Below are 57,671 nucleotides of genomic sequence, written 5' to 3'. Positions count from 1 at the left end.
CGTTCGCAGCGCGACCCCTGGGGCCGCCGCTTACGCCGCCGAGGACGACGAGCGGACCATCATCGCGGGCGCGGGCGCGCTCGCCGGCGCTTTTGCCGCCGCGGTCGGAGCGGCGCCCGTGTCGACCGCGCTCGAGGATCTCGCGTCGGCCTCCGAGGACTGGCACGTCGGGATCAACGGCGTGCCGATGGGCCCGATGCGGCTGAGCGAGCTGCGCTCGAAGGCTGGCTCCGGTGCGGTGACGGCGGAGTCGCTCGTGTGGCGGGACGGCTTCGAGGAGTGGCTGCCGCTCAAGAACTTCCCGGAGCTCCTCGCCATCGTCGAGGAGGGGCTCTCGAGCGCGCGCGCTTCCCGCTTGCCGCCGGAGCCGCTCGCGAGCGCCGCGCCGCCGGCGGCGGTCGCGGCGGTCGGCGCTCCGGTCGCGGCGGTCGGCGCGCTGTCCGATCCGTTCAAGCCGAGCCGCGCCGCGGTCGTCTCCGAGCAGGCGGCCGGTGATTTCGACCTCGACGCGGTCATCCCGCCGCGTCGGGGCACCTCGCCGGCGGCGTGGATCGCGGTCGCGGTCGCGCTGCTGTTCGGGCTCACCATCGGTTTTGTCGTGTTCAACAAGGACAAGCCGGCCGAGCAGATCGTCAAGTACGTGGAGGTGCCGGCGTCGGGGAGCAAGGGCACGCCGGGCGAGCCAGGGGCCGCGTCGACCGCCGCGGCCACCGGCGACGACAAGGACGCGGGCGCGCCCGCCGCCGGGGCGGGTGGCAAGCTGGTGGCGAAGGGCGCGCCGGCGGCCAAGAGCGGCGAGCCCCCGTCGTCGAAGCCGACCGGTCTCTCCGGGCTCGACGGGCTGTCGGGGCTGCAAGGCCCAGGCGGGCCGAAGGCCCCGAGCGGCGATGGGAGCGGCGCTGGCAGCAGCGGTGAGCCGCTCGACGGCGCGAAGGTCCAGGCGACCGTGTCGCGCTACACGAGCAGCGTCCGGCGGAGCTGCTGGCAACCTGCGCTCGACGCGCGCGACAAGGACGCGCCGACCTCGGCGCGCGTGTCGGTGACCATCAAGGTGGCGCCGAGCGGCTCGGTGCAGAGCGTGAGCACGAGCGGCGATCCGAAGGGGTATCACGGCCTCGCGGGCTGCATTGGCTCGAAGGTTCGCGGCTGGCAGTTCCCGCCGTCCAGCGGCTCGACCACCGTGAACGTCCCGTTCGTGTTCGCCGCGCAGTGAGCCTGGGTGCGATAGGACGCCGCCAGCAGGCCGAGGCCTGCTGGCGGTGGTCGGAGCGGTCGGTAAGCCGGGTTCTGTCGTCGCGCGGAGTCGCCTCCGTGCGGCTGGCGGTCATTCATCTGGGGCGCCCGTCACCGAACGCCTCGTGCGGCCAACCCTGGGGCTTGGGCGGGCAGCCCTCGAACGCCCCTCTATGCGGCCTTGCTCCGGATGGGGTTTGCCATGCCGTGGCCGTTACCGGTCACGCGGTGGGCTCTTACCCCACCTTTTCACCCTTACCCGGCGCGAGCCGGAGCTCGAGTCGGGCGGTTCATTTTCTGTGGCGCTATCCTCGAGGTCACCCTCACCGGGCGTTACCCGGCATCCTGCCCTGTGGAGCCCGGACTTTCCTCCCGGCTCCTCACGGAGCCGAGCGATCGCCTCGGCTGCTCTGACCCGTGCAGGCTAGGGCGTCCGAGCCGCGCCGGCAAGCGCGCCGGCGACGCGAGCGGCGCGGGCGACGACGCGAGCGCTGCGCTCCGCGACGCCGGCCGCGCCGGCCCGCCCCCCGAGCTCGAGCGCTCAGGCGGCGTGCAGCCAGTCGTCGCCGGAGGCCGCGGAGAGCTCCTCGATGCGCGTCTTCAGCTTCCGCTTGGCGCGCGCCTCGAGCTGCCGGGCGCGCTCGCGCGACACGCCGAGGCGGCGGCCGATCTCGGCGAGCGAGAGCTCATCCTCGCGGTCCGCCATCAGGCGATGCTCGACGATGAAGCGCTCGCGTTCGTCGAGGCCGGTGACCGCGCTCCGCACCGTGTCGCGCACCCGATCGCGGAGCTGGCTCGCGCTCGAGGCCTCTTCGGAGCTGAGCTCGGGCGAGGCCAGGGTGTCGACCAGGCGCGTCGCGGAGTCATCGAACACGGTAGCGTCGAGCGAGAGATCACGCGTCTCGAGCCGCCGCAGCATCCCCCTCACTTGCTCGGCGGGGAGCTTGAAGCGCTCGGCGAGCATTTGATCGGCGAGCTCGCCCTCGCCGACCAAGTTGGTGACCCGCACCCGCTCGCGGCGGAGCTTGAAGAACATCTTCGAGCGGAGCGCGCCGGAGCCGACGCCCACCAGGCTCCAGGAGCGGATGATGTAGTTCAGCACGTAAGCGCGGATCCAGTACGCCGCGTAGGTGACGAACCGGTTGCCGCGCTCCGGCTCGAACTTGGCGAGCGCGTGCACCAGGCCGAAGTTGCCCTCGGCGATGAGCTCTTGGAGCGGGAGCCCGTAGCGCCGGTACTTGAGCGCGATGGCCACCACGTAGCGGAGGTGGGAGCGGACCAGGCGGTCTGCCGCGCGACGATCTTGCGTGGCCCGCCAGCGGCGCGCGAGGTCCGCCTCCTCCTCGCGCTCGAGCTTCGGGTAGCCGTGGACGGTGCTGATGTATCGGGAGACGTCCGGGTTCGGGCTGTTCGTCATCGATGGCTCCGGCTGCTGTGCAGGCTGGCTCAGGGGCGGCGCTCGCTCATGCGAGACGCCAACTCGGACCCCGAAAGAGGCGCGCGCGCGTGCGCTTGGCCGTCGGTCTTCGTCCGGCCGCTATCCTTGGGGTCGACTCGAATTTTAGGTACGAACCGCCGGCGCAGTTGGTTTCGTCCCGTAACGTCGATATTTGGGCACCGTCATTTCCGCGGGAATTCTTGAAGGCTCTCCCCGACCATTGAGGAAAAACGAGCCGGCTGGCCGGCCAACCCACGGGCGCACGACACGGCGTCACGCCCCACCAGCCGATGCTAGACGTGGAACGAGGAGCCGCAGCCGCAGGTGCTGCTGACCTTCGGGTTGCCAAACTTGAAGCCCGAGCCGTGCACGCCCTCGACGAAGTCGATCTCGGTGCCGTCGAGGTACTGGAACGAGAGCGGGTCGATATAGAGCAGCACGCCGTTCGATTCGAAGCGCTCGTCCAGATCCGTGGGGCTCTCCTCGAAGAAGAGGTCGTACTGGAACCCCGCGCACCCGCCGCCTACCACGCGGAGCCGGAGCCCCTGGCCCTCGAGGCCCTCCGTCTTCGCGATGTCCCTGACCCTGTCGGCGGCGAGTGTGGTGAGCGTGATCATCGAGCGGGTTCTCCGTGGCGGCGCGGCCGGCGGCTCGCCGGCGGCTCTCTCGCGGATTATATCTACCACCCGCGCCGGTCGCCAGTGCCCTCTCGGCGGCTGGATGGGCTCACGGGGCCGTGATAGGACGGGCGCCCCGGTCGATGGCTCGCTCGCTCCTCGCCGCCGCGCTCGCGCTCTCGCTCGCGCTCGCGGCGGCGCAGGCCAGCGCGACCGAGTTCGACGCCGCTGGTCGGGCGACCTTCTCCGCGAAGGCGGCCTGGACGCTCGGCTTCGAGCCGGGCGAGCCCGCGCTCCCCGACGCGGGCGAGCCGGACGCCGGAGACGCCGGCGGCCCGACGCCGCTCGACATCGCTGAATCGCAGGCCGCGCTCGAGGGGAGCCACGTGCTCGCGGTGCCGCGCTTCGCCGGGGTAAGTATCCCGCTCGCGCTCCCCGCGAGCCCGAGCTCGTATCGAGTGACCGTGTGGGCGCGCGGGGAGCTCATCGCGACCGTCGAGGCGAGCTACGGGGAAGGGCGGGTCGACGAGTTCGGCTCGCTCTACCCCACCGGGCGCATGACGAGCGACGGCTGGTACGAGCTCGAGACGCGCGGCTTCTCCTTCGACTCGTCGCGCGCGAAGCTGGTAGAGGTGGGGCTCTTCTCGCCGACGGGCGCCGAGGCGGACGCCGTCGAGTTCGTGCCGGACGGCGCGGCGGCGCCGAGCGCGGCGTGCCGCGGCGCGATCGACGATCGAGCCTGCGGCGCGGGCCGCGCCTGCCAGTGGGGTGAGTGCCGGTCGATGTCGCCGAGGGTCCCGAGGCTACCGGCGGATGCCGAGCGCGACGATCTCGTCGCGTACCTTCAGGGCCGCTTCCGGCTCCTCTTCGGCCCTTTCCGGAACCGCCGCCTGGACTTGCCGAGCGCGCTCGCCGAGCTCGACGCGATGCGCTCGGCCGCCGACGCCTGGAGCTTCTGGAGGCATTTCGAGGTCGCCGTCCACCGGCTCCACGACTGGCACACCCAGAGCACCGGCATCGCCGGCTTCGTGCTCGAGCAGCCGAAGCCGATCTCGGTCTGCTTCATCGAGGGCGTGGCGGACGCCTCGAGCGGCGTCACGTCTCCCGACCCGAGCCGCCTCGACGTGCTCGTGTCGCACGTCGGCACCGTGAACGCGCTCGGGCTCCACGCGGGCGATCGCCTGGTGAGCGTGGACGGCAAGCACCCGGTCGAGTGGGCGCGCTCGCTCATCGGTGTCGACGATGGTTTCTGGACCGCGTCGAACCACGAGACCCACGCCGAGGACGTCGCGCGGCTCCCCGGGCTCATCGCGAGATTCGCCGAGCGCTTCGAGGTGCTGCGCTGCGACGCGGCGAGCGGCGGCTGCGCCGGCGCGCCCGAGACGCTCCGGGTGGCAGACATTGCGCGCGTCCCTGCGGGGGTTCGAGCGGACGTGAGCTGTGACAACCGCCCGCGCTCGCACCTGCCCGGCACGCCGCCCGAGCACTCGCGCGACGGCTTCTACTCGGGCATCGTCCTCGAGAGCGACTCGAGCGAGGCGATCTACGGGCTCGAGTGGAGCTCGCTCTACGTGACGGGTCGAGGAGAGCCCGGGGACGTAGGGCCGCAGCTCGCCGAGGCCGTCGCCACCTGGCGCGCGCGCGCGCGCGGCGTCGTGCTCGATCACCGCTCCGGCTTCGGCGGTACCTCGCTCGGGCCGGCCATGATCTGGGACTTCGTGCGAAAGCCGGTGAAGCTCGACAGCTTCCGCTTCCGTGATCGCGCCGACGAAGAGGGCCCCGCGAGCCTCGCGGAGGGCAAGGCGCTCTTCGACGCGCTCGGGGACGAGGTCGAGGTGGCCGGCAGCGCGAGCGCGCGCACGGACGTCCCGGTCGCGCTCCTCACGCACCTCGATGGCTCGGCGAGCGACTGGCTGCCGCTCGGGCTCAAGGGCGCTCCGAAGGCGCGCATCTTCGCGCCCTTCGAGACGGCGGGAGGCTTCTCCACCCGGTATCAGTTCGGGTACTGGCTCGGGCTCGGTTACTCGATCGCGGTCGGCGATACGCTCGCCGCCGACGGGCGCACGCTGAACGGCACCGGCGTGGCGCCCGACGTGGTGGTGCTACCGCTGCAGTCGGACCTGCTCGCCGGCCGCGACACCGTCTACGACGCCGCTCTCGCGTGGGTGCGCCAGGAGCTCGCGCCGTGACCCGTGCGCACCTCGGGTTGCTCGCCGCGTGCGTCGCGCTCGCGCTCGCCGGCGCGTGTGACTACGACGACGCGCCGGTCTCGCCGCTCTCCCGTGACGCCGGGGCGGACGCGTCCCTGCCGCGGCCCGACGCCGGCGACGCCGAGGCCGAGGCGCCGCTCCGCACCATCATCGAGCGGAGCCCGTTCGGTGACGTGGCCGCCCGCGACAACCTGCTCTGGGATGGCGATTTCGAGTGGGAGACCGCCTTCGCCGACTCCTCTGGTTGGGTCGGCGCGGGACCGCTCTTCGTGCCCATCGGCACGTTCAGTCAGCTCCGCATCGGCGCCGCGTGTCGGAGCGGGATGAAGTGCGGCTACCTCGCTCCGTCGCAGCGGGTCGGCGCCATCGGCGTCGCGCCGCCCGGCGACGCGCCGGTGTACGCGAGCGTCTGGGTCAAGCCGCCCACCGGCAACTGCTTCGACGTGGGCGTCGTCCTCTTCGGGTGCAGCGATCGCTCGGATCCGGACCTCACTCTCCTCACCGATGACGGCGCCCCCGACGCGGACGGCTGGTGCGCGTTCCGCGCCGTCGGTGGTGCGCGGCGCCGCGCGACCTGCCTGCTGGTCGAGGCGCGCTTCGCCGACGGCGAGGCGCTCGTCGACGACGCCGTGGTGCGCGCGGCGAGCCCCGAGGAGCGCGTCTTCCGTCGCGCGCTCGCGCCGCAGCCGGTAGACCGCCGGGCAGCCGACGCCATGCGTGCGGTGATGAAGCGCGTGATGGTGCCGCGCGAGCCGCCACCGAACGCCGCCGAGCGCGCCTTCGAGGCGTGGCGGAGGCGCCCGCGATGAGCGGCGGAGCGGTGCGAGCCAGGCTCGCTACGCTCGGGCTGGGGCTCGCGGCGCTCGCGCTCGCGGCCCCGGCGCGCGCGGCCACCTTCGACGCCGCGGGCCGCCTCGTCTTCGATGCGAAGGCGACCGCGACGCAGTCGTTCGAAGACGAGGCCGAGCTCGCCGAGGGCGGCGCCGGCGCGATCACCTGCGACGGCACGTGCAGCTACGAAGTCGCCGGCGGCGGCGCTGGTGACGAGCTCGCGCTCCACGGCGAGCGCTTCGCCCGCGTGTCCGTGCAGCAGGCTCCGTTCGAGGTGACGCTCGTGCTCCCCGCCGAGAACGCCTCGTACCGGTTTCGTCTTTGGGTCCGTCACGCGCGCGTCGTCGCGCGCGCGGTGATGTCCTACGCGGCGTCCGCGGAGCGGGACGACGAGGCGGCGTATCTGTTCCCGACCGGGCGCGTCACGAGCGACGGTTGGGTCGAGCTCGTGTCGAACCCGGTGAGCGTCACCGGGACGGCGCTCGAGCGCGCGGTGATGCGCGTCGAGGGGACCGGCGTCGACCTCGACGCCATCGAGGTGGTCCGCGAGGGCCAGTACCGGGGAGGCTCGCGTTGCTTCGGCGCGTTCGATCCGGTGTGCGGCGAGGAGGCTCTCTGCGTCGCCGAGCGCTGCCAGGAGGGCGCGCGCTACGTGCCGCCGATCCCCGACATGGAGCACCGGGACAGCGTCGCCGATTACCTGGCCGCGCGTGCGCGCCTGTTCTTCGGGGGGCGCTTCACGCGGACCCGCAACCTGCCGGCGGCGCTCGACCGGATGGGCGCGATGCACGCGGCGGAGACGCCCTGGCAGTACTGGCAGGCGTATTTTCACGGCGTGCGGATGCTCAAGGACTGGCACACGGCGACCTCGCTCGCGCTCTCGGCAGTGCGGAGCGCGCGCCGGCTCGGGGTCTGCTTCATCGAGGGCAGGGCGGACCTCTCCCAACGCACCTGGCCGAGCGCGCCCGATCGGCTAGACGTGCTGGTCGCGTATACGGGCTCCACCGGCGCGCTCGGGCTCGCGGCCGGGGATCGCCTGGTCGCGGTCGACGGGGTCGAGCCCATCGCGTGGGCGCGCTCGCTCACGGCGCAGAACTACGGGTATCACGTCGCGTCCGACCCGGAGGTGGACGCGGACGTGGTCGAAGCGATGCGCGATCTCATCCCGACCTTCGCTCGCAACTTCAGCGTGATCCGCTGTGACCAGGACGCCGGGAGCTGCCTCGATCACATCGAGACCATCGACGTGCGGAGCATCCCGCTCGCGAGCGACGGCGCGAGCGGCGCCATCCCGTCGTGCGACAACCGCCCGGCGTACCACCTCGCCAACCCGCCGCCCGGCGCCGCCAACCACCGCATGGGCGGCGCGAGGTGGCGTGACCTGGTCGTCGACTCCGGGCCTGGCGAGCACATCTACGGGATGACCTTCGACTCGCTCTATGGCCCGATGATGACCCCGTGGCTCGTCGAGTCGACCGCGTTTTTTCGCCGGCAGGCCCGCGGCGTCATCCTCGATCATCGTGCCGGAAACGGCGGGACGATGGACGCTCCCCAGGCGCTCACCGAGCTCGTGCGCCGGTCGGAGATCCTGAGCGTGTCGGGGTTCATGGCGGTCGCTGGCTACGACGGGCCGGAGGACGCCGCCGAGGGGCTCGCGCTCTTCGAGCGCTTCAAGGGCGCGCTCTCGATGACCTACGCGGTGGGCAGCGCCGATCCGGACCTCGAGCTGCCGGTCGCGCTCATCATCCACCGCGACGGCTCGGCGAGCGACTGGCTCCCGCACGGAATGAAGGGCGCCCCGAACGTGCGCGTGTTCGGGCCGCACCAGACGGCGGGAGCCTTCTCGTCCTTCTACCAGTTCGGCTATTGGTCGCGCATGAGCTGGCAGCTCGCCAGCGGCGACACGCTCACCTCGGACGGCACGCCGCTCATCGGGCACGGGATCGAGCCGGACGAGCTCGTGGTCCACACCCAGAGCTCGCTCCTCCAGGGTCGGGACCTTCCCTATGAGGCCGCGCTCGCATGGGTGAGGAGTCGGCTCAAGTGATGCGTCGGGTCGCGCGCTCCATCCACGCCGCGCTCGTGCTCGCCGGCACCCTGCTCGGCGCCGCCTGCGGCCACGACGAGACGCGTGTCACGCCGCTCACTCGAGCGAACGACGCGAGCGCCGACGCGGGGGAGGACGCGCCTCGGCCGCCCGACGCGGTCGCACCGCTCCGCACCGTCGAGAGCCGGAACCCCTTCGGGCGCACCACCCTGGTCGAGAACCTGCTGGTCGACGGCGATTTCGAGCTGTCGAGCGGGAGCGGTCAGTACGGCTTCATCGCGTACTCTGCGGGTGGCCAGGCGCTCCTCGCGCGCGAGACGGGCGGGCTCTGTCGCTCCGGCGTCACCTGCGGGGTGCTCACCTCGGGCACCAGCCTGCTCGGCTATGGCGCCGCGGCGCGGGGCAAGAGCCTCGCGGTGACCTTGTGGGCCAAGCCGCCCGAGCCGGACTGCTCGCTCGTCTGGGTGAGCGTCACCAAGTGCAATCAGGCCTTCGGCGGCTCGACGAGCGTGCTGCCGGTCGAGGCGGCCCCGGACGCGACCGGCTGGTGCCGCTACGAGGAGGTCCTGCCGCCCATGGATGAGCAGCCGTGCCTCTTCGTCTCGACCGCCGCCGCCGCGGGCGCGCGCACGCTGGTCGATGACGCCTCGCTGGTCGCCGTCGAGGGTTCGGGCGCGAAGCCGCGCGCGCTCCGCGCGCCCGACCCGGCGCGCGAGGCACGCATCGCGGAGGTCCTCGACTGGGCGCGGCGCCACCGCCGCTACTGAGCGGCGCCGGAGCCGCGCGACGGGCTCGGTACCGCGCCGCCCCCAACCAACATCAGCAGCCCGGAGTGGCAGGCCACCAGCATCCGCTCCGGGCCGGACGGCTCGACCGCGATGGGGTCCGGGCAGCTCGCCTCGGGCGCCGCGCGGAGGCTGCCGTCCGGCCCGAGCAGCGCGGCGTCCTCGGCCGCGCGGACGATGGCCGCGTACCCCGCCGCATCGACCAGGAGCGGCGGCGGCTCGAGCGCGAGGCGCGGGAGCCCTCGAGCGGGAAGCCGGGCTGCTGGCTCCACGAGCGCGCGCCGCGTCTCGCGGCCCGCGCGGTCGACCGCGACGACGAAGCCGTCGGCGGTCGTGACCCAGAGCCTTCCGTCGGCGCCGAGGGCGGGTGGGCCGCGGAGCCCGGCGGCGTCGTCGAGGAGGATCCGCTCGCGCGAGCTCGTGAGCTCGAGCGCGACCAACCGCCGGCGGTCGACGACCGCGACCAGCGTGTCGGGGGCGACGAGGGCAGCGCCGCCGGTGATCGGACCCCCGAAGCTCCCGAGCCCGACCGAGGTCGACTCCGCCCGGAGCTCGCTCACGCCGCCGCGCTCGCCGACCACGAGCACGCGGCCGCGATGCGCGAGGAGCGTCGCTGCAGGCTCGCTCAGGCGCGCTTGCGCCGCCAGCGAACCGTCGGGCTCGATGCGGACTACGACGCGTCCGAGCGCGACGCTCAGGCTGCCGTCCTCGAGCGGGAGCGGGCTCGCGACCGGTCGTGCGTCCTCGACCTCGAGCGCGCGGCGATAGCGCAGTCTGCCGTCCGGCCACACGCCGATGAGCGCCGGCCCGCTCATGACGGTGACCCGAGTGCCGTCGCTGGTGAGCACCGGGGCGCAGAGCGGCACGCCGGGACCGAGCCGCGCCGACCACTCCGGCACGCCGCCCGGTGAGAGCTGGACCAACTGCCCGAGGCCGCTCGCCGCCACGATCGCACCTCGTTCGTCGACCGCGATGCCGTGGCTGAGCCCGCCTTGCACGCGGGCGCGCCAGAGGAGGCGCGGCGCGCGCGGCAAGGAGCTCGGGGCGCGGCCGCTCCGCGCCGCGTCGACGCGCGACATCGGCGCGGCGCCGCGGGGCGGGCCGACCACGCGCCGGAGCGGAGCGCCCGGATCGAGCGGCGCCGCGCGCGCGAGGCCGAGCGAGCTCGCCGCCACGAGCAACGTGAGGAGCGAGCGCGACGGGCGCTCAGCCGGCCTCGACACGGACCGTGTACTCCTCCGCGCCGGCGGGCGCGACGTTCGGGTGAGGCGGCGGAGCCCACGGGTTTACGACCAGCTCGAGCTCGAGGCACGCCGGGGCAGGGGTCGTGTCGACCTCCGGGCTCGACCACTCGCCGGACACGTCACTCTCGGACTTGCCAGCGTCGGTGCCCGCCCCGTGCACGCGCACGGCGATGCCGTCGCGCGCCCCGCCGCGCGGCGTGACTCGCAGGACGGCCGCGCGCGTGCGCGGCGCGTCGCTCACCACGAAGCGCGCGCGCCCCGAGCCGCGCGCGAGACACACGACGTCGATGTCGCGCATCCAGGCGAGCTTGCCGTGGAAGGTCTGACCGATGGCGATGGGGCTCGCGTCCTTCACCGTGTCGTTCGGCTCGACCTCGCGCTCGCGGGTCGGCTCGACGCGGGCGAGCCTCAAGCGATAAGAGTCGGACACGTTCTCGAGCACCGGCGGCGGTGGGTTCGAGTCGTACGCGTCGCGGTCTTGGGTGACGAGGAGGAGATAGGGGCCGGCGGGGAGCGTGAGGGCGCCGATCTCGAGATCGGCCCCCATGCGGCCGGAGCAGTAGCGGCCGAGCGAGGTCTCCTCGCCGCTCTGGTAGACCCAGAGGCAGCTCGCCAGGTTCGGCAGGGCGGTGAGTGAGAGGCTCACCGCGGTCGCCTCGGGCGGCACCGACACGCGGAAAAAATCACGGTCGCCGCGCTCGCGGTCGAGGCGTCGCCCGAGCTGCCCGCGCACCTCCGCCCCGAAGGGCACCAGGTTCGCGGTGCCCACCGTGTCATTCGGCTCGCGCTCGCCGCCATCGAACGAGAGCGCCGCCCGCTCATGCGCCCAGAGATGGTAGCCACCCACCCCGAGGCCGAGCACGACCCCGAGGGCGGTGCTCAGCGCGAGCGCCCCTCGGCGCTTCAGCTTGCGCTCGTACCGCTCGACCTCGGCGCGGGTGGCCGCTTCGGAGTCCTGATCGGCGAGATGCCCCACGCGCTTGGAGTCGAGCAGGAGGTCGACGCTCGAGCTGGTGCTCTCGCGGCGGAGCGACTCGACCAACGCGGTCTGCAGCGCGCGCGCGCTCTCGAATCGAAGGGCGGGGTCCTTCTCGAGGCAGCGGAGCACGATTTGGTTCAGGGCGCTCGGGATGGCCGGCGCGCCGTCGCGCTCTCGCGGCGCGATGGGAGTCTCGGTGAGGTGCTTGGTGAGGACGCCCATGGGCGTCGGGGCGTCGAACACCGGCTGCCCGGTGAGGCACGCGTACATGAGCGCGCCGAGCGCGTAGATGTCGCTCCGAGCGTCGACCGGCTCACCGCGGATCTGCTCGGGCGACATGTAGTAAGGGGTTCCGACGATCGCGCCGCGCGAGGTCACGTCTCCGAGCTCCTTCGACTCGCGCAGCTTGGCGAGCCCGAAGTCGAGGACCTTCACCACGTCGTCGCCGCTCTGGCCGCGGACGATCATGATGTTCTCGGGCTTGAGGTCGCGGTGGACGATGCCTTCGGCGTGCGCTTCGCTGAGCGAGTTGCAGATCTGGATCACGATGCGCGTCACGCGGGTCGCGCCGAGCGGTCCGCCGTGGCGGACGATCCGTCCGAGGTCGTTGCCGCGCAGGAGCTCCATGGCGAGGTAGACGAGCCCGTCCGAGCTGCCGAAATCGAACACCTGGACCGTGTTTGGGTGCGAGAGTCGGCTCGCCAGCAACGCCTCGCGCTTGAAGCGCGCCACCAAGGTCGCGTCCCGACCGAGCTCGCCCGATAGGAGCTTCAGCGCCATCAGCTTGCCGATCCGAGCGTGCTCGACCCGGTAGACGACCCCCATCCCCCCGCGGCCGAGCCGCTCCAGGATCCGGTATCGATCGGCCACCACCACCCCGATCAGCGGATCGGCGACGAAGAGCTCCTCTGCGGAGTCGGTGTGCGTGTCGAGGGTGCGGTCGGTGACCAGGCTCGCCGAGGAGAGGGCGGGCATGAGCGAGTCCGCCCCGGACGACACCTGGGAGAGCCGCGCGCCGCACCGGCTGCAGAAGCGAGCGTCGTCGAGGTTTCGTGCGCGGCACGCCGGACACTGCCCGAGTCCGGAAATGAGCTCGGTCACCGGACGACCCCGTCGACGATGAAGCTGGCGGAGATCTCGGGGATCGATGCGCCGGTACGCGGGCCGTCCACCGCACGCGTCACCCGCCCGAACGCCGTCACCTTCGCGCCGCGCGCTGCCGGCCGCTCGCCGCCGTACACCACCCGCGCGAGGCACGGCGGGCGGGCGCAGCCGGTCGTGACGTCGAGCAGGAGCGTGGTGGTGTGGCGCTCCACCCGCGCCTCGACCACGCTCCCCGCGAGCGCCACCTCGCGGCCCGTCGCGCTGGCGAGACCCTTCGCGAGCGCGGCATAGTCGCGGGTGGCGGTCTGCTTCCGACGGGCTGCCTCCTTCGCCAGGCTCTCGACGCGCAGGACCGTGACCGGCGCGCGTCGTGGGGCGCGCTCCTTCGCGCTCGCGTACACCGTCACGGTCGTCTCGCCGAAGCTCGGCACGTCCATCAGTTGCGCGAAGCGCCCGTTTTGATCGACCGCCGCCGCACGCGCTCCGATCCGCACCGAGCCGCCGACCTGGGTGGCGCCGGCGATGAGCACGCGCGGCGCTTCGATGACCATCCCGTCGGTTGGCGCGTCCACCACGAGCGGCGTGATGCCAATCTGCAGGGTGACCTCCCCGGACTCGGGCCTCCCGCCCGGCGCCGTGATGGTGAACGGCAGTTTCTTCTCGAGCGTCTCGACCGGCGCCGCGGTCCCGGTGAGCGCGCTCGAGACGTCGAGCGAGTAGCTTGCGGCGCCGTCCGCGCCGACCTCGAGCGGGTGGCCGTCGACGGTGATGGAGCTGCCGGGCCGGAGCTCGGCGCGCACCGCGACGCTGGGCGGCTCGCGCGAGAGCGGCTCGAGATCTCCGCGGATCCGAAAATCGATGGGCACCACGAGCGAGACGCGCTTCGCGTCGCGCGCGCCGGGCGGGATGAGCTCGAGCTCGAGTCGGTTGTCACCGATCGCGAGCGGTCGCGCGAGCGGGAGCGTCGCCGCGCGGTTCGCGAAGGTGGCCTCGCTGCCGTCGAGCCGCGCCAGCGTCCCGTCCTTGCACGAGTCGCATGAGAGCGCGAGCGCCTCGTGACCGTTCGCGTCGGCCCGCACCGTCGCGCGGAGCGGCGGCGCGCTGCGCCACACCCAGACGGCGAGCACCACCGCGGCGGCCAACGTGGCGAGCGTGAGCGCGCCGAGCGCCATGACGACTCCGACCCGGCTGCGGGGGCGAGCAGGCGCGCTCGCGACGGCAGGCGGCGCGAGCGCGGGCGACGGCGCGAACGCGGGCCCGGGCGCGCTCGGCGCTGCCATCGGCGGTACCGGCGCGGGTGGCTTCGCGACCCCCGGGTTCAGCGGCGCGATCCCGGGCAGCGCCACCCCGAGCATGGTCTTCTGCTGGGAGATCATGGCGGTCGAGCTCGGCGGCGGAGGCTCGGCGGGCTGGGGGTAGGGTGGCGCGGCCGGCGGCGGGTTCGCGGGCGCTCCGGGCGGCGCGGGCGCGGGCGAGCCGGCCGGTGTGAACAGGGGCATGCCGAGCAGCGTCTGGCCGGGCCTCGGCGCGGGCGGTTCGGTAGCGCCGGTCGGCGGCGCGGCGGGTGGGCCGGGCGTCGGCATGCCGAGCAGCGTCCGGTGCAGAGCGCCCGGCGCGAGCGGCTCGGGAGGCAGCGCGGCGCCACCGCTCGACGTGCCGAGGCCGAGCATCGTGCGCGGGCCCACCGCCCCCACCGGACCCGCTGGCGCTCGGGCGAGCGCCGCGCCGCACCGGGTGCAGTTCGGCTCCGCGGGCGCGTTCATCGTGCCGCAGCGCGGGCAGGACGTCATCACGGCGACTATACCTCGGGGCCGAACGGCGGCTCTGGCGCTCCGGTGACTCGCAAGGTCTTTGTCCGGTCGGGTCGCTCTCCGATATGGGAACGGACGGTCCGACATGCTCGCCAAGCGCATCATCCCGTGCCTCGATGTCCGCGCCGGACGGGTCGTGAAGGGGGTGAATTTCGTGGATATTCGCGATGCTGGCGATCCGGTCGAGGCGGCCCGCCGCTATGATGCGGAGGGGGCGGACGAGCTCACCTTCCTCGACATCACCGCCTCCCACGAGGGGCGCGGCGCGCTGCTCGACGTCGTCCGACGGACCGCAGACGCAGTGTTCACTCCGCTCACCGTCGGAGGCGGGGTGCGGGAAACCGCGGACGTGCGCGCCCTGCTCGACGCCGGGGCGGACAAGGTGAGCGTGAACTCGGCGGCGCTCGAGCGCCCCGCGCTGATCGGTGAGATCGCCGAGCGCTGGGGTTGCCAGGCGCTGGTGGTGGCCATCGACGCGAAGAGCGCCGGCCCTCGGCGCTGGGAGGTCTTCACGCACGGCGGCCGTCGCGCGACCGGCATCGACGCGGTCGAGTGGGCGGCGCGCGCGGCGTCGCTCGGCGCAGGCGAGCTCTTGCTCACCAGCATGGATCGCGACGGGACGCGCGCTGGGTACGATCTCGACCTCTTGCGCGCGGTGGTCGGCGCCGTCTCGGTGCCCGTGATCGCGTCGGGCGGCGTGGGCACGCTCGAGCACCTGCGCGAAGGGCTCGACGAGGGCGGCGCGGACGCCGCGCTCGCCGCGTCCATCTTTCACGACCGACTCCACACCATCTCCGAGGCCAAGCGCTACTTGCGCGCTCGGGGTGTCGTGGTTCGGGGAGGAGCAGCATGAGCGTCACGTTGCTGGAGGTGCTGGCGGCCGCGAGGGCCCGGCGGGCGTCGGTGGTCGCGGAGACCGCCGGCTACCTCGTCTTGGCCCTCGCCGACCAGGTGGTGAGCGCGCCGCGCCGGATCGCCGCGGGCGACGCGGTGCTGATGCCCGACGGTTCGCTGCGCGCGGTCGCCGGCGACGCCGCGAGCGACGAGGCGGCAGCGAACGCGCTGCGCGCGCTGCTCACGGCGCTCATGGAGGCGTCCGGCTCGTCTACCCCCGGACTCGGCCGCGCCGCGCACGCCGCGGGCGGCGGCGCGAGCCTCATTCGGGCGCTCGAGACCGCGCTCGTGCCGGTGAACCGCGCCGCTGCGCGGCGCGCGCTCGCGCGGCTGCATCGCGAGACGGAGCGGGCGCTCGCGCTCGGCGTGCAGGTCCCGGCCGAGCCGAGCGCGCGCGCGACGCCGCCCTTGCCGGTCGAGCGGGCCGTCGAGGTCGCGGTGGCGCCGCCGGTCTCGGATGACCGCATGAGCGAGCCCGCGCCGTCACCGCTCGACGTGCCGGTGGTCGTGCTCGCGCCGCCTCCACCCGCGTCCGCCGAGCGGCTCGAGGCGGTCGAGCCCGCGCCGCGAGCGTTCGACGAGCTCGTCGAGGCGCCGCTCGATCTCACGCCGGCCGAGCCGATCGTCGCGCGCGCCAACGCGCGCCGGCTCCTTGACGATGAGCGCGCGGGCGAGGGGACGCCGGTGCTCGGCACCCGCGTCGCCGCCGCGGCGGTCGCGGTCGCGCCGCTCGTTCTGGTCGATGCGGACGCGACCGAGCCAACTCCCGAGGTCGCGCTGTCGCCCTCTCCGCCGTCGCTCGCGGCGCTCGCGCCGGTGGTCGAGCGGGCGGAAGCGCCGAACCACGACGCCCCTCGGCTCGATGCGTGGGGCGTGGACGACGGTGAGCCGATCCTCGATGACGATTTCGACATCGACGAGTCGATGTCGCCCGAGCCGGCGCTGATCGAGCAGCTGCCCGAGCCGGCGCTGATCGAGCAGCTGCCCGAGCCGGCGCTGATCGAAGAGTCGCCCGAGCCGGCGCTGATCGAGCAGCTGCCCGAGCCGGCGCTGCTCGAAGAGTCGCCCGAGCTGGCGCTGCTCGAAGAGTCGTCCGAGCCGGCGCTGCTCGCGGAGTCGTCCGAGCCGGCGCTGCTCGCGGAGCCTCTCGCTACGGCGGAGCGCTGGCGGCCGCTCGCCTCGCCGGAGCCCGCCGACGCTACGCTCGACGAGGCGTGGAGCCCCGCGCGCGAGCCCGCCGACGCTACGCTCGACGAGGCGTGGAGCCCCGCGCCGGAGGCCGCGCCGCTCGAGGTCGACGATGGCGGCTTCGCGTCGAGCGCGACCCCGTCGTCGGACGTCGCTGCGACCGCCACGCTCGACGAACCGCCACGCTCCCGCGCCGAGCCGACACCCTGCCCCGAAGCCGCGGTGGACGAGGCGCCGATCGAGCCGGAACCCAGCCATTTCGTGCCCGCGCCCGCTCGCTTCGCGCCGCGGAGGAGTGACGTGAGCGCGCTCATCGGGGCCTTTGCCCCGGCGAGCCCCGAGACCGAACGCGAGCTTCGCCGCGATCTCAAGGCGCTGGCCGGGCTGAGCGCGACGCCCCCTCCCGCGATGGTCGAGCCTCGCTCTGAAGGAGCGAGCTCCCACGCGACGCCCCGGAGCGCGGCCGGTTCGCGCCCGCGCTAGGATGATTCGAGGCGGCTGGCGCGCCGGGTCGAGGCATCGTTGCAAGCGCCCCGTGGGTCGTGCCATCCTCCGCGCCATGCACGATCAGAACATGGCGATCCTGAAAGGGCTCGTGAGCGTGGCGTGGGCCGATGGCCGCGTCGCCGACGAGGAACTGGAGGTGATCGAGGCGCTCCTGCAGGCGTTCAACGCGACGCCGAGCGAGGCCGCCGAGGTGCGCAGCTACGCCAAGACCCAGCGTACGCTCGATGACGTGCCGGTCACGGATCTGAGCTACGATGATCGGCGCGTGCTGCTCCAGCACGCGGTGCTGCTCACCCACATCGACGGCGAGCAGGCGGAGGCCGAGCAGCAGCTCATCGACGGGCTCTGCGAGCGGCTGCGGATCCCTTCGGTCGAGGCCAAGGGCATCATCTTCGCCGCCGAGGAGCGCGCGAAGGAATTCCTGAACCTGCTCTGATCGCGCTCGGCGGGGCGCTCGTCAGGTTCGCGACTGGGCGTACAGGCGGTCGATCTCCTTGAGCAGCGCGATCGGGCTGAACGGCTTGGTGTAGTACGCGGTGGCCCCCACCTCGGTCGCGTGCTGGCGCGACTGGGCGTCGTCGAGCGCGCTGATGATGATCACCGGCACCTTCCGGGTCGTCGGGTCGGCGCGCAGGCGCTTGCAGACCTCGAACCCGTCGTACTGCCCGGGGAGCATCAGATCGAGGAGCACGATGTCCGGTGGCCGGGTCATCGCGACGTCGATCGCCTTGGTGCCCGAGGCTACCGCGGTGACCTCGTATCCGCGGGCCTGCACCAGTGCCTCGATCATGCGTCGGATCGAGTCCTGATCCTCGACGACGAGAATGCGCATGCTCTAACCAGCATAGTCCATCCCGCCGCCCGGCACGCCATCCAAAATGCGCGCTCCTCCCGAGCGCGCGCTCCGCTCGCGAGACGAGCGCTCGGCGCGTTCAGCCCTCCAGGACGAAGACGAGCTCGCTCCGACCGGCGGCGCTCTCCCGGATCGCGAGCTTGCCTCCGAGCACGTCCGAGGCCGCCTCGGCGGCGAGCAAGGCGAGGCCCCGGGGGCGGCCGAGCCCGGCGGGATCCACGCGATGCCGGACCAGGTCCTGCCACGCGGAGGCCGGGACGAGCGGCGCGCCGTCTTCCACCGCGAGCTCGAGGCCGCGGGGGAGCCGGCGGCCTCGCACCCGCACCGGCTCGCCGCGCGGGGTCGCCACGATGGCGTGGTCGATGAGCGAGCGCACCACGAGCTCGAAGAGCCCGCGCGCGGCGCGGAGCGGCTCGAGCGCCTCGAGCTCCGTCTCGAGGGCGACGGCGTGGCGCGCGGCGCGACCGCCCGCATCGGCGACCGCGGCGCGGATCCCGTCGGCGGGATCGAAGGTGAGCTCCGCCTCGCGCGGGTCGGCGGCCGCGGCGCGCGCGAGCTCGGCGCCGTGCGCCGAGAGCGCCGCCGCGCGGGTCGACATGCGCTCGCCGAGGCTCGCGGCCGCCTCGCTCGCGTCGGCGCGCAGCGCCTCGGTGAGCGCGCGCACGTCGCGCTGCATCGAGCTCGCGACCGACACCAGCATCTCGAGGCGCGCGGTCGCGACATCCGCCGCGGGGGGCTCGCTGCGCGCGGCCGGCGCGTCGCCGGCCGCGAAGGCCGCGGCCAGCTCACGCGCGTAGACCTCGCCGAGCTGCTGGGCCTGCTCGAGCTCCCGCCGGAGCTCCGCCACCTCGCGCTGATCGCTCGCGCCGTCGGCGGGCAGGAAGATCGACTGCGTGCCGCCCTCGAGCTCGAGCCGTCCGCCGTGACGGATGGCCATGCGGTTGAGCCAGCGCTGCTCGAGCTCGAGGTTCGCCGATGAGTCGGGGCCGAGCTCGACCCCGATGCGAACCCAGTGCCCGTCGCGTCGAACGGAGATGACCGGCGTGGCGGCCGCGCCGCCGAGCCCTGGATCGCTGTGCGTCTGACTGAGCAGCACGTGGAGCATGCGCCGGAGATCGCTCTCTTCGCCGAACACCTCCGTCCCGGCGCCGGGCTCGATGGCGATCCGCGCGCCGGGCGCGATCTCGTAGAGCAGCGCCGCCAGATCGATGCGGCCGCGGCGCGCACTCTTGCCCACGCTGCCTGCCTGCAGCTCGCTCAGCTTGTCGATGGCGTCGTCGAGGGCGTCGAGCGTGGTCTCGACCGCGGGCGCGTCGGTGATGGTGACGCCGCCGGCTGGCTGCTTGCGCTGCGCGACGCCCTCGCGGAGCGCTCGAGCCGCGCCGCGCGCTTCTTGAGCCAGCAGCCAGGAGAGCTCCTGTCGCGTGAGGCGTTCGTTCGTCACCGGGCGGCATGATGCCACGGCCTTCGCTCGCCGGCTATGGGCCGAGCGCCCCGCGCTCGGCGGGAAAACCGCGCGGCGCCCGGGCGAGCGCGGAGTATACCGCTTGGCGATGCCCGGCTCGCGCGCGTCCGCGGCGCTTCCTGCGGTGCTCGTCCTTGCCCTCGCCGGGTGCGCGCCGTCCGGTCGAGGTGCCGGCGAGTCGAGCGCGGCCGCGCCTCGCGCGGCGCGCGAGGGCTCGAGACGGGCTCCGGCGCGCGCCGCCGCGCCGGCGCCCACGCCCGCTTCCGACCCCTCCGCGGCGGCGCCCACCGCGAGCACCGCCCCACCCGCGCCGCCGCGCGCGCTCGACCCGGTGGCCGTTCGCGCGCTCGTCCGCGACGCGCGCGCGAACGGCTCGGACGAGCTCGTGCTCGTGAAGGATGGCGTCCTGGTCGGCGACTGGGTCTTCACGGCCGGGCGCGCCCCGATCCAGACCATGTCGATCACGAAATCCGTGCTCTCGCTCGCGGTCGGCGTGCTCGTCGACGCGGGCAAGCTCGACCTCGATCAACCGGTGAGCACCTGGTTTCCCGAGTGGAAGAGCGGCGCTCACGCGAAGATCACCGTTCGCCATCTGCTCTCGCACACCTCGGGGCTCAGCGAGCCGGAGCGCACCGTCGAGCTCTACCGGAGCCGCGATTTCGTCGCGCACGCGCTCGCGCGACCGGTCGAGCGCGAGCCGGGGACAGAGTTTCACTACTCGAACGAGGGCGCCAACCTGGTGAGCGCCGTCATCGCCCGAGTGAGCGGTGAGCGCGCCGATCGCTTCGTGGCGCGCACGCTCTTCGCGCCGCTCGGGATCGGTGACTTCTGGTGGAGCCTCGATCGCGCCGGCAACGCCCACGGCCTCGCGGGGCTCCACCTGCGCCCGCGCGAGCTCGCGAGGCTCGGCGAGCTCATCGACCGGCGCGGTCGCTGGGAGGGCCGACAAATCGTCAGCGAGGGCTGGCTCGAGCGGTCCACCGCGCAACTTGCCTCGGTGCAGCCGAATAGCAAGCGGCTCGGCCTCTTCTGGTGGCTCGCGCCCGCGTGGACGCGCGTCGAAGTGGACGACGCCACCGTCGCGCGCTGGCGCGACGCCGGCGTCGACGCGGCGTTCATCGAGCGCGTCGCGCCGGTGCGCGGCAAGGTGTTCCCTTCCGCGAGCGCGCTCGCCGCCGAGCTGCGCGCGCTGTTCGGCGACCCCGCGCTGAAGGAGTGGACGCTGCAGACGACCGAGCGCGGCGTGCCGGACGCGCGCTTCGACTTCGGTCCCATCGACGGCGTCTACTCGGCGGGTACGCTCGGGCAGTACCTGGTGGTCTTGCCGCGCGACCACCTGGTCGCGGTGAGGATGCGCCGCGCTCCGAAGGGCCGCCCCGACCCGCACGCTCCCGATCCGGCGTTCCCCGACTTCGTGGAGCGCGTCCAGGGACTGCTCCGCTGAGCCGGCCGCGCCGCCGGCCGCGCCGGACCGGCAACGCTCGGCGGCGAACGCCTCGACCACTCGCACCGGGGTGGAATCTCCGCCGCCGGTCGCGCCGGACCGGCCACGCTCGGCGGAGGCTGGTGTGTCACGCGCGGGCTTGTGTGTCAATCTGTGTCAGATGCGTGGCCCGAAATGACAAGGTAACGCGAGAGTCGAGCTACCTTGCCGTCAACTCAGATGGAATGAATCTTGGATCGAGCCCGACAGGAGTTCTCGATGGCACAGAAGTGGTGGCTCAGGAGCGCGCGCGGGTTGGTGAGCGCGTTGGCGCTCGGGGTGGCGCTCGCGGGCGGATGCTCGGGGGCTGGTATGGGCGGCGAGGCCGGCGTCGGGGGCGACTCGGCGAGCGACGGCGTGATCCGCATCGACGAGGCGAAGCTCTCGGCGACCTCCGCGGCCGGCGTGCTCAGCGTGGACATCCCGATCGAGTCGCTCGGGGACGCGGCGCGGGGCCGGCTCGAGGTGTGGATCGCGACGGTCGACGGCAAGACCCGGCTCGGAGCCGCGAGCGTGAGCTACGAGGTCGGAAGCGGCGCCACCGCGCACGTGACCGCCACGCTGACGGCGCCGGCGGGCGTCCTCGAGCAGGCGGACTGGGCGCTCTACAACCTCCGCATCACCGACGGCGCCGAGGAGGCGCTGCGGCTCACGACCAGCCTGCTCCGCGTGGTGTCGCCCTACGCGCTGACGCTCGACGGACCCGCGCAGATCTCGGCGGGCAGGAAGGTGTCGTACCGCGTGCACGCCGCGCACCCCTTCACCCAGCGGCCGCAGGGGGGGCTCGAGGTCGCGCTCGACGTGAAGCGCGGCGACGCGCTCGTCTCGAACCTGACCCGCGTCACGGACGCCTCCGGCGATGCGGTATTCCAAGTGGAACCGACCGGCGCGCCCGGCTCGTACACGGTTCGGGCGCACGCCCGCGCGCAGGGCACCGAGGCCAGCCTCACGAGCCCGGTGAGCGTCGTCGAGCCCGCGCGGAAGGTGCTGCTCACCACCGACAAGCCCGTCTATCAGCCGGGGCAGACGCTCTTTCTTCGCGCGCTCGCGCTCACCCCGCCCGAGAACCGGCCGCTCGCGAACGCCACGGCGCGCTTCGAGCTCGAGGACGGCAAGGGGAATAAGCTCATGATGCGCGAGCTTGCCACCGACGCCTACGGCGTGGCGGCCACGCAGTTCACGCTCGGCCGGATCTTGAACATGGGCACCTTCAAGGTGCGAGTCGTCGTGGACGGCACCACCACCGAGAAGACCGTCGAGGTGTCGCGCTACTCGCTGCCGAAGTACCGCGTGGGCGTCGTCGTGGCTCGGCCCTGGTACGGCCCGGGCGATACGGTGACCGGGAGCCTCGATGCGGGCTATTTCTTCGGTAAGCCGGTGTCGGGCGCGAGCGTGACCATCGAGGGCGTCACGGTGGACGTCGGCGAGACGCTCTTCGGCAGCGTGGTCGGCAAGACCGACGCGAACGGCAAGATGAGCTTCTCGCTGCCGCTGCCGAAGAGCCTGGTCGGGCTCCCGCTCGAGCAAGGCAACGCGCTCGTCACGCTCCGCGCGACCGTCACCGACGGCGCCGGGCAGCAAGTGAAACGGGAGACGCCGGTCGCGGTCGCCGCCGCGCCGCTCCACGTGGTGGTGGTGCCCGAGGCGACCTCGCTCGTGCCCGGCATCGAGAACCGCCTCGATCTCTTCGTGAGCGATCCGCTCGGGCAGCCGGTGGCGAACGCGGTGGCGAGCGTGCGCGCGGGAAACCAGGTGCTGTCCGCGAAGACCGACGAGTTTGGTCAGGCGGCGCTGCGCTGGGTACCGCGCTCGGGGGCGGCCACGCTCGAGGTGACCGTGACGCCCGCGAGCGGGAAGCCCGTCACCCAGGACTTCAGCTTCGACGCGCAGTCCGGCAGCGAGCACGTGCTCGTCCGCACGGACAAGTCCGTCTACGCGATCGGCGAGACGGTGAAGGTGGAGGTGCTCGCGACGCCCGGCGAGGCGCACGCCTACCTCGACTGGTTGAGCGAGGGTCAGGCGGTCGACATGCGCACGCTCGACCTCGACGCGAGCGGGCGGGCCAGCTTCACTATGCCGGCCGACACGACGCTGCGCGGCACGAATCGCATCGAGGCCTACGTCGTCGACGACGACGGCAACGTGGGCCGCGCCGGGCGCACCATCTTCCTCCGCACCGACGCGGCGCTCAGCGTGAGCCTCTCGACCGACAAGCCGGAGTACCGGCCGGGCGAGCCCGCGCAGCTGACCTTCTCCGTGACCGACGAGCAGGGCGCGCCAGCGGTCGCGGCGCTCGGCGTGCAGGTGGTGGACGAGGCGGTGTTCTCGGTCATCGACTCGCGGCCCGGGCTCCTGTCGACCGTGTTCGAGCTCGACGACGCCTACGCCGAGCCTCGCTACGAGCTCCAGGCGCCGCCGGGGGCGCTCTCCGACCTCCTCTTCGGCAAGACACGCTCGCGGGATGCGGCCGAGGCGAGCGCCGCGCAGGAGCGCACCGCCGCGGCGCTCGCGGCGCTCGGCTCGGGTTCGTTCACGGGACTGCACCTCACGAGCTGGCCGGAGGTCATCCAAGGCGCGAAGACGCAGCTCGCTCCCTACTACGAGGCCGAGAAGGCGCGGATCGTCCGGGCGACGCAACCGGCGGTGACCGCGGCGGTGCGCGCCCTCGCGGCGCGCGGCTGCACGGAGACGGGACGCTGGTGCGACTCCGAGCAGCGCTCGTTCGGCGAGGCGCTCATCTTGCGCGTGAAGGGCGCGCTCGCTCAGTACGATTTCTGGGGCAACGCCTACTCGATCGACGGCTCCCCGTTCGACGCGGCGCTTCACGTGCGGAGCGCCGGTCCGGACGAGCAAGTGAACACCGCCGACGATCACGCGCTCACCATCAGCCTGGCGGAGCTCGGCGTCGAAGACAGCCTCCCGCCCATGGCGGATGGCAATGGCCCGATGCCCGGCGGCGGAAATGCGGACGCCGGCGGCGGTATGGGCGGCGCAGGGGGCGCGAGCGGCGTCGAGCAGAGCTCGGGGCCGCGTGTCCGCAAGGACTTCCCCGAGACGCTGTACGTGAACCCCGAGCTCATCACCGACGCGAACGGGAAGGCGACCGTGAGCGTCGAGCTCGCCGACAGCATCACGAGCTGGCGCGTCTCGACGCTCGCGCACTCGGCGGGCGGCAAGCTCGGCGGCGGGCAGGCCGGCATCAAGGTCTTCCAGGACTTCTTCGCCGACATCAGCTTCCCCGCGACCTTGACCCGGGGTGACGAGCTCGAGTTTCCGATCGCGGTCTATAACTACCTCTCCACCAAGCAGGCCGTGAAGCTCGAGCTCGCGAGCGGGACCTGGTACACGCCGCTCGGCGCCACCACGAAGACGGTGGAGCTCTTGCCCGGAGAGGTGGTCGGAGTTCGCTTCCCGGTGCGCGTCGAGACGGTCGGGCTACAGACGCTCACGGTGACCGCGACGGGGAGCTCCGCCTCCGACGCGCTCGCTCGCAACGTGCTGGTGGTGCCGGACGGCAAGGCGCTGTCGGCCGCGGTGAGCGGCGCGCTCGCGCCGGGGAGCGTCTCGCACGCGGTGGACTTTCCCGCCAACGCGGTGCCCGGATCACCCGAGATGTACCTCGAGATCTATCCGGCGCTGCTCGCGCAGGCCGTGACCGGGATGGACAGCATGCTGGCGGTGCCGAACGGCTGCTTCGAGCAGACCACCAGCACGACCTGGCCGAACGTGCTCGTCACCCGCTACATGAACCAGACCGGACAGATCACGCCGGCCATCGCGCTCAAGGCCGAGAGCCTCATCTCGGCCGGCTATCAGCGACTGCTCACCTTCGAGCACCCGGGCGGCGGGTTCTCCTGGTTCGGCACCCAAGACGCCGCGCCGTTCCTCTCGGTCACCGCCTTCGGGCTGATGGAGTTCGCGGACATGGCCAAGGTGCAGCTGGTCGACGCGGCGATGATCGCGCGCACCCAGGCCTGGCTCCTCGCCCAGCAGAAGTCGGACGGCTCGTGGGAGGGTGACGTCTCCGAGTTCTTCTCGTTCCAGACGAGCGCCGTGCGAAATACCGCGTTCGTGCTGTGGGCGCTCGCGGACAACGGCTACACGGGCGCGGAGGTCGGGCGTGGGCTCGCGTATGTGAAGGCGAGCCTCGGCGACGACACGGATCCGTATACGCTCGGCTTGGTGGCCAATGCGTTCGCGACCGCCGCCCCGAACGACGCCTTCCTCGCGGGCGTGCTCGCGAAGCTCCACGCGGCGAAGCAGACCGACGGTGAGCGGACGTACTGGGACACCGACGGGACACAGACCAACTTCTACGGCGGTGGTGCCGACGCCGCGGTGAGCGCGACCGCGCTGGTCGCGCGCGCGATGCTGCTCTCGGGAGGCTTCAAGGACGACGTGGACGGCGCGCTCGCCTTCCTCGTTGCCTCGAAGGATCCGGCGGGTAACTTCGGTTCGACGCAGGCGACCATCTGGACGCTCCGCGCGCTGCTCCTCGCCGCCGAGAAGGGCACCGAGGGCGCCGTGGGGACCCTCGCCGTCGAGGTGGATGGCGCGCCCTTCACGACGCTCTCGCTCACCCCCGACCAGGCGGAGGTCATGACCACCGTCGACATGAAGCCGCTCGCCACGCTCGGGTCGCATCAGGTCACGCTCTCCTTCGCGGGCACCGGCAAGGTCAGCTACAACCTGGTGACGCGTCACAACCTCCCGTGGGCCGCTGTGCCGCCGGACGCGACCGGTCCGCTCGGCGTGAGCGTCTCCTACGACAAGCGTTCGCTCGCGGTGGACGAGCGGGTCGAGGCGACCGTCACCGTGAAGAACCACACCGCGAGCGCGCAGGGCATGCTCATCGTCACGGTGGGGATCCCTCCCGGGTTTGCCGTCGAGACAGAGGCGCTCGACGCCTACCGGGCGGCGGGCGCGCTCTCCAACTACGAGCTCACCGGCAAGCAGCTCACGCTCTATCTGAGCTCGCTCGGAGCGAGCGCTTCGCAGAGCTACCGCTATGGGCTCCGGGCCACCATGCCGGTGAAGGCGAGCGACGGCGGCGCGAGCGCGTATCTCTATTACCAGCCGGAGCAGCGAGCCTCCGCGCCCGCGGCGACGCTCGAAGTGAGCGCCGACTGAGCCTCGGCCGCTCCATCCGGTACCCAGCAAAAAAAATCAGCGGCCCGAGGGGAGGGGGGGAACCTCGGACCGCTGACAGAGGAAACGGCGTCAACCCGGGCGGGGGGGGTCACCTTCGGGCGACGCCTGATTCGATAGGTTGCAGCTACCATGCCAGCGTCGCCCGCCCATAGAACCTAGGCTTAGCCGACCTGACCGAGCGCGTTCATTTCATGAATGAAATGAACGCGCTCCAACCTTGAAACCTCTCGCTCGAGTTGCCGAGGCCTGGGCCCGCGCCGGATGGCGCGCTCTACGGCCATGGCCGGCCGACTCGATTCAGCTATGGTCGGGAGCCATGACGCTCCGTGTTTCCGCCGGGTTGGCGCTGCTGCTCGGGCTCGGATCGGTGGCCTGCGGCGCCGAGAGCGAGGGCTCCCCGCCGGCCGCGCTCGCGGGCGCCCAGGTCGCCTTCGACGTCGATTTCGCGCCGCTCGAGCACCCCGACGATCCCGCCGCCGCCGCGCGCGCCTTCTACGACTTCCCGTGGCCCTCGGATCTGCGCCTCGATGCGGCCGGCCACCCCGACTTCGGCGGGTTCCCGAACCCGCTCGGGAGCGCCACCGTGGCCGGCGTCATCGAGGCGGCCTCCGCGCGCAAGGGCTTCCCCACGGTCGCGGTCGGCTGGTTCCGCTTCGACGCGCCGCTCGGAGCGCGCCGGGTCGACGACCTGTTGCCGGCAGACGCCTCCTCGCCGGTGCTGCTCATCGACGTCGACGAGAGCTCGCCGGAGCGCGGCAAGCTCTACCCTACGGTCGCGGTGACGACCGCCCAGGACGACAAGTACGTTCCCGAGAATTTCCTGGCGGTGGCCGCGTACCCGGGCGTCCTACTGCGAGGGAACCGGAAATACGCGTTCGTGATCCAGCGCTCACTCGGGGATGCCAGCGGCAAGAAGCTCGGCGTACCCGCCCGGCTCCGCGCGCTCGAGGCGGGGCGTGCGCTCCCCGGTCCGCGCGGCGAAGCCGCTCGCGACTCCTTCGCGCCGCTCTGGCAGACCCTGAAGACCGTGGGGATCCCGACCGCGGAGGTCGCCGCGGCCACCGTGTTCACGACCGGCGACGTGGTCGCAGACACCGCGCGCACGTCCGATGCCCTGGTCGCGAAGTACTCGCCCCAGATCGAGGGGCTCACGCTGGTCGACGCGACCACCGCCTCGACGCGCTTCTGCGCCCTCCAGGGCACGCTCGAGCTGCCGGTCTTTCAAAAGGGTGAGCCCCTCTATGACACGGAGGGACACTTCGAGCTCGACGCCGAGGGGGTTCCTGTCGAGCAGGGCAAGGTCACCATCCCGGTGGTGCTCACACTCCCGAAACGCGAGATGCCCGCGGGCGGTTACCCGCTCGTGCTCTACGAGCACGGCTCGGGCGGCGTCAGCATCCAGGTGGTCGATCGCGGCCGCACGCCGACCCCAGACGGCGAGCCGACCCCGCTCGAGGGCCCAGCCTACGTGGTCGCCGAGCACGGATTCGCCGCGGCGAGCTCGGCCTTGCCGGTGAACCCGGAGCGCGTGCCGGGCGCCGGTGATCTCGCCTATATCAACTTCAATAACCTGGGCGCCTTCCCTTACACGTTCCGGCAGGGCGTGTTCGAGCAGCGCCTCTATGTGAAGGCGCTCGAGTCGCTCACGATCGCTCCGGCCGCGCTCGGCGCCTGCACGGGGCCGAGCCTGCCCGCGGGGCAGTCGTCCTTCCGCTTCGATCTCGAGCCGCTCATGCTGCAGGGGCAGTCGATGGGCGGCATGTACACCAACATGCTGGGCGCGGTGGAGCCGAAGGTGCGCGCGGTGGCCCCCACCGGCGCGGGCGGCTTCTGGAGCCAGTTCATCATCAAGACGCACTACGTCGGAAACCTCGGCAAGCTGTTCGCGATGGTGAGCGGCGCCGGGGCCATCGACATCGACTTCACCTACCCGGCGCTCCACGCCCTGGAGACCGCGTGGGAGCCCGCCGATCCGATGGTGTACGCCGCGCGGCTCGCGCGCTGGCCGCTCGAGGGCGCGCCCGCGCGGCCCATCTACGCGACCAGCGCCCCGGGCGACGAATATTTCCCGGTAGAAATCTACGATGCGCTGGCGCTCGCCAACGGCACCCAGCAAGCGGGCGAGCTCGAGTGGCAGAGCATGCAGGACACGCTCGCCCTCGACGGCCGCGACGGGCTCCTCCCGTATCCGGTGAAGGACAACCTCCTCTCGGCCGACGGCTCACGGGTGACCGCCGCTGCCGTGCAGTACGCGGGCGACGGCATCATCGACCCGCACTACATCTACGCGCAGCTCGACCAGGTGAAGTATCAGTACGGCTGCTTCTTCCGGAGCTACCTCGACACCGGCCGCGCCACTCTGCCCGCGCCGGCGCCGCTCGGCACGCCCTGCCCCGAGTAGCGCGGGGCGGCGCGGCCGCGCGTCACGGCTCGCGGTAGCGCCCCGCCCAGGGCAGCTCGTTCGTGACGACGGGTGGCGCCAGCTCTCGACCGCGGAACCTCGCCAGGCGCGAGATGAGCTCGAAGAAGATGAAGGCGCTCGCCCCGTAGAGGATGCGGTCCTCGACCTCGAAATGCGGGAGCAAGATCGGCGCGTCGCCGAAGCTCGAGGCGACCGCGCCGTGGCGGCGGCCGCCCTCCAGCCAGGCGAGGAGCGGGAGCTCGGCGATCCGCTCGGTCTCTGCGCTCGCCACGCGCGGCCGGGCGCGCGGGTCGAGCGCGGCCACGAAGGGATGGATGAGGTAGCGCCCGGTGATGACCGGGATCGGCGTGAGCGCGCCGAGCAGGGTCACCTCGCCGGGCGAGACCGCGAGCTCCTCGCGGAGCTCGCGGAGCGCGGTGGCTTCCAGGCTCGCGTCATCGCGATCACATTTTCCACCTGGAAATGCGACCTCGCCGGGGTGCTCGCGGAGCGCGCGCGAGCGGAACACGCAGAGCGCGCGCGGCGCCTCGTCGAGTCGCACCGGCACGACCACCGCCGCCGGCCGCGCGCTGGCCGGCGGCGGTATCGCCGGCAGCGGGCTCGGCAGCGCGAGGGCCGCCCGAACGACCTCGGGCGTGAGCGGGCTCTCGGCGGGGTCCACGGCGCGAATGAGTCTAGCAAGGCGCGGCCCGGGCGGGGTCACGCCCGGGCGAGCGGTCGGGCCGAGAGGCGGAGAAAGCGGAGTGACAGCGAGAGCGCGACCCCGGTGAGCCCGGCGCTGAGCCCCCACCAGAGCCCGGTCGCGCCGCGCCCGAGCGCGAATCCGAAGACGGCCCCGATGGGCAGCCCCACCAGGTAGTGCCCCGCCAGGTTCGCGAAGAGCGGGAAGCGAGTGTCGCCCGCGCCACGGAGGGCGCCCGCGGCGACCGCCTGCGCGCCGTCCGAGAGCTGAAACATGGCCGCGATCCCGATGAGCGGCACCGCCGCCTCGATGACGTCCGGCTGATCGGTCACGATGCGGCTGAGCTCGCGCGGGAAGACGAGAAAGGCGAGCGCGGAGAGGCTCATGAAGGCGAGCCCCCCGCCGAGCGCGATGAGCCCGGCGAGGCGCGCGCCCGCGGCGTCGCCGCGCCCGATCGCGTTGCCGACTCGCACGGAGGCGGCTGCGCCGATCCCGACCGGAACCATGAACGTCGTGCTCGCGAGCGTGATGGCGACCTGGTGCCCGGCGAGCGTGCGCGCGTCGATGTTGCCCATGAGCACGTTCACCAGCCCGAACACGCCGAACTCGGCGAGCAAGGTGAGCCCGACCGGCAAGCCGATGCGGAACGCGCGCAGCATCGCGTCGCGCTCCGGCCGCCACGAGCTGCCCTCGAGCCCCGCTGACTCGCGCCGAACCGCCACCACCAAGACCGCGAGCTGCGCCAAAGTGCATACCGTGCTCGCCCAGGCGGCGCCGGCGATGCCGAGCGCGGGGATGGCGAGGCTCTCGAAGCCGAACACGAGCGCCCAGCTCAAGGGGACGTTCAGCACGTTAGCGACCACCACCGAGACCACCACCGGGCGCGTCACGCTCACCGCCTGGAGGTAGCTGCGGCACGCGACGAAGGCGAGATAGGGTAGGAGGCTCGGGAGTCGCGGGATGAGGTAGGCGCGCGCGGCGGAGGCCGTCTCGGGTGCGAGCCCCATGCGCTCGAGCGCGGCGCCGAGCCCGAGGATGACGAGCGAGAGCGGCAGCCCGGCAGCCACCGCGAGCCAGACGCCCTGCCAGAGCAGGTGCAGCGCGTGGCGGCGCTCACCCGCGCCGATCGCCTGGCTCACCAGCGGGTCGAGGCCGAGCATGAGGCCCATGCCGATGATGGTGACACCGAAGTACATGGTGTTGCCGATGCCCGCGGCGCCGAGCTCGACCTCGCCGAGCCGGCCGACCACCGCGGTGTCCACCACGCCGATCAGCATCTGCCCGAGGTTCGCGGCGGCGAGCGGGATGGCGAGGCGCACGAGCGCGCGCGCCTCGTCGCCGAGGGGTGGCCTCGGGCGAGTGGGTTCGCTCACGAGCTCGAGCTGCATGGGGCGCGGCAGTGTGCCTCACCCCTTGAACGCCGCAAGCGCACCCGAGCTTCACGTGAGCGGTGAACCCGCGCCGTCACACGGGTCGGAGGAGGAGCGGCGCAGCGGCCGCCTCACGCGCGGTCACGCGTGCGGCGCGTGACCGCTTCGGCGACTCGGTTGCTCGCTCGCCGCGCGACGAGCCCCGCGAGCGGACCCGCCAGCCGTCGCGCGCGGTAGAGCCCGGCGAGCTTCGCGGGGAGCGCGCGTGGCGCGAGCGCAGGCAGTCGCTGTTCGAGTCCGGCGCGCGCGGACTCATCGTCGAGCAGCCCACTGTCGAGCAAGAGCTCGAGGTCGGCGGGGCCGAGCAAGCTCGAGAAGCGACGAAACCAATCATAGGCGCCGAACAGACGCCCGTACCTGCGGTGCCATTCGGCGGCGTAGCCGCGCGGACCCTCGCCTCGCGCGAGCGCTTCGGCGAGCAGTCGCGCGGCGACCAGCCCCGGCCCGATCCCGGAGCCGTGCGCGGCGAACACCTGGCAGCCGGCATCCCCAATGAGCGCGACGTTCTCGGAGGCGAGCCGCGCGAGCGGAGCGCAGAGCGGGATCGGGCGGGCGCCGCCGAACACCACCTCGCCGATCCAGCGCTCGCCGGCCACGAAGTCGTCGAGGAGCTGTCGCCCCGAGGGATGGCCGAGCGCCGGGATGGAGCCCGTGAGCAGGCTCACCTCGTCGCCTTCGAGCCGCACGTTCACGATGGAATACCCGCCCGCGATCCCGGTGAAGCAGAGCGCGTCCCCCGGCGCGGCCGCGTTCCGCTCGAAGTACGCGCGCGCGGCCCCGGGATCGCGCACTCGTCGCACCTCTTGCGCCGCGGCGCAGAGGTCCTCCCGCCGGACGCGCGGCTGCCCGAGCAAGCGCGCGCCCGCGAGCCCGCTCGCGTCGACGAAATAGCGCGCCCGGAGCAGGCCTGCGGAGGAGTCGAGCGTGCGGCCGTCGACGGTGCCTACGCTCACCTCGCCGAGGAGTTCCGCGCCTGCGTCCTCCGCGAGCGCGCGCAGCCGCGCGCCGAGCGCGCGCATGTCGACCTCGAGCACCGCGCTGCGCGCGACGCGGACACGCTTCGGGCCCCAACCGGCGACGAGGTGAAAGAGCCCACCGGCGCTGCGGAGCTCGGAGGCCTCCGGGCGCGCGAGGCCGGCCGCGTCGAAGTGAGCGGCCGCGACCCCGTTCACCCAGCGCGCGCCGGCCTCCGCGAGCGGTCGTCGATCGACGCACAGGGTGCGGAGCCCCGCCTTCGCGCAAGCGAGCGCGGCCGCCGCGCCGGCGGTGCCCGCGCCGACGATGACGACGTCGAGGCTCATGAGCGCGCCGTTGCTCCCGGCTCAGGAGGGGAGGTCGGTCCGGCGCGGAACCCCGCGGCCCGAGCGCACCCGGCGACGCGCGCCGAGCAAGAGCCCTCCGAGGAGCGCGGCAAGCGCGGCCGTCGCGCTCGTGCGCGCCGGCGCCACCCGGCAGCCGCAGCCGCCATCGTCCGCGGACGCCGCGGTCGCGCCGCCCGAGCCCGCGTTCGCGCCGCCCGAGCCCGCGCTCGCGCCGCCCGAGCCCGCGCTCGCGCCGCCCGAGCCCGCACTCGCGCCGCCCGAGCCCGCGCTCGCGCCGCCCGAGCCCGCGCTCGCGCCGCCCGAGCCCGCGCTCGCGCCGCCCGAGCCCGCGCGTCGCGCTACCCCCCCCCCCCCCCGGGCCTGTCCCCGAGCGGGCGCGCGTCGCGCGGTGCATCGCCCCGGGCGCCGTGGCTGCACGCCGGAGCGGCGCATCCGTCTGGAGATGAGCGTCTGGAGGTGAAGTTGGTCGTCCATGACTGAGACGGAGGGCAGGAAGCCGCCGGCACGGCGCAAGGCATCGCGCGCCGGCGCCCGCAAGGCGCGCGCCACGAGCGATCCCGAGCCGGCGGCACCCCGCCGGCGCCGCACCCGCAGCGCGGTGGCGGACGACGAGGCCGAAGCCGGCGCGCCGGCTCGCTCGCCGCGTCGGCGCTCGCGCGGGTCCATGCCTGCCGAGGAGCGAGACGCAGCGCTCGCAGCGGCCCGCGAGGACGACGACGTGCGCGATCCCGATGAGGACGCGGGCGAGGACGACGCCGCGCTCGACCACGCTCCGCCCGGTGCTGACGCGGAGCTCGACGAGGACGACGACACCGACGACACCGGGGACGAGGACGACGACGCCGCCGACACCGAAGACGACGAGGACGAAGACGAAGCCGCGGACGACGAGGCGGCGGCCGGGCTCGACGCCGCGACGCTGAGCGCGGCGCTGCGCGCCGCCGCGGCGCCGGTCGACGAGGCGGTGGCCTCGCGAGAGGACGAGGAGGAGCGGCTCGCCGCGGCGCCCCCGCCGCGCCGCCGCCGCACCGCCCGCGCAGCGCCGCTCGGCGAGCTGCCACCGGTGCCGGCTCCGCTCTCCGTCGACGCAGCCGCGCGGCGCATCGGTATCGACGCGCTCTACCCCGAGCAGCAGGAGGTCGTGAGGGCCGTGGCGGATGGCCGCGACGTCCTGCTCGTGCTGCCGACCGGCTTCGGCAAGTCCGCCTGCTACCAGGTGCCCGCGATGGTGCTGCCGCGCCCGGTCGTGGTGGTGTCGCCGCTGCTCGCGCTGCTCGAGGACCAACACACCAAGCTCCAGGGCTTCGGCGTGCGGGTCGCGCGTCTCGACGGGACGGTGCGCGGCAACGCGCGCAAGCAGGCGCTCGCCGACGTCGCGCGCGGCGGCCCGATCCTGGTCATGACGACGCCGGAGACGCTCGGCAGCCCCGAGCTGCGCAGCGCGCTGGCGGGGCCCGGCGTCGGGCTCGTCGCCGTCGACGAGGCGCACTGCATCTCCGAGTGGGGCTACGACTTCCGCCCGGCCTACCGCCGGCTCGGCGCGCGCGTGCGCGAGCTCGGCGAGCCGCCCGTGCTCGCGCTCACGGCCACTGCCACCGAGCACGTCCGCGAGGCGATCGTGGGCTCGCTCGGAATGCGCGAGCCCGAGGTGATCGCGGCCTCGCCGCACCGCTCGAACCTGGCCTTCGAGGTGCTGCCCTGCGAGCGCGACCTGCGGCTACGCGGGCTCCTGCGGCTCGCGCGCCGCCTGCACCGGCCCGGGATCATCTACTGCGCGACCCGCCGCGAGGTCGAGCTCATCTACCTGCTGATCCGGCGCTTCGGCATCCCCGCCCACCGCTACCACGGCGGCATGACGGCGAAGGAGCGCGAGAGCGAGCAGGAGAAGTTCATGGACTCGGGCCGGCGTGTCGTGATGGTCGCGACGAGCGCCTTCGGGCTCGGCATCGACAAGCCGGACATCCGCTACGTGCTGCACTTCCAGGCGCCGGCCTCGCTCGAGCAGTACGTGCAGGAGGCCGGGCGCAGCGGGCGCGACGGCAAGAAGGCCAACTGCATCCTGCTCTACGACGGCAGCGACCGCTCGATCCACGAGGCGTTGCTCTCGCGCAGCCGGGTGCGCCCCGACCAGCTCTATCGGCTGGCAGCGGCTCTGGCAGCCTGGGCGGACGAGGAGCGCGAGCCGACGCTCGAGGCGCTCGCGCTCTCGGCCGAGATGGGTCCGCGCATCGCCGCGGCGCTGCTCACCAAGCTCGAGGAGGGCGGGCTCGTCGCCTTCGACGACGAGCGCATCCAGGTGCTCGGGAACAAGGACACCTTCGAGCGCGACGCGCGCGCGCTCGCAGGCCAGTTCGAGACGCTGCGCACGCAGGACGGCCACCGCCTCGACGCGCTCGCCGAGTATGCCCGCGACGAGGGTTGCCGCGCGAAGTTCTTGCGCAACTACTTCGGCGAGAGCGAGGGCGAGGCGTGCGGGCTGTGCGACGTCTGCCGCGGCCGGCCGGAACGCCCCGAGGCCTTCTTTGCGCCGATCGCGAAGCCGGCCCAGCCGGGCCGCCGCCGGCGCGGCGGGCGGACCCATGAGGAACGCGGGCGGCGTGGCCGGGGGCGCCTGCGGCCGGCGGAGCGTGAGCCGCGCGAGCGCCGCTTCGAGGGCGATCCGGGGCCGGGCCGCCGCCGGCGCGGCCGGCGCGGAGGCCGCGGCCGGCGTGCGGGCGGCGGACCGGAGTCGCTGATCGCCCCCGAGATCCTGGCGCGGCCCTTCGTGCTCGACGAAGCCGATGTCCGCGCCCTGCCCCCCGAGCGCCCGCGGCGCCAGCAGGGTGAGCGCGGCGGCGAGGGGAGGGCGCCGCAGCGGACCGACGATGCCGAGGGCACGAGCCTGCCCCGCCGCCGGCGCGGGCGGCGGGGCGGGCGGCGCCGGCGGGGCCGGGGGCGCGGGCACGAGCCCCGCGCCGACGCACCGCCGGATCCGCAGGGCGACGGAACCGCGTGAGCGCGGCGCCTGGCTAGCGCCCGCGAGCGCAGGCGATGCAGGTCGTCGTGCCGGGCAGCGCGCGCAGCCGAGGCACCGGGATCGAGCCACCACAGCGCTCGCAGACGCCGAGCTGCTGCTGGCCCGCGCGGTCGAGCGCGCGGTCGATCGCTGCCAGTCGCTGCAGTGCCATCTCGTCGAGGGTGCGCGCCGCTTCGATCGCAGCCCGATCGGCCCCACGTTCGGCCTCGTCGAGAGGGAGCTCGCGCTCGCTCTGCTCGAGTTCGCGCTCCCCGGCCTGGCTGCGCTCGAGGCGCGTGCGGATCTGCTCTCGCTCGCGCTCGAGCTCGGCCACGAGCGCTGCGAGGTCGGCGGCGCGACCGCGCCGGCCGTCGTCCCGCCGCAGGCCGAGCGAGGTGGCGAGCGCCCACAGCACGTCGGTCTCGGAGAGCAGCCCGACGAGCCGCTCCTCGTCGTCGACGATCGGGAGGCAGCCGATCCGGTGCTCGGCCATGCGTTCGGCGGCCTCGGCCACGGACTGCTCGGGCCCGAGCGTCTCGGGCGCGTGGCTCATGATCTCGCCCACCCGCCACTCGCGCGCCGCCGCGCGCTCGCCCGGCGCGAGCGCGCGACGCAGGCTGATCGGGAAGGGCAGGGCTGCGCGCACGTCCTCGATCGAGAGCACGCCGATCACGCGCCGCTCGGCGTCGCACACCGGGAGGTGGCGGATCCCACGTTCCCACATGCGCTCGAAGGCCTCGAGCGCCGAGGCGTCGGCGTCGACCGAGACGGGATCGCCGCTCATCAGGGCCTTCACGCGGGCTTCCATCGCAGCTCCTCTCTCAGCGCAGCTCGGCGGCCACGCCGTTGGCCGAAGGCAGCCGGGCCGCGTCGACGGGGATGACCTCTCCGCCACGCGCCAGCACCAGCTCGCAGAGCGCGTCGAGCGCGTCCCCGTAGCCGTCGCCACGGAGCGTGCAGCCGGTGTCGGGATCGAGGCGCCCCGCCAGCGAGCGCTCGGCGTCGATCCACAGCCGCCAGACCCGCCCTGCCAGCGCGGCGGCCCCGACGTCGTCGAGCAGGTCGATCGCCTTGCCGCGGTTGCGCGCGCGCTCCCAGTCCTCGCCAGCCTGATCGGCGCGGCGTGCCCGCCAGCGCTCGACGACCGGCGCGCAACGCTCGGCCAGCTCGGCGGCGGTCGCGTGATCGAAGTTGCCGACGAGCGCCTCGCCGAGCAGCGAAGGCAGCTTCACGAGCGCGCGCAGGCCGCCCTGGTGGTCCTCGGTGGCGGCGAGCACGATCGGCGATGCGCGGTCGGCGAGGGCGGGGCCGAGGGTACGCGCCAGCGCCTCGTGGAAGCGCTGGAGGTCGAGCTTGCGCTCGTCCCTGGCGCTTCCGTGCGAGTAGAAGACCGGCTGCGTGCCGCCGCGGCCGGTCCCTCGCACGCGGATCTGCTTTGCGGTGAGCTCCTGGCCGAGCGCCTCGGGGAGGCTCGCTGGCACACCGGCCAGCGGCGTCTCGCGCAGTCCGTCCGGGCCGCTCTCCCAGAGTGCAACGCGGTTCAGCGACACCGTCAGGACCCGGAACGGAGCATGGCGCTGGAGCGCTTGCAGGAGCGGCCGCAGCACGAAGCTCTCTCCCACGTCTACGCGATACGGTGTCGAATCGGGAAGCGCGATCGCATGGAGCGCACGACTGTCCTGGAGCGCGACGAGGGCGCGCGTGCCGGCGGGCAGGCGGGCGAGCTCGAGGTCGATCGCGAGCAACGCCGCGGCGCGTGCGCCCGCGCGCGCAGGATCGACACCGAGCGCGAGCAGACGCGCCTCCACTTCGCGCGCGGCGCGCTCGAGCAAGGGTGCGTTCTGGCGGAGGTCGGGGACGGCGCGTTGGATCGGGAGATGGACGGTGACGCGCGGGCCGGGGCCGGGTGCGACCCAGGCTCGGAGCTCGTCGAGTTGCGGGAGCGGCCGGACGGCGAGGCGATCCACTGCGGGCATCGGTGCAAGGCCTCCTGGGTCCTTGCGATGCAACCGACGTACCGCTTGCGCCGGCTTCCGGGCGAGCCGCCCGGTCGCGGCGTGGCGCGTGACGGCGCGAGTGGGGCAATCAGCCCCACTCGCGCCCGCTCTAGTCCGGGTCCGAGAAGCGCGGCGGGCGCTTCTCCAGGTTCGCCTTCACGGCCTCGATCTGGTTGGGGCGGCCGATGAGCCCGCGCTGGAGCTGCTCCTCGAGCGCGAGCCCCTCCGCCACCGACACCCGGCCCGACTCGTCGAGCAGCCGCTTGCCGGCCCGGATCGCGTCGGGTGAACGCGCCGCGATCTCCGCGGCGAGCGCGAGCCCGGCCGCGCGCGGCTCGGCCTCGACACGGGTGGCGAGGCCGAGGGCGACCGCCTCGGCGCCGCCGACCACGCGGCCGGTGAAGGTCAGCTCCTTGGCGACGTCGAGGCGCACGAGCCGGCGCAGGGTCTGGGTGCCGCTCATGTCGGGGACGAGGCCCCACTTGATCTCCATCACCGAGAGCCGTGCGTCGGGCGCCACCAGTCGCAGGTCCGCTCCGAGCGCGATCTGGAGGCCGCCGCCATAGGCGACCCCGTGCACCGCGGCGATCACCGGCACGGGCACCTCGGTCCAGACCCATCCGGCGAGCTGCGCGAAGTTCGCGGGGCTCTCGCCCCCGTCGCGCCCGAGCAGGTTCGGCCCGCCGCGCGCGCCACCGCCCGCCATCGCCTGGAAGGAGCCCATGTCGAGCCCCGCGCAGAAGGCGCGCCCCTCGCCGGAGAGCACCACCGCCCGCACGCTGCGGTCGCGCGCCACCGCGCGGCCCGCTTCGGCAAGCGCCTGGAACATCGGCACGTCGATGGCGTTGAGCTTGTCCGGGCGGTTCATCCGCACGTCGGCGACCCCGTCCTGCACCGACACGATCACGCGATCCGACATCTCCCACCTCCTATGCGTGCAGGCCCACGGCCCGCAGGTGGTCCACTTCGTTGAAGTTCTGCAGGCACCAGACGAAGCCCGTCATGCCGACCGGCCGCGACTGCACGACCGCGTAGGCCGCGAGCTCGAGCTCGAAGCGGTTCCACTCCCAGGGCACCGCCGGCACGTCGAGCAGATGGGTCAGCCCGACCGCGTTGGTGCCGCCGTGGGCGACGAGCACGATCCGGCGTCGCTGGGGCGGGTGCGTCCAGATCGTGAACTCGTCCTCGCTCTCGCGCGCGATGCCGTGGCGCACGAGCAGCGCCGCCAGGGTGCCGGTCACGCGGGCATGGAAGTCGCGGAAGCTCTCGCCGCCCGGCCAGCCGCTCCAGTGCTCGCCGAGACGCCGCTGCGCCGCCCGCAGGAAGTAGGTGTCGACCTCGGCCTGCGACAGGCCGTCCAGCGTGATGCTGATCTCGGCGAGCCCGTCGACGACCTGCGGCTCGAGGCCGGTCGCCTTGGCGAGCGGCTCGGCCGTCTCGCGCGCGCGGCGCAGCGGGCTCACGTAGAGGGCGTCGATGCCTTCGCCGGCCAGGCGGGCGGCCGCCGCCTCCGCCTGCGCGCGCCCGCGCGCGGTCAGGGCCGCATCCGTCACCGACAGGCCGCCCCCCGGCGTCCAGTCCGGCTCGCCGTGGCGGAGCAGCACGATCTCCACCTGCGCGTCGAGCCGCAGGCGCTCCTCGCGGCGCGAGATCGCGCCGGGCTCGTGCGGGTCGGCAGGACGGGCAGGCGCGGGCGACATCTCGCTCCCGAGGGCTGGCAGGGGCGCGGCGCGGAGCGCGTATCATAGCGGCGCCCACGCGAAGGAGTCCCTCGTGGCCACCCCGTCCGCCGCTCCGCCCGTCCTCCTCGTCGAGCGCGAGGACGGCGTCGCCCTGCTCACGCTGAACCGACCCCACGCGATGAACGCGCTCTCGAGAGCGCTGCGCGAGGCCCTGGCGCGCGCCTTCCACGAGATCGCCGAGGATGCCGCGATCGGCGCCGTGATCGTGACGGGCGCCGGGCGCGCCTTCTGCGCCGGCCTCGACCTGAAGGAGATGGGCGGCGAGACCCCGGGTGCCGAGTCCTCCCGCCCAGCCGTCCAGCCCCCCGCCCCCTCGGGTCCGGCGGCGATGATCGGCGAGGGCGACATGATCGCCGCCGTGCGCGCCTGCCCGGTGCCGGTGATCGGCGCCGTCAACGGCTTCGCGATCACCGGCGGCTTCGAGCTGGCGCTCGCCTGCGACTTCCTCGTCGCGTCGAGCGAGGCGCGCTTCGCGGACACCCACGCGCGGGTGGGGATCGTGCCGGGCTGGGGGATCTCGCAGCTCCTGCCGCGCTGGATCGGCCCCGGCCGCGCCCGGGAGCTCGCCTTCACCGGCAACTTCCTGGGCGCCGAGCAGGCCTGCGCATGGGGCCTCGTGAACCGCGTCGTCGCGCCCGCGGAGCTCCTGCCGACCTGCCGCGGTCTCGCCCGCGACATCCTCTCCTGCGATGCGCGCACCGTGCGCGCGATCAAGCGCCTGCACCGTGAGGGCGGAGCTACGACGCTCGGCGAGGCGCTGCGCCTCGAGGCCCGCGCCTCGATCGAGCACGCCCGTTCGGTCGCGCCCGCCGACGTCGCCGCGCGCCGCCGCAGCGTCCAGGAGCGCGGCCGCACGCAATCGCGCTGACGTTCCGGCCTCCGGAACGAGGGCGCCGGCGCGCGGACCCGGGGCTAAGCTCGGCGCAACCCCAGCCGAAAGGACCGGCCATGAGCGAGGTCCAGGTCTACGAGGGCGCCCTCGACCGCGGGCTCGAGGGCGTGGTGGCGTGCAGCACCGGGATCAGCACGATCGCGGGCACGACGCTCCTCTATCGCGGCTACACGATCGAGGATCTGGCCGCACACGCGACCTTCGAGGAGGTCGTCTACCTGCTCTGGTTCGGCAACCTGCCGACCAGTGAGGAGCTGGCGCGCTTCCAGCGCGAGATGGACGAGGCGATGGCGCTGCCGCCGGAGTCCTTCGGCTGGTTCCACGGCCTGCCGACGGAGGTCCATCCGATGGACTTCCTGCACGCCGTCGTGGCCGGGCTGTCGCTCCACGACCCCGACGCGAACGTGCTGAGCTACGAGGCGAACCACCGCAAGGCCGTGCGGCTGACGGCGCGGCTCGCGACGATCGTCGCCGCCTACGACCGGGTGCGGAGCGGCCAGTGGCCGCTCCAGCCGCTGCCCGGGCGTTCGCTGGCCTGGAACTTCCTGTACATGCTGCACGGCAAGGAGCCGAGCGCACGCCGCGTGCGCCAGTTCGAGACCTGCCTCGTGCTCCACGCCGACCACGAGCTGAACGCCTCGGCGTTCTCGGCGCGGGTCACCTCGAGCACGCTCTCGGGCATGTACTCGAGCATCATGTCGGCGATCGGCACGCTGAAGGGCGAGCTCCACGGCGGCGCCAACGAGCAGGTGATGCGGATGCTGCTCGAGGTCGGCACCCCGAAGCGGCTCGAGGCCTACCTCGACGAGGCGATGGCGGCCAAGCGCAAGGTGATGGGCTTCGGCCACCGGGTCTACAAGGAGGGTGACCCGCGCGCCGCGATCCTGAAGCAGATGAGCGCCGAGCTGACGGCCGAGACCGGCCGCCCCGAGCTCTACGAGATGAGCGCGGCGATGGAAGAGTACATGCACGATCGCAAGGGGCTGATCCCGAACGTCGACTTCTACTCGGCCACCGTCTACTTCAGCATGGGGATCCCGATCGACCTGTTCACGCCGGTGTTCGCGGCGAGCCGCGTCTCGGGCTGGTGCGCCCACGTGCTCGAGCAGTACCAGAACAACCGGATCTACCGCCCGCGCGGGAAGTACGTCGGCCCGACCGACCGGCGCTACCGGCCGATCGAGGAGCGCTGAGAGCCGCTCCCCGGCACGGGGGACCCCGGCACGGCGCAACCGCTTGGCTGGAAGCTGGGGCGGGCTCGGGCGCCCTTGTCATACGCTGTCATACATCGTATGCTGGGCCGTGTTCCAGGGCGGAGGGACCGGTGGAGCCCGATCGACCGAAGGACCGGATCGTCCAGACCCGCGTCCCGCGCGATCTCGAGACCACGCTCAAGCGCGAGGCGCGCCGGCGCCGGCTCACCGTCTCGCACCTGGTCCGCAACGTGCTGGAGGACGCCTTCCAGCTCGTCGACGGGGTGGTCGCGAACGTGGACGCGCTGGTCGACGACTCGGTCGAGCTCGTGCGGAGGGTCGGGAGCGACGCCCGCCGCGCGGCGGGTGTCGCGCGCCGGGAGCCGGCCCGTACCGAGGCGCCGGCGGATCCGGGAGTGGGGCTCGAAGGGGGTCCGGACGCGGCGCTGTCGCATGTCTTCGCGTGGAACCGCGTCGTCCTGAACCAGACCGCCGACTGCTCGCGCTGCGGGCGCGCGATGGCGCGCGGGAGCGAGGCCCACGCGGGCCTCAGCGACGAGCCCGGCCATGCCCGTGCATGGCTGTGCGGAAGCTGCATCGACGCGCTCGCCGACGACGCGAGCGCCGGAGGAGGCGCATGAGCGGAGCGACACGCTGGATCGAGGCGATCGACGGAGCGCTCGGCTGGGTGGAGGAGACGGCGTGGGAGCTGCGCGGGCTCGCCGAGCGCGCCTCGACGGGCTGGCGCGAGGTGCGGCGCGACTGGGAGGCGCTCGCCGAGGACGGCCGCGAGCTCGCGCGCGAGGCCGCGCGCTGGCCCGGTGGGTCGGCACGGCTCGCAGCGACGAGCTGGGTGGTGGGGCAGGTGGCCTTGAGCTACCGGCTGCACGCGATCCGGGCGGCCTTCCTGTCGGAGGCGTCGGCGCGCGAGCGCCTCGATGCGCTCCACGCCCACAACGCCCGGCGCTTCCAGGAGGCGAGTGCGCGCCACGGCGCCGGCCTCCTGAAGATCGGGCAGATGCTCTCCGCGCGGCCGGACCTGCTCCCGGAGGCCTGGATCGCCGAGCTCTCGCGGCTCCAGGACGCGGCGCCACCGCTCTCCTTCGAGACGGTGCGCGCCGTCGTCGAGGACGACCTCGGGGCCGCGCTCGAGGCGCTCTTCACGCGCTTCGATCCCGAGCCGGTCGGGGCGGCTTCGATCGCCCAGGTCCACCGCGCGGTCCTGCCCGACGGCACGGCCGCGGCGGTGAAGGTGCGCCGGCCGCACGTCGAGTCGCTCCTCGATCTCGACCTCGGTCTCCTCGAGGGCTTCGTGGCCGGTGTGCGCTCGCTCCTGCCCGAGGCGGACTGGGCGGCCATCACGACCGAGGTGCGCGCGGCCGTCTCCGCCGAGCTCGACTTCGCGCGCGAAGCGCTCGTGATGGACCGGCTCGCCGACCACTTCGCGAGCCACCCGCGGATCCGCGTTCCGCGCAGCCGGCCCGAGCGCTGCGGCGAGCGCGTGCTCACGGCGAGCTTCTGCGAGGGCCGCCGGATCGCCGGCGTCCTCGACGAGTGGCGCGTCGCGCGCGACGCCGGTGACGCCGAAGCCGGCGCACGCCTCGACGAGACGCTCGGGCTCCTGCTCGAGGCCTACCTGCGCATGGTGCTCGAGGCGGGCGTCTTCCAGGCCGACCCGCACCCCGGCAACCTGCTGGTGGCGCCCGACGGGGCCCTCGTCGTCCTCGACTTCGGCTGCTCGCGCGAGCTCACGCCCTCGCGGCGACGGCGCTACCTGGCGCTCCTCGGGGCCGTCCTCGCGGGCCGCCGCGAGGCCGCCGCCGCGGAGCTCGGCGCGCTCGGTTTCGCGACCCGCAGCGGCGCGCCCGACTCCCTGCTGGTCTTCGCCGACGCCCTGCTCGGCGCCTTCCGCAGGCTCGCCGCCGGCGACGAGGCCTGGCTCTCGCGCGAGGCGCTCGAGGCGGAGCTGCTGGGTGTTCTCGAAGCGGTTCGCCAGGATCCGGTGACGACCCTGCCCGACGACTTCGTGATGCTGGCGCGCGTCTTCGGGACGCTCGGCGGGCTCTTCCAGCACCACCGCCCGCGTCTCGACTGGGCGCGCCACGTGGCGCCGGTGCTCGCAGCGGCCGGACGTGATACCTAGGGCTCGCCGAGCAGCGTTCGCAGGGCCGGGCTCAGGAACACTCCGCGTGGGTCGAGGCCGCGACGGATCGCACGGAAGCGCCCCCAGCCGGGGTACACCCGCGACAGCCCCTCGGCATCGAGGCGATGCCACTTTCCCCAGTGCGGCCGCCCGCCGGCCTCGACCGCGATCGGCTCGAGCGCCGCGAAGAGAGGTTCGGGCGCCAGGCGCGCGTCCTGGTGTACCGAGATCGACACGGTCTCGCGCCCGTGCGCCATGCTGAGGAACGCATCGTCGGCGGCGACCGTCCGGTACCCGAGCGGCCAGGCGGCTCCCGGGTCGCCGGCGCGCAGCCGTGCCGCCGTCTCGCGGAAGCAGGCCGGGCCGAGCGCCTCCGCGAGCGAGTACTCCATCTCGTGGAACCTCTGCTCGCGCAGCGAGGGCAGGATCTCGTGACTCCAGCCGATCCGCTCGCCCTCGCGGTCGGAAACCGACGCGGGCGGCGCCTCGGTCGGATGGATCGACCGACACTCGGCGATGTCGTGCCTCGGGTAGTAGAGCACCTCGAAGTGGCGGGCGGCGGCGACCCACTCGTCCAGGCGCGCCAGGACCTCGTCGAGCGGGGACTGCCAGACCCGCTCGTGCAGGCGATGGGCGGGTACCACGCGCAGCGTGGCGGCCGTCATCACGCCGAGCACCCCGAGCGACACGCGCGCGGCCCGCAGCAGGTTCCGGTCGGCCGAGCGCAGCGCATCGAGCTCTGCGATCTCGCCGTCCGCCCGCACGAAGCGCAGCCCCGTCACCGCGGAGGCCAGGTTCCCGAGCGCACGGCCCGTGCCGTGGGTGGCCGTCGCAAGCGCGCCCCCGAGCGTCTGGCGATCGATGTCGCCCAGGTTGTGGAGGGCGAGGCCGTGCTCGTGGAGCGCGTGGCCGAGCTCGTGGAGATCGGTGCCCGTGCGGACCCGCGCGGTGCCCGCCGCGGGATCCACGGCCTCGATGCCCTGCCAGCGTGCCAGCGAGAGCAGCACGCCGTCGGTCGCGCAAAGCGGCGAGGAGGAGTGCCCGGCGCCGAGCGGCCGCACGGTGCGCCCCTCGCGGCCCGCGACGTGGACGATCGCTGCGATCTCGGCCTCGTCATGGGCCTCGACCACCGCGTGCGGTGCGCAGGTGACGGCGCCCGACCAGTTCGTCCAGGAGTCAGCCACGCCGCGGGGCCGGCACGACGAGCCGCTCGACCGGGTCCGCGACCCCTTCGGGCGGCCCGAGTGCGGAGCGGAAGTACTCGAAACGCGACCACGGCCCGCTCAGGTTCGCGTGCCAGGCCGAGCCCGGATCTCCGCTCGGACCCGAGGAGTGCGCGAACCACGCCTCGTCGGGACGGGCGAGGTCGCAGACGAAGCGGCTCGAGGCGGCGACGAAGGCGCGCAGCCGGCGTCCCTCGTCGAGCGAGCGGGAGGGACTCACCGTGTAGTCGTCGCCCGGAAAGGGCGCGTCGAGGGCGAGCAGGCGCGGACCGAGGAGCGGGAGCTCCGCCAGCAGGGTGCCGAGCCGCGCGCGCTGGATGTCGCCCCAGCGCCAGCGGGCGGGGTCGGCGCCGCAGTGGCGCTCGACCCGCTCGATGCCCGCGCGCAGGGCCTCCGCCGCGAGCGCGGTGAGCGGGCGGCCGGCGGCGCGCTCGATGTCGGCGCGCAGGGGGTCGCCGGCATCGAGCAGGAGCCGCGCGAGGCGCGGCGCCGCGCGCCGGCCGGCCGCGAAACGCGGCCCCACCTTGGGGCCGAGCACGGCCAGGTAGCAGGCGTCGGCGAGCGCGCGACGCGTGAAGGTGAAGAGGGGCGCGGCGGCGGACCCGGCGTCGAAGCTCCCGTCCCACGCGCCGAGCAGCGCGCAGGCGCTTGCCTCGCGCGTGTCGGGTGCGGGCGTGAGGAGCGCGAGCAGCGCGTCGCGCAGCTCCGGCGCGTAGGCGGCGAGGACGTCGGCCTGGAGCGCCATCGAATCCTCGGCGCGGTGCGCGGGCGTGGCGGCGAGGCGCGCCTCGATCTGGTCCTGGCGGTAGCGCGGCTCGAAGTGGGCGTGCGTCGCCAGCGGGCCGCACTGGGCCGGATCGGTGCAGGCGTTCGCGGTGGCGACGTAGCCGGCGGCCGGATCGCCGGCACGCGGCATCTCCTCGAAGGGGACGAAGCCCTCCCACTGCGCGTCGGGGTCGTGCGCGTCGCGCGCGAAGAGCCCGTCGCGGCGCCGTCGCGGCAGCTTGCCGAAGACCTGCCAGCCGAAGGCTCCGTCGCGGTGCGCCCAGACGTGGTTGAAGTCGAAGGGCCCTTCGTGGATCTCGGCGAGGGCGGCGTGCTGGTCGGCGGGCGTGCGGGAGGCGGCGAGCGCGAGATAGCCGGCCAGATAGCGCCCGGTGTCGCTCGGGACGTAGCGGACCGCGAGGTCGGCGCCGTCGTCGTGGGTCCAGCCCGGGTACACGACGCCGTGGGCGCACGACTCCCAGCGCAGCTCGACGTGGCGCCCGAAGCGGGCCCGATGGCGCTCGCGATGCGCGGTGATCTCGCCCGTGCCCTCGGGCGTTCGATAGCGCGTCGGGTCGTCCGGCAGCCGGTGCAGGCGGACCAGGTCCCAGGCGTCGCGGAAGGCGGTCGTACAGCTCCAGGCGAGGAAGCCGTTGTGGCCGAAGCCGAACGCGGGATAGCCCGGGAAGCAGCCGCCCTGGACCCGATACTCGCTGCACTCGAGGTGCACGGGATACCAGTAGGTCGGCAGCGGGAGGAGCGGCACGTGCGGGTCGCCGGCCAGCACCGGCGCTCCCGAGGCACTGCGCGCTCCCGACACCGCCCAGTTGTTGCTGCCGCCCGAGGGCAGGTGCATCGGGGGTGCGGGGAGCGTGCCTTCGCCACGCCGCTCGAGGCGCGGCGCGTGCTCCCAGGGCGCTTCGGGAACCAGGCGTCGCGCGAGCGCGTCGCCGACCTCGATGCGCACCGCGTCGAAGGTGAGCTCGTTCTCGAGGTTGATGAGGGTCACCGTGAAGCCGCTGGCGCGCGCCGCGACGAGACAGTCCGCGGGGTGCCAGGGCCGCACGCGGCCGAGCCCCAGGTACTCGGCGGGATACACGCCGTCCATCGCCCGCAGCGCAGCGTTCACGCCCTCGGCGAAGGCCTCGACACAGGCGCGCGCGCGCGGCGGGGTCTTGTCGAGGTCGCGATGGCTCGCGGCCTCGAAGTCGAGGGGACGCAGGAAGCCGTCGAGGTCGGCGACGCGGCGGCCCGCGAGCAGCTCGTGGGTACGCGCGGGGGCGCGCAGGTTCCCGATCAGCTCGCAGAGCCGGCCGGCGCCGAGGTGGCGAAGCAGGTCGATCTGGGTGAAGCGGTCGGCGGCCTGGAGGAAGCCGAGCGCGGCGTAGAGATCGCGCTCGGACTCGGCGTAGACGTGGGCCAGCCCGCGGGCGTCGCGGACGATCTCGAGGCGCCCCACGAGGGCCGGCAGGTTCGCGGCGACCAGCGCCGGGCGCGAGCGCGCCTCGCGGCGGCCGGCGAGTGCGGCCGCGAGCCGCCGGGCGATGGCGGTGCGGCGCTTGCGCGGCAGCGGCGGACCGGGGCTCCAGGCCGACACCGGGCGTGGACTCAGAGGAACCCGAGCTGGCGGTCGGCGGCCTCGGCGTCGTAGTCCTCGAATTGCAAAATGTCCAAACGGGCAAAGGCCTCGCGTACTTTCGGGGTCAGGAGGCCCAGCTTCTTCAGGTTGGGAACGATCCGCATGAACAGGACCTTGCGGAACATCTGGGCCGGCACGGAGGCCAGCACCACCTCCTGCACCTCCTTGCGGTTCCACCCCATGGCGTCGGCGAGCTGGTCGCCGACGAGGCGGTTCCGCATCAGCTCGCAGGCGTAGATGATGAAGTCCTCCCGGTCGCGCATCTCCACCGGGGGAACGTCCCGGTAGTAGTCGCGCAGCGAGAGGACACCGAATGCGACGTGCCGGGATTCGTCCTTCATCACGTACTTGAGCAGCTCCTTGAGGAGCGGCTCCTGGGCGAGCTGGTAGAGGTTGCCGAAGGCCGCCATGGCCAGGCCCTCGATGATGATCTGCATTCCCAGGTACTTGAAGTCCCAGCGCGAGTCCTTGATCGTCGCGTCGAGGAGCTCCTTCAGGCTCTCGTTGATCGGCCACTCCCACTCGAGCTTGTCGCGCAGATAGCGGCTGAACACCTCCACGTGGCGGGCCTCGTCCATCGTCTGGGTGCCCGCGTAGTACTTGGCGTCGATCCAGGGTACGCCGCCGACGAGCTGGGACGCGACGATCAGGGCCCCTTGCTCGCCGTGCAGGAACTGGGAGAGCTGGAGGGCGATCTGCGCGTGGCGCAGCCGCGCGCGCTCCTTCGCGTCGAGCTTCTGGAAGGGGCCGTAGGACGCGATCGGGTTGATCGTCTGGGGGATGATCTCGCTCTCGGGATCGACCTCGGTGCTCCAGGCGAGCTGCGTGGTCCCGTTCCACTGGTCGCGCTTCGCCTTCTCGTAGAGGTCGCGCAGCCCTTCCTTCACGGTCCCGTAGTTCCAGACGTAGCTCGTGTCGAAGGACGCAAGGATGGTCTCGAGCTCGCGGTCGCGCTGCTGGAGCTGGTTGACGGAGCTGGCTTCGGCCATGGCGGAGGACCCTCGGAGTGGCGCCGCGCCAGCGTATCCGCTCACCCCCGCTGGTGCCATGCGAGCGTTGCCGTCGAGGGGGTGCGCGATCTCGGTCCCCAGGGGAGCTGGCCTGCGCATTGCATCCTACTGGCTCGCGTGTCCGCGACAGGGGTCCCGAGGGACCCCTTCCGGCCTCTCCTCGAGGGGCCGTTCTTTCAGGAGGGAGCGAGGACGCATGGATCTCGACGACCGGGACTGGACGGAGGGCGAGTCGTCCTACGCGCGGCCCGATGAGCGCCGCCCGCGACACGGAGAGGAGGGCGCCGCGGCCGAGCGGCCGGCGGGCTCCGGCAGCGAGGCCGACGCCCTGGTGTCGTACATCCGCTCGATCTCCGCGACACCGATCCTCTCGCGCGAGCAGGAGTTCGAGCTGGCCGCCACGCTCGAGACGTGCCGGAACGAGTTCCTCGCCAGCGCCCTCGCGCTGCCCGCCACCGCCCGCGCGATCGTGCGTCGCTGGCGCGCGCGCAAAGCCCACGGGCACGTGACGGCCGCGCTCTCGGCGCACCACCTCGACGGCTCGCGGCGCGACCATTCGGCGCAGGTCGACCGGTCGCTGCGCGCGGTCGAGCGGCTGCTCGAGCGGCGCCACGCCCTTGCGCCCGGAGGCGGCCGTAGCCGCAGCCCCGTGGCGCAGACGGAGCGGCTCGATCGCCAGATCGCCGCTGCCGTCCGCCGGGCGGAGCTCGCCTTCGAGGTGATCGTCCAGGCCTGGCGCGAGGCCGAGCTCGAGCGCGCGTCCGAGGCTCGCCGCGGGGCCGGCGCAACGCTCCGGCAGGGCCGGATCCGCACCGCCGATGCGGCGCTCGCCGCCTATGGCGACACCAAACAGGAGTTCGTGCAGCACAACCTGAAGCTCGTGGTCAAGTTCGCCAAGCAGTATCGCGGCATGGGCGTCGCATTCCTCGATCTGATCCAGGAGGGAAATCTCGGCCTGATCCGAGCAGTCGAGAAGTTCGACCATCATCGCGGTCACAAGTTCTCGACCTACGCCGCCTGGTGGATCCACCAGGCGATGATCCGCGCCGTGCAGAAGCACTCGCGCACGGTGCGCGCGCCCTCTCATGTCTACGATCTCCAGCTCAAGTACAAGCGCGTGGAGGCAAGGCTCCGCACGCGCCTCGCGTGCGAGCCGGGCCGGGCGGAGATCGCCGAGGAGCTCGGGCTTGCGCCGCTCGACGCCGACCGCCTGGTGTCCACGATGACGCCGATCGTCTCTGCGCACTCCCCGCTCACCGGCACGGACTCGCTCACCGTCGACGACGCGCTCGCCGACGAGAACCAGGGCGACCCCGCCGACGACCTCGACCGCTTCCAGATCGAGAAGACGATGCGCGCCGTGCTCGACGACCTGGAGCCCCGCGAGCGCACCGTGATCGAGTGCCGCTTCGGACTCGGCGGCGAGTCGCCCCAGACGCTCCAGGTGATCGGGCAGCGGCTCGGCCTCTCGCGCGAGCGGGTGCGCCAGATCGAGGCGCGCGCGCTCGAGCGGCTGCGCCGCGGCGGGAAGGCCGACCACCTGGCGAGCACCCTCGATTCGTACGCAGAGGTGGCCTGAGAGCCTGTGAAGAAATCGGCTCGGTCGCATCGCTTGCGGGGGGGGCGCGCGTCTCTTGTGACCGGATCCGTCACGGCGCCCCGCGAGGATCACGGGGCGCCGCGGCCGGTGCGCGACGGCGGCGGGCGGGCTCGAGGGTCGTCCCGCCCGCCCCGGAGCCATCTCCACCCCTCACGCCGGCCGCGGCGCGCCAACTTCCCGTGCCGGCTTCGCGAGTGCCGACTTCAAGGCGGGTAGCGGCGCACTCCGGGGCCCTGGAGCCGAGCGGGATCGCGGCGCAGGCGCTCGAGCCGCTGGCGGTTCTCGAGGTCGGAGCGCTCGCGCTCGAAGGCGTCGCGGGCGGCGGCAGTTGCCTCGGGAGGGGCCGCCCGGGGACCGGGCAGCCGCTCCGTAGCACGTTCGATCTGCTCGTTTGCGTCGACCGCCCGCTCGATCGCTTCGCTCTCGCGGTCGCGCCGGAAGTCGCGCTGGCGATCCTCGGCACGCCAGCGTCTGTGCGCACGCTCGATCGAGATGGGATCGCCGATGTGGCGCAGGCGGTCCGCTTCGAGGCGCCGGTGCGCGCCGGTGCGCAGATCCTCGAGGCGCATGCGCTGCTCCTGCGCCTCGAGTCGGCGCAGGCCGTCGCGCGCAGCGTCACCGGCCTGCGCCAGGCCCGGCACGAACAGGAGGGCTACGAGCCATCCTGCCGGTGTCGGGTACCTCCTCACGACAGCGCCTCGTAGCCCACGCCGGTGAGCTCCACCGACGCCGCCCAGAGGCGCGCCGCCACCTGTTCGTTGCGTGCCCGCCTGCCGGGGCGGACCCGGCGCGGATGCCCGCGCATCTCGAGCAAGCCACCGGGGCCGAAGAACTCGCCGCCGCGGACGCCGGGCGCCGCCGCCGCGTAGAGCGAGGGGAGGGCGCCCATCGCCGCGCTCTGCGCGAACAGGCGGTTGCCGAGCCCCGCGGCCCAGGTCATGAGCGCCGCGTTGCGGGCTCTCGGGCCCACCACCTGGAGCTGGGTGGCCGCGTAGCCGGGGTGTGCGGCGACCGCGATCGCGCGCGTGCCGGCGAGCCGGCGCTGGAGCTCGAAGGTGAAGAGCAGGTTGGCGAGCTTGCTCTGCTGGTAGGCGCGCCATGGCCGGTAGGAGCGCTCGCTCTGGAGGTCGTCGAACGCGATCCGGCCCGGGCGGTGCATCGAGCTGCTGACGGTGACGATCCGCGCTGCGGGCGCCGCGAGCAGCAGGTCGAGGAGGCGGCCCGTCAGCGCGAAGTGCCCCAGGTGGTTGGTGCCGAGCTGGATCTCGAAGCCATCCGCGGTGCGCTGCAGGGGGGTCGCCATCACGCCCGCGTTGTTGACGAGGAGGTCGAGGGTCGCATGCGCGTCGCGGAACGTATCGGCGAAGGCGGAAACCGAGGCGAGGTCGGCGAGGTCCAGCGGGAGCGAGAGGACCGCGGCGGGCGCGGGTGCCGCCTCCTTGACCTCGCGCTCGGCGGCGCGCGCCTTCTCCGGGTTGCGGCACGCGAGCACCACCCGCGCACCGCGGTGAGCAAGCGCACGCGCCGTCTCGAGGCCGATTCCGCTGCTGGCACCCGTCACGATCGCGACCTTGCCGCCGAGCGGCGGGATCGCCTCCGTACCCCAGCGCTCCTTCCTCAAGACGAGACCTTCCAGCCGCTGCCGGACGGGTCGCTCCATCCATGGTACGGATGGCGGGCCACGAGCTCGGGCTTGCGGAGGACGAGCACCAGAAGCGTCCCCGCCGCGAAGCCTCCTACGTGCGCCCAGAACGCCACGCCAGCTCGCTCGTCACCGATCGCCATCGCGCCCCCGATCAGTTGGATCAGGAACCAGTACCCGAGCATGAACAGGGCCGGTACCGCGATCGTCGTGATGTAGAAGCCGAGCACCACCAGCATGTGCACCCGCACGCGCGGATAGAGGACTACGTAGCCGCCCATCACCCCGCCGATCGCGCCCGACGCGCCCACCATCGGGACGATCGAGTCGGGCTTCGAGACGATCTGGAGTGCGGCGGCTGCGAGGCCACAGAGCAGGTAGAACAGCGCGAATCGCGAGTGCCCCATCGAGTCCTCGACGTTGCCGCCGAAGATCCACAGGAACCACATGTTCCCGATCAGGTGCATCCAGCCCCCGTGCAGGAACATGTGGGTGAAGAGCGTGATCCACGAGGGCTGCGGATCCACCACGCACGCGAGGCCGGGTCCGAGGGGCACGGAGGCGCCCGCGGCGACGTTGCCGAGCAGCTCGCCCGGGACGAGGCCGAGGTCGCACACCGAGGTCACGAGCGGAATCTGGCTGCCGAGCCCCTGAAGGAAGATCCAGGCCGCGATGTTCAGCGCGAAGATCGCGTAGGTGACGAAGGGCGTGAGGATCTGGGGATTGTCGTCGCGGAGCGGGAACACGGGCGCTCCTACACGAGCCGGCCGGCGTGGCCCTGCCAGTAGCGGTCGCGCAGCCTGCGCTTCTGCATCTTCCCGGTCTCGGTACGCGGAAGCTCGTCCACGAAGTCGATCGTGCGCGGGCACTTGTAGTGTGCGATGTGAGCGCGACAGTAGCCGATCAGCTCGTCGGCGAGTGCGGGGCCAGGCGCGCAGCCCGCAGCCGGCACCACCACCGCCTTCACCGCCTCACCCATCTCGTCGTCGGGCACGCCGATCACCGCCACGTCGTAGACCTTCGGATGCGTGACCAGGTGGCTCTCGGTCTCCTGCGGGTAGATGTTCACCCCTCCCGAGATGATCATGTTGGACTGCCGATCGGTGAGGTAGAGGTAGCCCTCGGCGTCCAGGTAGCCGATGTCGCCGATCGTGAAGAGATCGCCACGGTAGGTGCCGGCGGTCTTCTGCTCGTCCTTGTAGTAGTTGAAGCGGGCTGCCGGATCCGGCGGCGCCTCGAAGTAGATCGCCCCCTCCCGGTTGGGTTCCTCGACCTCGCGCCCTTCGTCGTCGAAGAGATGGATCTTCCCACCGGTCCAGTGACGTCCGACCGATCCCTTGTGCGTCAGCCATTCCTGGGCCCGGATCAACGTTCCACCCCCTTCCGTGCCGGCGTAGTACTCCTGGATGGCATCCCCCCACCAGCCGATCATCGCCTCCTTCACGGCGATCGGACAGGGAGCAGCCGCGTGCACGGCGACGCGCAGCGACGACACGTCGTAGCGTGCGCGTACCGCCTCGGGTAGCGAGAGCAGGCGCTTGAAGTGGGTCGGCACCCACTGGGACGTCGTCACGCGTCGCTCCTGGATGATCTGCAGCGCTTCCTCGGGCTCGAAGCGCCGCATCACCACGGTCGTCGCCCCAATCCGATGCTGCGAGGACGCAAAGAGCAGCGGTGCAGCGTGATAGAGCGGCGCAGGCGACAGGTAGACGTCGCCCTCCCTCATTCCGAACATGCCGAGCAGTCCCACCGCCACGATCGCCGCCGCGGGATCGCCCGCCGGCACGCGAGCGAGCGGCCGCCGCACGCCCTTCGGGCGCCCCGTCGTGCCCGACGAGTACAACATCACCGAGCCCTCGAGCTCCTCGACAAGCGGAGCATCGGCCGGCGCACTCGCCACCTCGTCCTCGAGCGCCCGGAACCCCGGGATCGCCCCGCCGACGCTCGCCGAGACGCGCAGCCGAGGCGCCCCGTGCGCCACCTCCGCCGCGATCTCCGCGAACCGCGCGTGCGCGAGGAATGCCCCCGCATCGCAGTTCTCGACGATGTACTGCACCTCGTCCCGCTGCAGGTGCCAGTTCACCGGCGTGAAGTAGAGGCCAGCCCTGTGGCACGCCCAGAACACGTCGAAGAACGAGTCATCGTTTCCGAGCAGCAACGCGACGCAGTCGCCAGGCTCGAGCCCCCAGCGCCGGAACAGATGAGCAAGCCGCCGCGACCGCTCCTCCAGCACCCCGTAGCTTTCGACGTTCTCGCCATTCCCATAGACCACCGCGGCGCGGTCCGGATGCTTCTTTGCGTGCGTCGTAACGGTGAACATGAGTCGCGTGCTCCCTCTGATGATCCCTCTGGTGAGGCGCCCAGGTAGGGTGGGCAGATCCGAGTCGCGGTCGCAGACGATGTCGTAGAGGTGCATGTCGGAGAGGGCCAGTGTAGGTGCGGTTGGCGATAAGGAATCGTACCGGCCGTCTCGGACGAGAACCCCCTTTCCACTCGATCCTATGCGAGGGATATCCCTTGCGGCAAATGCGCTCAGGTCCCCATTTCCGAACTGCGTTCTCCGATCAGATGGTCCGGGCACCGAAGGCGAGTGGGACCGATCGGGCGGGGCGCAATCGGCAGGTTGATGAGCCCGGGAGCTGGTTAGCGACCCTCCCAGGAGAGGAACTGTCGTTCATGGGAGTAGGAGCTGGGATCAGTGGCTGGTGACACAGAAACAACCTCCAGGAGTAGTCGAGCTATCGGAGCCGATATAGACTGGCTTCAGCATGAGGGACCCCTCTGGTGACGAACACGATCCGTCTCGGTAACTGCGAAATCGATCTTCGGCTCTTCGAACTGCGGCGCGGTGGCCAAGTAGTCCCGATCGAGCGCAGGGTCTTCGACCTGATTGCCTACCTTCTTCAGAATCGTGGTCGAATTGTGCCAAACGACGAGCTATTTCGCGTTCTCTGGAAGGGCCGAGCGGTATCGAAGGGATCCTTGACCGTCGCGATAGCCGCAGCGCGTCGGGCTCTCGGAGATAACGCGAAGAGGGCTCAGGTAATCATTACGCATCGAGGGCGGGGATATCGCCTTCACACAGAAGTCGAGGACTGCCAGAAGGAGCCCCTAGGTAGGGACGCTACGACATCGACATCGTTCGTCGGCCGAGACTTCGAGCTGTCAGCTCTTACAGATCTACTCTCGAGCCGGGGCGGTTCGCGCGCCCGGTTCGCGTGCATCTTGGGAGAGCCAGGAATCGGTAAGTCGCGCCTGACCGAGGAGTTCGCCTCGATCGCGTGTGACGTGGGTGCGCTCGTTGCAGTTGGACGGTGTCGCGAAGAGGAGGGTGCTCCCTCGTTCTGGCCATGGGGCCACATCGCGAAGCAGCTCTGCGAGGGCGAAGTGAATCGGGATGCAGCGCAGATGCTCGCGTGTGATGCTCCAGAGATCGCAGCATGGGTTCCTGGGCTGCGATCTGCCTCCGAATCGGCTTCCAATGTGCTGCCGCCGGCTAACGCACGATTTCGGCTATTCGACAGCTTCGCTCGGTTTCTTCGGCGAGCAAGCGCGGGCCGTGTTCTTGTACTGGTTCTCGATGATATCCATCGAGCTGATATGTCGACATTGCTCCTCCTCGACTTCGTTCTGCACGATCTCCAAGAGGAGCACATGCTCGTGCTGGCTACGTACCGGCGGCTGGAGCTGGAGTCGGAGCAAGGTCGATTGGATCTCGTGTCCACGATCTCGCGACGTGTGGATGGTATCACGTTGGCCCTTGAAGGACTGGGATCGAGCGACATTGCAAAGCTGATACGGAGAGCGACGGGGCGAACGCCGTCGCCTGAGCAGACGGATGCGATCGGGAATCTTACGAACGGGAATCCCTTTTTCTTGTGGCAGCTTCTGCCATTTCTGCCGAGTGATCCGGAAGCGACAGGGCGGGTCGCGGGCGCATTGCCGCGGACAGTCCGGGATGCGGTCGTGCGGCAGGTTGACGCCTTAAGCTCTGACGGTAGGAAGTTGCTCCGAGTAGCGGCAGTTGTGGGGCGTGAGTTCGAGAGCTGGCTCGTCCAACGTGCTGTCGGATGGAATAGCAACAGGGTGTGCACGGCTCTGCGTGAGGCCTCGTCGGGAGGGGTTGTCACACGGATTGGCGGGGACAGGGAGCGGTGGAGGTTCTCGCATGCCCTTGTGCGAGATGTGTTGTACGAGGGCCTCGACGATCCGGAACGTACTCAACTCCACGCCGCGATTGGCGAGGTTCTTGATAGATTTGAGCCGATGCGGCGTGAGCGTTTGCCGGAGATCGCATACCACTTCGGGGAGGCGATCGAGGTTTGTGGAGCTGAGCGAGCTATTGATTTGGCTTGCGAGGCTGGGCGTGCCGCGAGTGATGGATTGGCATACGAAGAAGCGTCGGTCCACTTTGGGCGGGCGTTGCGGATAGCCGAGGGCGCGTGGAGCGAAGGGTTTGAGCGCCATTGCGCGATCTTGCTGAGGATGGGCACAGAACAGCTTCGCTCGGGCGACCGGGCAGCAGCCCGGCAGACCTTCGAACGTGCGGCGAGAGTGGCGGACTCGATCGCGGCACCCGGGTTGTTGGCGGAGGCCGCGATCGGTGCAGCGCCAGGGTTCTTTGCGGTCGAAGCGGGAGTGCCAGATGAGTTCTTGGTTTCGGTTCTCCGCCGAGCACTGGCCTCGTTGGATACGGGTGAGGAGCAGTGGCGTGCTCTAGTGATGGCGCGTCTAGGGGCTGCGCTGTTCTGGTCGGAGGACGGAGAGGAATGCATTGCGCAAAGTCGGCACGCAGCAGCCTTGGTCAGAGGAGCATGGGATCCGGCAATAAGGCTTCAGGTCATTCTCGCCAGGTGGCTGGCTGAATGGACACCATACGAGGTGGATGCGCGTCGAGAGTTGGCGACTGAAGCAGTCGGTATTGCTCGTGAGATTGGCAGCAAAGAAGCGCTGGCGGTATCCCTGCTGCACCAGTGTGTCGGTGAGCTCGAGTGCGGAGAGATGGGCGCATTCGATAGATCGGCTGCGGAGTTCCGCGTGTTAGCACGTGATCTCAAGCAACCGCAACCACTCTGGTATGGGCATTTGCTCGACGCGGCGCGAGCGCTTCATACAGGGCGGTTCCTTCGCGCGGAAGAGAGTATGGCGCGATGTGTAGAGATTGGAAGGCGAATTGGGGATGCGAATGTGTTCCTGAGTAAGATGGCGCAGTCGATCATACACGCGGCGGAGAGAGGGGCGGGAGCGGAGGTCGTTGCGATATCGGAAGCGGCGAGCAACCGTTATCCCGTGTTCATTGGCTGGCGTGCGAGTCGCTGTTGGGGGTTGGCGTTGAGCGGAGAAGCTCGTGCAGCCTCAAGGGAGCTCGATGAGCTTCTCGCAGAAGTGAGTGGGAGAGCGCATCGACGTCTCGATTGGCCGACCGCGCTAGTGGCGATGAGCGAGTCGGCGGTGTTGCTTGGGCGCGCGGATGCTGCTGAAGTGCTGCGGGGGCTACTGCTTCCTCTTGAGGGTCGCGTTTTGGTTCTGGGATTCTGTGTAATGACTTGGGGTCCCGTAGCGCGGTATCTCGGAATGCTCTCCGAGACGATGGGGCTCTATTCGGAGGCAGAGGCGTGGTACGGGCGCTCAATCGAGGAAGGCGCCCGGTGCGAAGGCGAGCCTTGGTTGGCGCACTCGGAAGCGGGACTCGCCCGGGTATGGCGGCGGAATGGGCGCGCTCCAAGCGAGATCGAAGCTCTACGCGGGAAGGCTCGCGCACGCGCGGCGAAGCTCGGTATGGCGCACCTCCATCAGAGAATCGCTTCGGGCTGACGCCCCCCCGCCCCCCCGGGGGGGGGCTCTCCGGGCCCCGCAGCTCTGCGCGTAAAGGCCCGTAGCACTTCTTGGTTCAACCTCGGTAGGCTTGTCGCGTTCGACGCAGGAATCCGATGCGTCGCCATCAGTCGCGGGGGGGGACGTGGCACTCCAGCCCGATTTCGGGGTTTCGAACACCACCCTGAGTCGATTGCACGCGGGCGCTGTTTCGGACGGAGCCGTGATACGCGAGCTCTTCAGAGTCGCCTGTACCTCACGCCTGGTCCTGAGCGGCCGGCGCACGATCACGGGTGAGGCGGAACAGGCGCGGATCCGAGCGGTCGAAGAAGATCATCTTGTCGTACGAACTTCAGGTCTCGAGGGTTCGGCAGGAAGCAGGTTCCTGCTTCGCTTTGGAGTGGATGGGCGGGTCTTCTCGTTCACCACGCTGGCAATCGACGACCTCTCCCAGCCCGCGGCGCGCATCTCGATTCCCACGATTCTCTACGTCGCCGAAAGACGGGATCGTAACCGTTTAACAAGCGACGGTCCTTCGAAGTGGACAGTTCGAGTTCGGAGCATTGAATCCGGTTGGTCTTCGGATGCTGTTGTCGAGGACTACTCACCAGTGGGTCTCAACGTCTGCTTGGCTGGTCATCCGAACGTTCGTCTGGGTGAGACGCTCGAGGTTCGCTTCGAGAATGGCGACCTGGCCGGTACCATGCGTTGGGGTCAAATCAAGCACCTCAAGCCGATGGCTTCGCCTCGCAATTGGACGTGCGCGGGAATGGCGATCAGCGAAGCAAGACATACTCCGCCGCTCGCAGTGGAGCGTCGGGAACGAATCGCGGATTCCAGCCGTTGGCAGCGTGTTCGAACAGGAGTGAACCTGTTGTCGGCCGGGGCAGCCGCGGCCAGAGCACGCGTGTGGTCTCGCGGGAGCGCGATAGCATCGCACCCGATTGAACTCGTCGACTTCGAAAACTCTCGTGGCGAACGCCTTCGGGGGATCCTCGATCGCACGGAAGCGGAGGGGCCGATCACCAGCGTCGTGATTCCTCCTGCATGGGGCCGAACAAAGGAAACCCTTCTGCCCCTCGCCCTCACGATTGTCGAGACGTTTCGAAAGGCAGGATGCGGCGTAGCGGTGTTGCGATTCGATGGGACTCGACGAAGAGGGGAGTCGTATAAGGAGCCTGGCTTCAGTGCGTCCAGCTCGGAGCATCTTGCCTTCAGGCTGTCGCACGCGATCGAGGATATCTCCGCGGCCGCGCAGTTTATGACCGAATCCGGTCAACTCAACTGCGCCAAGGTCGTCTTGATTACCTTCAGTGCAGC

40 protein-coding genes and 1 other RNA gene (1 of these 41 cut by a window edge) are annotated in these 57,671 nt (G+C 72.2%); 19 read left to right on the top strand and 22 right to left on the bottom strand.

Annotation, left to right across the window (positions count from 1 at the left end):
- Nucleotides 1–118: 118 nt before the first annotated feature.
- Entirely contained in the window at nucleotides 119–1,213 is a 1,095-nt protein-coding gene (locus tag OZ948_01020) for a GYF domain-containing protein (GenBank protein MEB2343304.1), read from the top strand.
- A gap of 47 nt (nucleotides 1,214–1,260) precedes the next feature.
- Here OZ948_01020 and rnpB read toward each other — a convergent pair.
- The 3 genes from rnpB to OZ948_01005 form a co-directional block, all read right to left on the bottom strand.
- Nucleotides 1,261–1,646: RNase P RNA component class A (gene rnpB / locus OZ948_01015), an RNA gene on the bottom strand.
- A gap of 128 nt (nucleotides 1,647–1,774) precedes the next feature.
- A complete protein-coding gene (locus tag OZ948_01010; GenBank protein ID MEB2343303.1) occupies nucleotides 1,775–2,650 on the bottom strand; it encodes an RNA polymerase factor sigma-32 in 876 nt (291 codons plus the stop codon).
- Between the two features lie 314 nt (nucleotides 2,651–2,964).
- The gene (locus tag OZ948_01005) at nucleotides 2,965–3,288 is read right to left on the bottom strand and encodes an iron-sulfur cluster assembly accessory protein (GenBank protein ID MEB2343302.1); all 324 of its coding nucleotides are present in this window, start codon (nucleotides 3,286–3,288) and stop codon (nucleotides 2,965–2,967) included.
- Nucleotides 3,289–3,431: 143 nt separating this feature from the next.
- Between OZ948_01005 and OZ948_01000 the strand changes: the two genes are divergently transcribed.
- The 4 genes from OZ948_01000 to OZ948_00985 are packed head-to-tail and all read left to right on the top strand — an operon-like array spanning nucleotide 3,432 to nucleotide 9,143.
- Nucleotides 3,432–5,477, top strand: coding sequence for a S41 family peptidase (locus OZ948_01000; GenBank protein ID MEB2343301.1), 2,046 nt, complete (start codon nucleotides 3,432–3,434; stop codon nucleotides 5,475–5,477).
- Nucleotides 5,474–6,307, top strand: coding sequence for a hypothetical protein (locus OZ948_00995; GenBank protein ID MEB2343300.1), 834 nt, complete (start codon nucleotides 5,474–5,476; stop codon nucleotides 6,305–6,307). Before OZ948_01000 ends, OZ948_00995 begins: the two co-directional genes overlap by 4 nt.
- Nucleotides 6,304–8,376 carry a S41 family peptidase gene (locus tag OZ948_00990; GenBank protein MEB2343299.1) on the top strand — a complete coding sequence of 691 codons (2,073 nt, stop codon included), beginning with the start codon at nucleotides 6,304–6,306 and terminating at the stop codon, nucleotides 8,374–8,376. The genes OZ948_00995 and OZ948_00990 overlap by 4 nt, the downstream gene beginning before the upstream one ends.
- On the top strand, nucleotides 8,373–9,143 hold the full coding sequence (locus tag OZ948_00985) for a hypothetical protein (protein ID MEB2343298.1): 771 nt from the start codon (nucleotides 8,373–8,375) through the stop codon (nucleotides 9,141–9,143). The genes OZ948_00990 and OZ948_00985 overlap by 4 nt, the downstream gene beginning before the upstream one ends.
- On the opposite strand, the gene OZ948_00980 is transcribed toward OZ948_00985, so the two are convergent.
- From OZ948_00980 to OZ948_00970, 3 genes are all read right to left on the bottom strand, one after another.
- On the bottom strand, nucleotides 9,137–10,384 hold the full coding sequence (locus OZ948_00980) for a PQQ-binding-like beta-propeller repeat protein (protein MEB2343297.1): 1,248 nt from the start codon (nucleotides 10,382–10,384) through the stop codon (nucleotides 9,137–9,139). The two genes, OZ948_00985 and OZ948_00980, sit on opposite strands and share 7 nt — an antisense overlap.
- Nucleotides 10,368–12,359: a serine/threonine-protein kinase gene (locus OZ948_00975; GenBank protein MEB2343296.1), complete on the bottom strand. Its 1,992-nt coding sequence runs from the start codon at nucleotides 12,357–12,359 to the stop codon at nucleotides 10,368–10,370. Before OZ948_00975 ends, OZ948_00980 begins: the two co-directional genes overlap by 17 nt.
- 122 nt (nucleotides 12,360–12,481) lie before the next feature.
- A complete protein-coding gene (locus OZ948_00970) occupies nucleotides 12,482–14,278 on the bottom strand; it encodes a hypothetical protein (GenBank protein MEB2343295.1) in 1,797 nt (598 codons plus the stop codon).
- Nucleotides 14,279–14,384: 106 nt separating this feature from the next.
- On the opposite strand from OZ948_00970, the gene hisF reads away from it, so the two are divergent.
- The 3 genes from hisF to OZ948_00955 all read left to right on the top strand — a co-directional run bounded on the left by hisF (nucleotide 14,385) and on the right by OZ948_00955 (nucleotide 17,324).
- Nucleotides 14,385–15,152, top strand: coding sequence for an imidazole glycerol phosphate synthase subunit HisF (gene hisF, locus OZ948_00965; protein ID MEB2343294.1), 768 nt, complete (start codon nucleotides 14,385–14,387; stop codon nucleotides 15,150–15,152).
- Nucleotides 15,149–16,864: a hypothetical protein gene (locus tag OZ948_00960; protein MEB2343293.1), complete on the top strand. Its 1,716-nt coding sequence runs from the start codon at nucleotides 15,149–15,151 to the stop codon at nucleotides 16,862–16,864. Before hisF ends, OZ948_00960 begins: the two co-directional genes overlap by 4 nt.
- Before the next feature lie 91 nt (nucleotides 16,865–16,955).
- Nucleotides 16,956–17,324, top strand: a complete 369-nt coding sequence (locus tag OZ948_00955; protein ID MEB2343292.1) for a TerB family tellurite resistance protein — start codon at nucleotides 16,956–16,958, stop codon at nucleotides 17,322–17,324.
- A gap of 21 nt (nucleotides 17,325–17,345) precedes the next feature.
- Here OZ948_00955 and OZ948_00950 read toward each other — a convergent pair whose 3' ends face one another.
- A complete protein-coding gene (locus tag OZ948_00950) occupies nucleotides 17,346–17,720 on the bottom strand; it encodes a response regulator (GenBank protein MEB2343291.1) in 375 nt (124 codons plus the stop codon).
- Between the two features lie 100 nt (nucleotides 17,721–17,820).
- A complete protein-coding gene (locus OZ948_00945) occupies nucleotides 17,821–19,185 on the bottom strand; it encodes a hypothetical protein (protein MEB2343290.1) in 1,365 nt (454 codons plus the stop codon).
- A gap of 352 nt (nucleotides 19,186–19,537) precedes the next feature.
- Between OZ948_00945 and OZ948_00940 the strand changes: the two genes are divergently transcribed.
- The 3 genes from OZ948_00940 to OZ948_00930 all read left to right on the top strand — a co-directional run bounded on the left by OZ948_00940 (nucleotide 19,538) and on the right by OZ948_00930 (nucleotide 28,241).
- Nucleotides 19,538–20,650, top strand: coding sequence for a serine hydrolase (locus tag OZ948_00940; GenBank protein MEB2343289.1), 1,113 nt, complete (start codon nucleotides 19,538–19,540; stop codon nucleotides 20,648–20,650).
- A 231-nt stretch (nucleotides 20,651–20,881) separates the two neighbouring features.
- Nucleotides 20,882–25,819, top strand: a complete 4,938-nt coding sequence (locus tag OZ948_00935; GenBank protein MEB2343288.1) for an MG2 domain-containing protein — start codon at nucleotides 20,882–20,884, stop codon at nucleotides 25,817–25,819.
- A 337-nt stretch (nucleotides 25,820–26,156) separates the two neighbouring features.
- Entirely contained in the window at nucleotides 26,157–28,241 is a 2,085-nt protein-coding gene (locus OZ948_00930; protein ID MEB2343287.1) for a hypothetical protein, read from the top strand.
- A gap of 22 nt (nucleotides 28,242–28,263) precedes the next feature.
- On the opposite strand, the gene OZ948_00925 is transcribed toward OZ948_00930, so the two are convergent.
- From OZ948_00925 to OZ948_00915, 3 genes are all read right to left on the bottom strand, one after another.
- Nucleotides 28,264–28,923: a CoA pyrophosphatase gene (locus tag OZ948_00925; GenBank protein MEB2343286.1), complete on the bottom strand. Its 660-nt coding sequence runs from the start codon at nucleotides 28,921–28,923 to the stop codon at nucleotides 28,264–28,266.
- Between the two features lie 38 nt (nucleotides 28,924–28,961).
- Nucleotides 28,962–30,332 carry an MATE family efflux transporter gene (locus tag OZ948_00920; GenBank protein ID MEB2343285.1) on the bottom strand — a complete coding sequence of 457 codons (1,371 nt, stop codon included), beginning with the start codon at nucleotides 30,330–30,332 and terminating at the stop codon, nucleotides 28,962–28,964.
- Between the two features lie 113 nt (nucleotides 30,333–30,445).
- Nucleotides 30,446–31,675, bottom strand: coding sequence for an FAD-dependent oxidoreductase (locus OZ948_00915; protein MEB2343284.1), 1,230 nt, complete (start codon nucleotides 31,673–31,675; stop codon nucleotides 30,446–30,448).
- A gap of 493 nt (nucleotides 31,676–32,168) precedes the next feature.
- Between OZ948_00915 and OZ948_00910 the strand changes: the two genes are divergently transcribed.
- On the top strand, nucleotides 32,169–34,691 hold the full coding sequence (locus OZ948_00910; protein ID MEB2343283.1) for a RecQ family ATP-dependent DNA helicase: 2,523 nt from the start codon (nucleotides 32,169–32,171) through the stop codon (nucleotides 34,689–34,691).
- A 13-nt stretch (nucleotides 34,692–34,704) separates the two neighbouring features.
- Here OZ948_00910 and OZ948_00905 read toward each other — a convergent pair whose 3' ends face one another.
- From OZ948_00905 to OZ948_00890, 4 genes are all read right to left on the bottom strand, one after another.
- Nucleotides 34,705–35,499: a CBS domain-containing protein gene (locus OZ948_00905; protein MEB2343282.1), complete on the bottom strand. Its 795-nt coding sequence runs from the start codon at nucleotides 35,497–35,499 to the stop codon at nucleotides 34,705–34,707.
- A 13-nt stretch (nucleotides 35,500–35,512) separates the two neighbouring features.
- The gene (locus OZ948_00900; GenBank protein MEB2343281.1) at nucleotides 35,513–36,667 is read right to left on the bottom strand and encodes a hypothetical protein; all 1,155 of its coding nucleotides are present in this window, start codon (nucleotides 36,665–36,667) and stop codon (nucleotides 35,513–35,515) included.
- Nucleotides 36,668–36,797: 130 nt separating this feature from the next.
- Nucleotides 36,798–37,607, bottom strand: a complete 810-nt coding sequence (locus OZ948_00895; protein ID MEB2343280.1) for a crotonase/enoyl-CoA hydratase family protein — start codon at nucleotides 37,605–37,607, stop codon at nucleotides 36,798–36,800.
- Between the two features lie 10 nt (nucleotides 37,608–37,617).
- Nucleotides 37,618–38,388, bottom strand: a complete 771-nt coding sequence (locus OZ948_00890) for a histidine phosphatase family protein (GenBank protein ID MEB2343279.1) — start codon at nucleotides 38,386–38,388, stop codon at nucleotides 37,618–37,620.
- Nucleotides 38,389–38,461: 73 nt separating this feature from the next.
- On the opposite strand from OZ948_00890, the gene OZ948_00885 reads away from it, so the two are divergent.
- The 4 genes from OZ948_00885 to OZ948_00870 all read left to right on the top strand — a co-directional run bounded on the left by OZ948_00885 (nucleotide 38,462) and on the right by OZ948_00870 (nucleotide 42,658).
- Nucleotides 38,462–39,298: an enoyl-CoA hydratase gene (locus OZ948_00885; GenBank protein MEB2343278.1), complete on the top strand. Its 837-nt coding sequence runs from the start codon at nucleotides 38,462–38,464 to the stop codon at nucleotides 39,296–39,298.
- Between the two features lie 80 nt (nucleotides 39,299–39,378).
- Nucleotides 39,379–40,515 (top strand): citrate synthase, encoded by a 1,137-nt coding sequence (locus OZ948_00880; protein MEB2343277.1) that lies wholly within the window; start codon nucleotides 39,379–39,381, stop codon nucleotides 40,513–40,515.
- A gap of 131 nt (nucleotides 40,516–40,646) precedes the next feature.
- Nucleotides 40,647–41,156: a hypothetical protein gene (locus OZ948_00875; protein ID MEB2343276.1), complete on the top strand. Its 510-nt coding sequence runs from the start codon at nucleotides 40,647–40,649 to the stop codon at nucleotides 41,154–41,156.
- Nucleotides 41,153–42,658 (top strand): AarF/UbiB family protein, encoded by a 1,506-nt coding sequence (locus tag OZ948_00870; GenBank protein MEB2343275.1) that lies wholly within the window; start codon nucleotides 41,153–41,155, stop codon nucleotides 42,656–42,658. Before OZ948_00875 ends, OZ948_00870 begins: the two co-directional genes overlap by 4 nt.
- On the opposite strand, the gene OZ948_00865 is transcribed toward OZ948_00870, so the two are convergent.
- Genes OZ948_00865 through OZ948_00855 form a run of 3 tightly spaced genes read right to left on the bottom strand, consistent with a single transcriptional unit; the run spans nucleotide 42,655 to nucleotide 47,274 of the window.
- Entirely contained in the window at nucleotides 42,655–43,842 is a 1,188-nt protein-coding gene (locus tag OZ948_00865; protein ID MEB2343274.1) for an FAD-binding protein, read from the bottom strand. The two genes, OZ948_00870 and OZ948_00865, sit on opposite strands and share 4 nt — an antisense overlap.
- Nucleotides 43,835–46,243, bottom strand: coding sequence for a penicillin acylase family protein (locus OZ948_00860; protein ID MEB2343273.1), 2,409 nt, complete (start codon nucleotides 46,241–46,243; stop codon nucleotides 43,835–43,837). Before OZ948_00860 ends, OZ948_00865 begins: the two co-directional genes overlap by 8 nt.
- Before the next feature lie 11 nt (nucleotides 46,244–46,254).
- Nucleotides 46,255–47,274, bottom strand: a complete 1,020-nt coding sequence (locus tag OZ948_00855) for a ferritin-like domain-containing protein (GenBank protein MEB2343272.1) — start codon at nucleotides 47,272–47,274, stop codon at nucleotides 46,255–46,257.
- A gap of 217 nt (nucleotides 47,275–47,491) precedes the next feature.
- Here OZ948_00855 and OZ948_00850 point away from each other — a divergent pair, with 217 nt between their 5' ends.
- Nucleotides 47,492–48,874, top strand: a complete 1,383-nt coding sequence (locus OZ948_00850) for a sigma-70 family RNA polymerase sigma factor (GenBank protein ID MEB2343271.1) — start codon at nucleotides 47,492–47,494, stop codon at nucleotides 48,872–48,874.
- A gap of 224 nt (nucleotides 48,875–49,098) precedes the next feature.
- Here OZ948_00850 and OZ948_00845 read toward each other — a convergent pair whose 3' ends face one another.
- Genes OZ948_00845 through OZ948_00830 form a run of 4 tightly spaced genes read right to left on the bottom strand, consistent with a single transcriptional unit; the run spans nucleotide 49,099 to nucleotide 52,857 of the window.
- Nucleotides 49,099–49,584: a hypothetical protein gene (locus tag OZ948_00845; GenBank protein ID MEB2343270.1), complete on the bottom strand. Its 486-nt coding sequence runs from the start codon at nucleotides 49,582–49,584 to the stop codon at nucleotides 49,099–49,101.
- The gene (locus tag OZ948_00840) at nucleotides 49,581–50,516 is read right to left on the bottom strand and encodes an oxidoreductase (GenBank protein ID MEB2343269.1); all 936 of its coding nucleotides are present in this window, start codon (nucleotides 50,514–50,516) and stop codon (nucleotides 49,581–49,583) included. Before OZ948_00840 ends, OZ948_00845 begins: the two co-directional genes overlap by 4 nt.
- A complete protein-coding gene (locus OZ948_00835) occupies nucleotides 50,513–51,283 on the bottom strand; it encodes a rhomboid family intramembrane serine protease (protein ID MEB2343268.1) in 771 nt (256 codons plus the stop codon). The genes OZ948_00840 and OZ948_00835 overlap by 4 nt, the downstream gene beginning before the upstream one ends.
- A gap of 8 nt (nucleotides 51,284–51,291) precedes the next feature.
- Nucleotides 51,292–52,857, bottom strand: coding sequence for an AMP-binding protein (locus tag OZ948_00830; protein MEB2343267.1), 1,566 nt, complete (start codon nucleotides 52,855–52,857; stop codon nucleotides 51,292–51,294).
- A 464-nt stretch (nucleotides 52,858–53,321) separates the two neighbouring features.
- Here OZ948_00830 and OZ948_00825 point away from each other — a divergent pair, with 464 nt between their 5' ends.
- A complete protein-coding gene (locus tag OZ948_00825; GenBank protein MEB2343266.1) occupies nucleotides 53,322–56,351 on the top strand; it encodes an AAA family ATPase in 3,030 nt (1,009 codons plus the stop codon).
- A 223-nt stretch (nucleotides 56,352–56,574) separates the two neighbouring features.
- Nucleotides 56,575–57,671, top strand: partial view of a methyltransferase domain-containing protein gene (locus tag OZ948_00820; GenBank protein ID MEB2343265.1) — the beginning only. The gene runs 1,324 nt beyond the window's last position; 1,097 of the gene's 2,421 nt are visible here — the first part of the coding sequence; its start codon is at nucleotides 56,575–56,577; its stop codon lies off the right edge, out of view.

The sequence above is a fragment of the Deltaproteobacteria bacterium genome (assembly GCA_035063765.1).
GTDB lineage: Bacteria > Myxococcota_A > UBA9160 > UBA9160 > PR03 > CAADGG01.
The sequence above is the reverse complement of the archived record's forward strand: the minus strand, read 5'-3'. Positions and strand labels throughout refer to the sequence as shown.

What these genes read in the sequence shown, in the direction of transcription:
- OZ948_01010 (MEB2343303.1), bottom strand. Translation starts at nt 2,650, where the DNA reads ATGACGAACAGCCCGAACCCGGACGTCTCCCGATACATCAGCACCGTC.
- OZ948_01005 (MEB2343302.1), bottom strand. Translation starts at nt 3,288, where the DNA reads ATGATCACGCTCACCACACTCGCCGCCGACAGGGTCAGGGACATCGCG.
- OZ948_01000 (MEB2343301.1), top strand. Translation starts at nt 3,432, where the DNA reads ATGGCTCGCTCGCTCCTCGCCGCCGCGCTCGCGCTCTCGCTCGCGCTC.
- OZ948_00990 (MEB2343299.1), top strand. Translation starts at nt 6,304, where the DNA reads ATGAGCGGCGGAGCGGTGCGAGCCAGGCTCGCTACGCTCGGGCTGGGG.
- OZ948_00975 (MEB2343296.1), bottom strand. Translation starts at nt 12,359, where the DNA reads ATGCCCGCCCTCTCCTCGGCGAGCCTGGTCACCGACCGCACCCTCGAC.
- OZ948_00970 (MEB2343295.1), bottom strand. Translation starts at nt 14,278, where the DNA reads ATGACGTCCTGCCCGCGCTGCGGCACGATGAACGCGCCCGCGGAGCCG.
- hisF (MEB2343294.1), top strand. Translation starts at nt 14,385, where the DNA reads ATGCTCGCCAAGCGCATCATCCCGTGCCTCGATGTCCGCGCCGGACGG.
- OZ948_00960 (MEB2343293.1), top strand. Translation starts at nt 15,149, where the DNA reads ATGAGCGTCACGTTGCTGGAGGTGCTGGCGGCCGCGAGGGCCCGGCGG.
- OZ948_00955 (MEB2343292.1), top strand. Translation starts at nt 16,956, where the DNA reads ATGGCGATCCTGAAAGGGCTCGTGAGCGTGGCGTGGGCCGATGGCCGC.
- OZ948_00950 (MEB2343291.1), bottom strand. Translation starts at nt 17,720, where the DNA reads ATGCGCATTCTCGTCGTCGAGGATCAGGACTCGATCCGACGCATGATC.
- OZ948_00930 (MEB2343287.1), top strand. Translation starts at nt 26,157, where the DNA reads ATGACGCTCCGTGTTTCCGCCGGGTTGGCGCTGCTGCTCGGGCTCGGA.
- OZ948_00920 (MEB2343285.1), bottom strand. Translation starts at nt 30,332, where the DNA reads ATGCAGCTCGAGCTCGTGAGCGAACCCACTCGCCCGAGGCCACCCCTC.
- OZ948_00915 (MEB2343284.1), bottom strand. Translation starts at nt 31,675, where the DNA reads ATGAGCCTCGACGTCGTCATCGTCGGCGCGGGCACCGCCGGCGCGGCG.
- OZ948_00910 (MEB2343283.1), top strand. Translation starts at nt 32,169, where the DNA reads ATGACTGAGACGGAGGGCAGGAAGCCGCCGGCACGGCGCAAGGCATCG.
- OZ948_00905 (MEB2343282.1), bottom strand. Translation starts at nt 35,499, where the DNA reads ATGGAAGCCCGCGTGAAGGCCCTGATGAGCGGCGATCCCGTCTCGGTC.
- OZ948_00900 (MEB2343281.1), bottom strand. Translation starts at nt 36,667, where the DNA reads ATGCCCGCAGTGGATCGCCTCGCCGTCCGGCCGCTCCCGCAACTCGAC.
- OZ948_00895 (MEB2343280.1), bottom strand. Translation starts at nt 37,607, where the DNA reads ATGTCGGATCGCGTGATCGTGTCGGTGCAGGACGGGGTCGCCGACGTG.
- OZ948_00890 (MEB2343279.1), bottom strand. Translation starts at nt 38,388, where the DNA reads ATGTCGCCCGCGCCTGCCCGTCCTGCCGACCCGCACGAGCCCGGCGCG.
- OZ948_00880 (MEB2343277.1), top strand. Translation starts at nt 39,379, where the DNA reads ATGAGCGAGGTCCAGGTCTACGAGGGCGCCCTCGACCGCGGGCTCGAG.
- OZ948_00870 (MEB2343275.1), top strand. Translation starts at nt 41,153, where the DNA reads ATGAGCGGAGCGACACGCTGGATCGAGGCGATCGACGGAGCGCTCGGC.
- OZ948_00855 (MEB2343272.1), bottom strand. Translation starts at nt 47,274, where the DNA reads ATGGCCGAAGCCAGCTCCGTCAACCAGCTCCAGCAGCGCGACCGCGAG.
- OZ948_00850 (MEB2343271.1), top strand. Translation starts at nt 47,492, where the DNA reads ATGGATCTCGACGACCGGGACTGGACGGAGGGCGAGTCGTCCTACGCG.
- OZ948_00830 (MEB2343267.1), bottom strand. Translation starts at nt 52,857, where the DNA reads ATGTTCACCGTTACGACGCACGCAAAGAAGCATCCGGACCGCGCCGCG.